This window comes from Bacteroides sp. CAG:633, from assembly GCF_000435115.1.
GTDB lineage: Bacteria > Bacteroidota > Bacteroidia > Bacteroidales > Bacteroidaceae > Bacteroides > Bacteroides ndongoniae.
Map to the genome: position 1 here is coordinate 1 of NZ_FR882992.1, position 42,031 is coordinate 42,031.

Below are 42,031 nucleotides of genomic sequence, written 5' to 3' on the forward strand. Positions count from 1 at the left end.
AAGGGGATACCCTAAAATTGGAAGTTTACTGATAGATTGAGCTTTACTTACTTTTTCTATTAAAGATAGAAGCTTTGTTCTTGTTTCAATATTTAAATCTCCTAGGATAGTATGTAAGTCAGCTTTTTCTTCTTTAATAATTAGCGAATAAGCTTTTATTCGGATTAAAGACATGATACATAAAAGTCTATCGCCCCATACCGGAGGATTTAGAAGTGGATTATGCTTATTGATTATAGAATAAATAGGATAATCATACCAATTAAAGATGTTTTCGCAATCAGCTATTTTAGCATATTGTTTCAATGAGTCGAATATATTCATAAAAATGATGTTTCTAATTTATTGTTCGTAAAGGTACAATATTTTATTGTGCAATGAAATTAATGAGTTGAAATCAAAACCACAAATGGGACTGCGTTAATCTTTTATGCTTTAGTTGTAATCGCATCGTTTGTAAATATAAAAGCTTCACCATTCAATAGCGAATAGTGGAGCTTTTAGGGCTAAAGTGTATACTTGTTAATATAATATCTCGTGATTGTGAATATAGTGATATTCTTATTCTACCACTTTTTTGGGGGAAGCGGATATTTTATTTTCAAAAATCTCTTCTCTTTTGGGTCTTTGACGGATTTATAATGACAGTTATATTGATTCACTTAACCTTAATTTATACAGTATCGATTTAATTCTGAATAGTAGTTAAGATTCCATCATCAAAATATAAGTAGGAGTTGGTTTTATATACCCATTGTTCAGTCTCTTTTCCATTTAGTACAGTTCTGTTCTTGGAATCTGGTTCACCCCATGCTTCTATGCACATTTTATCAGTCATTCCTATTTTTACTTTCTTCTTTATAATAAGTAATGCGTACTCTAAACCATATTTTTCTACTATAGAGTTTTTCCATTTTTCAAATTCGTTTTTATCCATAAAACAAGAGAAAAAAGCAGCATTTGTTTCTCCTTTAGTTAAAAATCTATTTCTTATGCGTGCTTTTATTTCATTTCCATCAGAATTTGTAAGAATGGCATACAATTGCATTGTTACTTCATCATCTACAAGCTGTATATCTGTACATTGCCATTCGCTCTTATCTCGTAGGTTGATTATTTGCTTTGTTTTTGTGTCAATAGCAGAATGATCAAGTGATGGTTCTGTAATAAATTGGCAACCTTTCCCTTTTGCTCTTCCTGTGTATATAAATGCTTTTCCTATATATTTTTGTTTAAGTTTCTCGTAATATCCAACAAGTAAAGCATCATCCAATGAATAATATGCCACTTCCCATTTACTTTTTTTCCCATCTTCATTTCTCAGTTTGAATATAACTTTATCTAGTTTATACATTCCTGTGTAACTTTCGTCTAAATTAAATTCAAATCCATCAATGGTATAGTACTTTCCTCTAAGTCTGTCATTCTTTGTATCGCTACTTCCCCATTTTTTATGAAAGCTAAGCTGCTTTTGGGTAAAAGGTAAAATATATATACTTTGCCCTATGAATTGTCTGAACTGTCCATTGATGTTAGTTAAAGCGGTTTCCTCTGTCTGATATTCATTTGCTATTATGTCATAGTTCAAATTAAAATTCGATAAACTGTCATATTTTTCAATTTGTTGCGTTGGTTTTGTATTAACTTCCGTTCTAATACTAATCTGGGCATTAGAATATGTACAACTTCCCCAAAAGGCAATAAATGCTATTAGTGAATTTCTCATATATGTTACTATTATTTAGTTATGATTATATGCTATATAAAATAAGCGTGAACCGCATGCCACACTCTTACTTGAAGGTCGTAGGAAACCCTGAATACAGATGCAACAATAGCAGCCCACGCTATATGCGTGAGAACCACTATGCTATCCTTGTATTCAGATTGAAAATTTCCTACGTTTTCAAGTACAAGATAAGCATAACGCTTCTTCTAATTCTAACATGTCTTGGAAAGAGTTTCCTCAATCCATTGGCAAAGATACATAATTTAATTGATAATCGGGAATATAGAGTCACAAACTATCAAGTTACATCTTAATTCCTCTACTTTTCTTTCTGTTACGACAGTCTTGTTCCATATCTAAGCCTGTGTCATTGCTCCCTGAACCAGTCGGCAATCGGCTTCCTGTTTATTGTCAGGTTCAGTCTGCTTTCATTGTCAGGGTCATTCTCCACCCTTAAAATATCATCCTTTATGTCAAAGTTCCGCCTGTGTTGTTCCGAATAGATTTTACCGCTACATTTCAGGACTTCTTTTTTGACTATAAGACTTTCAGTCATTTCTTTAGTGAGTCCCAGCATGGTACAGAACTTTTCCATGCATAACATTTCCCTGAACATCGGGAACCACCTGAAAGCCTTGCCTATGATTCAGGCAAGCCGTGACAGCTCTTTTCCCTTTATGTCAAGTTCCTGCCTGTGCATTTCCTTGAGATTGTGGATTTGCGTATCATGTTGTTTCTGCATCTGCTGTATCTGGCTCTGCAATTTTTCAATATTGGTGTCCCGCTTTGAAATTTTGCCTTGCAGTTTTTCGTTGGCATGTTCCAGCTCTTTCAGTTTTCCACTTCTGAAAAGAGAAGCAACTCCGCTTGTTATGGCTGTCGCTGCAGTGGTGGCTGTCTTCCTGAGCTTGTCTGTGCGTATCTTCAATTTTACTTGTCTGAGTTCTTGCCCGGCAAGATTTACCTGTTGTTCCGTATGCCGTTTTGCAGCGTTTATGTGTTGCAGTTCGGCTTTCTGCTTCTCAATAATAAAATCGTTTCGTTCCAGATGCTTTTTGCCAGTAACTGCCTTTGATTGCTCACGTGGAAAGGCCGAACAATTTCGAGCAGAAATACGGAGAATGACATTCTGTTTTCAGGCACATTTCTACGAATTTCATACACAACATATTGTCTGAAAAATAAAAAACAGTACTTTTGTTTCCGGCAGCGCGTTTCACGGCATGGTGCCGAGTATGCAGAATGCTTGAGAAGCGCAAATTTGAAATCGGATAGTTTATGAAAAAGAGAAGTTTGAAAAGGTGCATACAGGTTGTAACCTGTGTGTGCGGACTGTTCAGTACATGTATGACATGGGCCGGAGAAGACACGACAAGGTTGGCTTTGCATTACAATCGTCCGGCAGAGTATTTTGAAGAAGCATTGGTGATAGGCAACGGCACGATGGGGGCCATCGTGTATGGAGGTACGGAACGCGATGTCATTTCGCTGAACGACCTGACACTGTGGACGGGGGAGCCCGACCGCAAGGTGACCAGTCCCGATGCCTATAAAGCCATTCCGGAAATACACCGTTTGCTCGATGCCGGGGATTACCGTGGTGCCGACCGCGAGCAACGCAAGGTGCAGGGCCATTACAGCGAGAACTACCAACCCTTAGGATGCCTGACTGTCACCTACCTGGATGTGCCGGCACAGATTTCAGCCTACAGTCGCTCGCTCGATATAGCTAATGCCGTGGCCGAAACCCGCTACCTGCGCGACGGTCAGCCTTTTTCATGCGATTATTTTGCTTCGGCGCCCGACTCGGTCATTGTGTTGCGCCTCCGGTCGGAAAGCCCGCAGGGCATCCGGGCATTGCTGTCGTTCGACTCGCAGTTGCCTCACGCTACATCGGCCAATGGAAATGAGATTTCGGCCGAAGGCTATGCCGCTTACCATTCTTATCCCGTGTATTTTGGCCAGGTGAAAAATAAACACTTGTACGACCCCGAACGGGGCACACGCTTCCGTACGCTTGTCAGGGTACTGACTCCGGACGGAGAGGTGAAGAGTTTCCCTTCGGGTGAACTGAAGATTGAAGGTGCACGCGAGGCAGTAGTGCTGATTGCCAACGTCACCAGTTTCAACGGTTTCGACAAAGACCCTGCACGCGAAGGCCGCGACTACAGCAATCAGGTGGAGCGACGGATGTCGCTGGCTGCCACCAAGACTTACGACGAGTTGCGGACCAACCATATCGCCGACTACCGTCACTTCTTCGACCGTGTGAAGCTGAACCTGGGACAGACGGCACCCGAAATCGCCGCCCTGCCTACCGACGAACAGTTGCGCCGCTATACGGACGAGAAACAGTACAACCCCGAACTGGAGGCACTGTACTTCCAGTTCGGACGCTATCTGCTGATCTCCTGCTCGCGTACACCCGGTGTGCCTGCCAACCTGCAAGGCTTATGGAACGAGCAACTGCTTCCGCCCTGGAGCTGCAACTATACCAGCAATATCAACCTGGAGGAGAATTACTGGGCTGCCGAGACGGCCAACCTTAGCGAGATGCACCGTCCGCTGATGGACTTCATTGCCAACCTCAGCCAGACGGGAACGGAGACCGCGAAAGCTTATTACGGAGTGGACAGAGGTTGGTGCCTGGGACAGAATACCGACATCTGGGCCATGACCTGTCCCGTGGGTCTGCACGTAGGCGACCCGTCGTGGGCCTGTTGGACCATGGGGGGCGCATGGCTGTCGACGCACATCTGGGAACGTTATCTCTTCACTCAGGATAAAGACTTCCTGAAACAATATTATCCGGCACTGAAGGGGGCCGCCGAATTCTGCATGAACTGGCTGATCGAGAAAGACGGCAAGCTGCTGACCTCGCCTGGGACCTCGCCCGAAAACAAGTTTGTCACGCCCGACGGATACGTGGGAGCCACATCATACGGTTGTACGGCCGACCTGGCCATGACGCGCGAGTGTCTGACTGACGCCATCAAGGCTGCTGCCGTGCTGAACACAGACAAGGACTTCCGCCGCCAAGCCGAGCAGACCTTGGCACGCTTGTGGCCTTACAAGGTGGGCCGCGACGGCAATCTGCAGGAGTGGTTCCACGACTGGCCCGACCAGGATCCCCGACACCGTCATCAGTCCCACCTGTTCGGACTGTATCCGGGGCATCACCTTTCGGTGGAGCAGACGCCCGAACTGGCGCGTGCCTGTGCCCGTACCCTCGAAATCAAGGGCGACGAAACGACCGGCTGGAGTACCGGCTGGCGTGTCAACCTGTACGCCCGCCTGCAGGATGGCGAGGGAGCTTACCGCATCTACCGCCGCTTGCTCCGTCTGGTGACTCCCGACGGTTACAAAGGCAAGGACGCCCGTCGTGGTGGCGGCACCTATCCCAATCTGCTGGATGCCCATTCGCCTTTCCAGATTGACGGCAACTTCGGTGGCTGCGCCGGGGTTATCGAGATGCTGATGCAGTCGTCCGAATCGTCCATAACCCTGCTGCCTGCCGTACCCGCGCAGTGGAAAGACGGTAGCGTACAGGGCATCTGTGCCCGTGGTGGCTTCGTGGTCGATATGACCTGGAAGGATGGCAAGGTGACTGCCCTGAGCATCCAGTCGAGAAAGGGCGGTAAGACCCGTGTCTGCTTCAACGGGAAGTCGGTGAAAGTCAACTTGAAGGCCGGCGAAAAACGGCAATTGCTGTAACGCGACCTGCACCGGACGCATCTTGATGGAATAAGTATTTATGGACTTCTTAAACAATGTAGTAATCAGATGAACAAGAAATTAGTGTCTGGTCTCCTCTCTTTTGTGACCTTGTTTGGTGGCATGGGATTGACCAGTTGCTCCGACGAGGACGGGGGCTGGCCTTACTCCGTGTCCGAAGAAACGTATTACGCCAATCGCTTCGGCAAGGATGTGATGAATATGTATTATCTGTGGAATGCCGAGATAGCCGACGACCTGGCAGGCTGGGATGCCGAAACCAACACCGACCCCATCGGCACGGTCGACCGCATCCGCTATCACGACAGCAATGGCTACATCGACAAGTGGACCATGATGACCGACGACATGAGTTCGTTTGTCAGCTCCGTTGGCGGAGTGTCCACCACTTTCGGGTGGAGCCTGACCGTTTACTTGGTTAATCAAGAGACGAAGCAGTGTGCTGCCGTGGTCAATTTTGTGCATGACGATACCCCTGCGGCACGGGCCGGACTGAAGCGCGGCGACATTCTGTTGAGCATCGACGGTCAGCCGCTGACGACGGACAATTACCTGAATCTGTATTACAACACGAGCCTGAGCACCTCGCTGGGTCGCTACAATGCCGCCGACAATACGATTTACGACGTGGGGAAGACGGTGGAGCTGACGGCTGTGAACATGTACGAAGACCCCGTGCTGTGCGACTCCGTCTACGAATTCAATGGGAAGAAGGTGGGCTATCTGGCTTATTCGGCCTTCGACCTGACTTCCATCAGCAAGCTGATAGCGGTGTGCAAGGACTTCAAGGCCGCAGGCGTTCGCGAGCTGGTGCTCGACCTGCGCTACAACGGAGGCGGCTATGTGCTGACCGAGAATGTGCTGGCTTCCATGCTGGCTCCGCAGCAGGCGGTGGCATCGGGGCAGGTGTTCGAGCGCGAGGTGTACAACAACTATCTGACAGAATACCTGCAGAAGCAGGGTGCCAGCATGGAGACGTGCTTCGCGACCGACTACACGTATCAGAACGGTGATGAGGTGATGAATGTCAGCACGCAGGATGCCAACATCGGACTGGAGAAGATTTATGCCCTGATAGGAACAGGCTCGGCGTCAGCCTCCGAGGCGCTGTTGGGGGGACTGATGCCTTACATGGATGTACGGCTCATCGGCGAGCAGTCGTCGGGCAAGTATTGCACGGGAATGATGCTGGCTGCCGAAGATGCTTACAACGAGGTGCCCGAAGCGATACGCAACTGGGGACTGTATGTGATGATCAGCATCTACCAGAATGCCGCCGGCGAGACGCCCTGCATGCCCGACGGGCTGAGGCCCGACGTGGGTGTGGACGACGAACCGATGCTGGCCTATGCGCTGGGCGACGTAAACGAGCCATTGCTGCGCCAGGCACTGACCGAAGCCGGTCGCGCGTACGACGATGCTCCGTCGGCTGTGCAGACCCGCAGTCTGACTTCGCGCTACGTGCAGTTGCCCGGCGTGCAGAAGCCTGTCTTTGGCAAGCGCATACAGCAACCGGTGTCTGTCGGGCCGGTTGTCCGGTAAAGGAGCTGGGGTTTACAACGTCGTGTTCGTCATTATTGACATCGTGACGGGTCACCCCCTCACTATACGACCGAGGTACCCTAAGTATACGACTGAGGGTACCTAAGTATACGACCGAGATGGCCTAAGTATACGACTGTGATAGGCAAAACTCAAACCTTTCGTAATCAGCCGTTTACGAAAATGGTGCGAATGGCTATGGAAGTTTACAAAACCGTTCCCTTTCCGGCCTCTCGCCGCAGGGTTACAACTGCTGCAATTCTCTGACCAGCGAGTCGCATACCAGTGTAAATGCCGCCTTGTTCTCGGGGCTGATGGGCTTCTTGGGTTGCGACTTGATGGTGAGCGGATTGATGGGCTTTCCGTTTTCGTGTACGCGGAAGTCCAGATGAGGCCCGGTAGCCAGTCCCGTGGCTCCTACGTACCCGATGACTTCCTTCTGTGCCACCTGCGACCCTACCTGGATGCCTTTGGCAAAGCGTGACAGGTGCATGTAGGTACTGACGTAGACGCCGTTGTGCTTTATCTTCAGGTAGTTTCCTCCACCTCCGGCCTCATATCCCTTGGCTATCACCTTTCCGCTGCCGATGGCATAGACCGGCGTGCCCGTAGGTGCGGCATAGTCGACGCCGTGGTGTGCCCTGTAGCGTTTCAGCACCGGGTGGAAACGGCTGTTCGAGAAGCGCGACGAGATGCGATAGAAGTCGAGCGGGGCCTTCAGGAAAGCACCTTCGAGGCTGTTGCCCCGTTCGTTGTAGTAGAGTTCCTCGCCGTCCTGCACGAAGGGGATAGCGTAGTACAGGCTGTCTTCGTGTACGAACGAGGCGGCCAGAATGTGAAAGTTTTCCAGACTGTTGCCGTCGACGTACTCCTGTTCGTAGATGACGCGGAACTCGTCCTGCTTTTGCAGTCCGAAGAAGTCGATGGTCCAGCCGAAGATATCGGACAGCTTCATGGCCAGCTGGGGCGAGGTGTTGCTTTGCTGCATGGCTACCCAAAGCGACGATTCCACCTGGCCTTTCACCTCCTGCCGTTTCCATTCCGAGGGATTCTCGCCGCGGCGCACACTGTATTCGTCGCGCAGGTCGAAGACGATGTACGTTTTCGGACTCTCTTCGTAGACGAAGAAGCGTGTGCGTGGCAGGCTGTCCTTGGTGGTGAACACGGCATAGGCCTGTCCGCTCTTCACCTTGCGGGCGTCGAATGTGCCCTTGGCCCGTTCGTTCAGGCGGTGTACGTCGTTCACCGACAGGCCGTGGCGTTGCAGGATGGACGACAGGTTCTGGCGGTCCTCGACGATGCCGTAATTCACGTTGTAGCGGTCGGTCGGGATGCCATATTTATAAGTGATGGCCTCCACTTCGGCCGAGTCGGTCATTTCCACTTCGTCCAGCATGTCGGCCGGTCGGTCTTTCCTGACGAGGTGCGTAATGCCCCATGTAGCTGCCAGCACAAGGAGGATACCACCTATTATATAGTATATTCTTTTCTTGCCTCTCATACGTGTTTCGTTGTTTTAGAGGGGGCAAAAGTACAAAAATAGTGCTGATATACAAATCCTTTTGGGTGGTCAATTCCTGAGGCGCTTCGAATTTCGAGGGGAGATTGGCGGTGCGGATGGGCCGGTATGTTACGGTTTGCAGGCGCCGATTGTACAGAACGACGCGGAAGCTTGGGAAGAGCTTCCACGACGATCCATGTAATCGGCGCCTGTGTGGAGGGTATATACCGAACCCTGCCCACCCCTGTGCAGATGTTTGGGCTGCGGAGCAGGGTTGGGCAGGGGAGGGGCGTTATTCGATGATGGGTACGTCGATGTTTTCGTTGTCTTCCTTCCAGTCTTCCATCGTGAAGTCGCCGGACACGTCGCCTGTGAAGATGTCGCCTACCGTCAGGTTCAGGGTCAGTTTGGTATTGGCCACAAGCGGCGATTTCAGTGTCTGCTTGAAGTGTTTTACCGTACCGTTCTTTAGCTTGATGCTCATCTGAAACTCCGGATTGCCGTACGAGGGGAACAACATGACCGTTCCGTTGGTCATTTCGGTACCGTCAACCGACCGCACCAGTGGGAAAGCTACCGTACATGCGTCGCCTTGAGGCTGTCCCGTATAAAAGTCCAGTTCGCGGGCAATGCCGGTGATGCCTATCACAACGCTCTCTATGTTAGACGAAAGTGCAGAGCCTTCCTGGTTCTTGACGCTGACTTTGATTCCGGCAACTACACGTTGCAAGGATGCTACGAGTTCGTCTGTTCCTATATTGACATTCTGCACGGCGTGTACAAGGTCGTATACGGGGTAGTACGTCGTATCGTTGCTCATCTTCAACAGGCTGAAAGCTTGTTGTGACAGGTCTCCGCCGATGCTGTACGAAGGCTCTCTGACTGCCGGATTCGAATAGATGGGCTCTTCGTATTTGGGAGTTCCCCAATATATCATATTGTAGTCACCCATAGGCAACAGGAGTTCACGGTTGCTGGACGATTCGTAAAATTCGCCGTCCTTTACCATATAGTATCCGTAGAAAGGAGTCAGTCGGTGGTTTACGTAGTTGCCAAAATAGATCGAGCTTTCTGGTTGACATGGCATGACGGTCAGTACACCGGTGAACGGACTTTCGCCACTGGCTGTCGATACTCTCATGTGCAGTGCGGGTGTTGCCAGTTGAAGGTCTTCCTGAGGGATGGATGTTTCGTCGTCCGAGCAGCTGGTTGCTAATGCGGCAACCAGTGCGAGTAATGCTAATTTTTTCATTTCTTGTTAAGTTTTTAGGTTGTTCTTACATAGAAACGTTTGTGCTGTGGAATAGTTCTGGGTTTAGGAAAAAATATTTTTGATCTGTGTTTTGCTTTGTCCCCATTTCCTACCTGTGGTAATGAAATGCCTGTTGAGGATAGAAGAATAGTCCAAACGATGCAATAATAGTCCAAATAATCATCCTAAGTGTTAATATACTGACGATTATGTTATCCATTTAGAGGATTCTTCTATGGTGGTAACAGTGAAATGCGTACATTTGCGGTGTTCAAACACAGATTATTTAATGTTCATATTATGAAATTACAAATCCGACTTTTTTTCTGTGGCGTCGCCCTGTTGGGACTGGCGTCTTGTGGAGACTCCTATGTAAAGCCCGATGCGCCAATAAAGGAAGTTTCTTTTACTCAGGTCCATCTGGACGATGGGTTCTGGGCACCCCGTATCGAGACGAACCGTACGGTCTCCATTCCTTCAGCTTTCAGAGAATGTGAGAAGAATGGGCGTTTCGACAATTTTGCCATTGCCGGCGGACTGAAAAAGGGAGAGCACCGGGGTGACTTTTCGTTCGACGATACCGACCCTTATAAGGTGATTGAGGGAGCCTCTTATTCGTTGGCTGTCAAGTACGACCAGGCGTTGGACGCCTATCTGGATAGTGTCATCTCCCTGATAGCTGCTGCCCAGGAGCCGGATGGCTATCTGACTACGTGTGTCACCAACCGTTGCTACCGCCTCTCCGGCTGGTGGGGAAAACAACGCTGGGAGAAGATCAACAGCCATGAGCTGTATAACAGCGGCCACTTGTACGAGGCTGCCGTAGCCCATTATCAGGCAACCGGCAAGCGGACGCTGCTCGACGTGGCTATCCGGAATGCCGACCTCGTCTGCCAGGTGTTCGGACCCGGCGAAGGACAGATTCATCGTCCGAGCGGCCATCCCATCATCGAAATGGCGCTGGCGAAACTCTATAAGGTGACAGGCAACGAGAAATACCTGCAGACCGCCCGATATTTTGTCGAAGAAACCGGACGGGGCACTGACGGACATCCGCTGAGCGAATACAGCCAGGACCACAAGCCTATTCTGCAGCAGGATGAAATCGTGGGACATGCCGTGCGGGCCGGTTACCTGTATTCCGGCGTGGCCGATGTGGCGGCACTGACGCAGGATACGGCTTATTTCAATGCCTTGTGCCGCATCTGGGACAACATGGCCAGCAAGAAACTCTACATAACGGGTGGTATCGGTTCGCGTGCGCAGGGCGAAGGTTTCGGTCCCAACTACGAACTGAACAACCATACGGCCTATTGCGAGACGTGTGCCTCCATCGCCAATGTCTTCTGGAACTATCGCATGTTCCTGGCCACGGGCGATGCCAAGTATGCCGACGTGCTGGAGCGTGCCTTGTACAACGGAGTCATTTCGGGCGTGTCGCTGAGTGGTGACAAGTTCTTCTACGACAATCCGCTGGAGTCGATGGGACAACACGAACGCCAGCGGTGGTTCGGGTGTGCCTGCTGTCCGGGCAACGTTACCCGCTTTATGGCAAGCGTACCTCTTTATATGTATGCTACGCAAGCCAACGACATCTACGTCAACCTGTACATTCAGAGCAAGGCTCAGCTGACGACCGAAGCCAATAATGTGACGTTGGAACAGACCACCGCTTATCCTTGGGAGGGCAAGGTGACACTTACCGTCCGACCCGAAACGGAGCAGGAGTTTGCACTGCGTCTTCGTATACCGGGCTGGGCACAGGATTCACCGGTTCCTACCGACCTGTATACATTTACCGACAAGGCCAAGGCATATTCCATTTCGGTCAACGGCAAGAAAGTACGTGCCCGTCTGTACGACGGCTACGCCACCATTCACCGCCGCTGGAAAGCTGGCGACGTGGTCGAGGTTGACCTTCCGATGGATGTGCGCCGTGTCAAAGCCAATGAACTGGCCGAGGACGACCGTGGCAAACTGGCAATCGAACGCGGTCCCATCATGTTCTGTCTGGAGGGAAAGGACCAGCCTGACAGCCTTGTATTCAATAAGTTTATCCCCGACGGCACACCGATGAAGGCCTCTTACGATGCCGACCTGCTGAACGGAGTGGTTGTGCTGACCGGTACGGCCAAGGAGGTGGAAAAGGATGGTACAGTGAAAGACGTTGCCTTCAAGGCGATTCCTTATTCTACCTGGAACAACCGCGGAGCCGATCAGATGGCAGTATGGATTCCTGCTTCGGCCGAGTATGCCCGCATTACTCCCGAACCGACTATTGCCAGCAAGGCACGTACGCTGATGATTCAGGCACCCATTCAGAAGGATGCTCCCGAGTCGGCCTCGGTTGAGGCTTGGGCATGGGGAGTCAACGACCAGTGGGAACCCAAGCATTCGTCGGACACGTCGAAACCCTATCATTACTGGTGGCTGAAGAACGGTACGCTGGAAACCTTGGCTTACGAGTTTGACCAGCCTTACACGGTGTCGCATGTCGATGTCTATTGGTTGGATTTCGACCATAATGACGGCAATTTTCGTGTGCCCGAAAGCTGGAAGCTATATTATAAAGACGGCAAAAACTGGAAAGAAGTAGAAGCTCTCTCACCTTATACCGTAGATAAGGATCGATATAATGGATTGGATTTCAAACCGGTCAGAACGACCGGGCTGAAGCTCGCCGCCCAGTTGCAGAAAGGTGCATCGGGTGGAGTGATAGAGTGGAAAGTGGAATAGCAGGTTTATGGTTCTCTCTTCAGGCGCAGGAAGCTGTATTGGCTTTTTGCGCCTGACTTTTTTATATATCTGCATCTGCCTCTTGTGTATGAAAAAGAATATCTGTACATTTGTTGTAGGCATGGCGCAGTTTGCGTCATCAGCTTTTGGCTTATTGTAGTGGCTGGCTGGTTGTCGAGACGGTGGAAGATGGCTGTCGGGCTGGCGCCGCTGATAGATTATGTATAGAAAATCCGGTCAGGGACAGGCTTGAAAGGTCGGTCTGTGCGCCGGTCCGAAGAGATATGAATTCTTTATTATTACTGAAACGCCCCTTTGTCTGGTTGCGCCGTTTCCGTCATCGTCGCGGTTATGGAGTGCATTCGCCGTTTGCCTTCGATTTTATTACACGGGTGGTTTACGAACATACGCCATATTATCAGTATAAAGAGCTTTCGGCGGAGCAGAGACGCCTTGCTTCGGAAAAAGGACGTAGTTGGGCATGTAGGGAGTCGCAGAAGGTGAAACGTCTGTTGTTTCGTTTGGTCAATCGGGCACAACCGGCGTTCATTGTCAATGTAGGGCCGGATTCGGCAGCCGGACTGTACCTGAAGGCTGCCAAGAAAGATGCCGGCTATCTGCATGCTTCCCAGCTGGACGAGCTCTTTCTGGAACGTGGTGTTCCTGTCGATTTCCTTTATCTGCACGATTATCGTCAGCCTTCACTGGTGCGTGCAGTCTTCGATGTGTGTGCCGACCGTGTGACGGAGCGTTCGGCTTTTGTCATTGAAGGCGTCGGCTATTCGCCGGAAATGCGGCAGCTTTGGCGCGACATGCAGTGCGATGCCCGGTCAGGAATTACGTTCGACCTTTACGACCTTGGGGTTATCTTTTTTGACAAGTCGAAAATTAAGCAAGATTATATTGTGAACTTTTAAGCAGAAAGCCTGTTTTTATCAATTAGCAAACTCTAAACAATCAGCAGTTATGAAAGTGTATACTAAAACCGGAGATAAGGGGACAACTTCCCTGGTGGGTGGCACCCGTGTACCCAAAACGCACGATCGTCTGGAGGCCTATGGCACGGTAGACGAGTTGAATTCCTTTTTGGGGTTACTTGTTACTTATGTAGCAGACGGACAGGATGTTGCCTTTTTGCAGCGCGTGCAGAACTGCCTGTTCGTTGTCGGCTCTTATTTGGCTACCGATCAGGCAAAAATGTCATTGAAGTCTGCCAGTGTTGTCACTCCTGTCATGGTTGCGGAGATGGAAAATGAGATTGACCGTTTGGATGCCCTTTTGCCTCCGTTGTCAGCTTTTGTTCTGCCAGGGGGGAGCCGTGGCGCTGCTCTTTGTCACGTGTGCCGTACCGTGTGCCGACGTGCCGAACGCCGTATTCTGACTCTGTCGGCCGAGGTAGAAATAGCTCCGGAATTGTTAGCTTATATGAACCGATTGTCCGATTATTTGTTCGTTCTGTCCCGGAAGATCAACCTGGATGCGAAAAAAGACGAAATATTTTGGAATAATAGTTGTAAGTGACATAAATTGTTATACATTTGCCGAAAAATAGAAGTAGAACTTAATATTCACAATATTCACGATTTAAATACTTAGGAATTATGTATTGGACATTGGAATTGGCATCCAAACTGGAGGATGCTCCTTGGCCGGCAACTAAGGACGAATTGATAGACTATGCCATGCGTTCGGGGGCTCCGCTTGAGGTGATTGAGAATCTGCAGGAGATGGAAGATGAAGGCGAGATTTATGAAAGTATAGAAGATATTTGGCCCGATTACCCCAGTAAAGAAGATTTCTTCTTCAACGAGGAAGAATATTAGCAGTCTTTAAATGGGTTAAATAATTGAATATCAACGCGATAAACAAGGTGTTTTGTTTGTCGCGTTGGTGTTTTATAGTCTCAGATGGTGCGGTTTGCTTGGACAAAATACATTTTTCGGAGGAAGAATCGGGATTTGTTTGGACAAAATTCATTACCTTTATAAAGGTTTGTGAGTTTTTGCTGCAGCCTTTACTTTTAATTAGTATTGGAAGAGCTGAACGACAATATCTTCATAACATAATAAATATTCAATATGATATATTTTTTTGACTCACTCGTTGAAACACTCCGTTCACATTGTAATAATGTAAAGCACCGTATCTGGATATGCACCCCATTTATTGGTGGCATAAAGGACGTCTTGCGTATTATTGGTGGCTCATGGAAGAGAAACGATATTGATTTCAGGGTTATAACAGATATAGAAACCGGATTTATACGGCAGGATACTTTTAATGAGTTCATCAACAACCATCCGAATTCTATCAGATCCTTAAAAAGTTTACATGCCAAGATTTATATCGTTGATGATTGGTGTTTGGTCTCTTCAGCCAATCTCACAGGAACAGCTTTCAGCAAAAGATATGAGATTGGAACAGATGACGTTAATATAAGTGAGGTTGAAACATTCTTCAATTCACTTTGGGAAAACAAAAAGACCAAACTTGTAACATCATGGAGCAAAGTAAAGAAACAATCCCAGATTGAATTTGAGGATGGAGATGTTGGCTATGATAAGTTGACAAATTTACCACCATACTCTGCGGGGATAGAGAAAATGGATAAGTATCTTGCACAATGCTCCAGATACAATGCTTTTGCCAAGACCTATGAAAAGGTTACAGGTCGATGCCAAGACATGGTCAATGATGGCTTTACTCTTCTCCAGGAAATCGATTATCTATTTGACTATCTTGAACATGTGAATTGTGTATCAAAAGGATTAACAAAAGTTCAGAAGCGTACTGAATCATCCCGAATTTCTTTAATCAAAAAATATTTTAAAGAAATATCTGAGTATTACAAATATAATCCAGATAGTGAACTTAGAAGGTATAATAGTTCTAAACTGGTCAAGAATTTAACTTCTCCATCAAGAATTAAGACAATCAATGCAAAAGAAGTTCGAGCAATTCTGGACACATTCAATTGCTTTGGACTTGGAAGAAACATGCATGGACATGCCTCAAAATTTATCAGTGAAAATTCACTTGATGACATTAGGTATTATTGGGATGCTTTACTGAACCATGGAGATATAACAGGTGAAAAAGTAAATGAATGCTGTAAACTCCAACATTTCCGTGATTCAAGTGTTAGTGAACTGATAGCATGGCGATTCCCTGACAAATATCCAATCATGAACACATGCTCTAAGAAAGGGTTATGGTTTTTTGGAATTGATATATAGACCTGATTTATAAAGTTGGCAAACGAATTAAAATTATGTTGTTCAATTATGAGCTATAAATATAGAGAATTCAAAACACAAGAAGAGATAGACACTTTCTTTAGCAAACTGAGCAAACAATTAGGAGATGTTGCAAATCTAGATGAATATATCATAGATTGGTACAAAAAGGATGGTATAAAAATCTATGGTTATTTCCATGAGAACTCTCGTACTTTAATATGTTATGGTCAGACTATTTCTCCGGAAAAAGCTAAACTGCAAAGCAGGCCTGGTATTTTTGCAAAACTACCAAATTACGGCTCTAGTAGAATATATTTAGGACTTAAAGATCATTTAGGTAACGATCTGTTAGAGAATATGTATGAAGGAATAAACTTCTTCTATCAGACGGATATATATGCCTACTTTACAATAAAGAAATATGGTAAAGTTGGCATATTCAGATACTCAATTAACTCATCGGAAATTATAGTCCCCCCAAAATATGACTCTATATTTGATGCACGAGAATATACTTGGGGCTATATTATTGATGACAATGTCGGATTTATGTCTATAACTGGTCAAAAAATAACAGATGCCCAATATATTAATGAGGAAGGTTTTAACATATTTGTTGATGGTAAGGCTTTGACTCAGCTGAATAAACCTGAAACTTGTAAAGTTTATATAGATCATTATGGTAATGTTATAGATTTCTACTATGAAGAAGAAAGTACTTTTAGTGGAAATGGAACGGGTTATTATCCGTTTGGAGATTTACCTGATGTTTTGGATGCTTATGAGGGAGACAATTTAAATCTGTGGAATACTGATTAATTAGTTTATCTACTTCATTCCTCCCATCATCTCAGACCGTCTCAGACGGTGCGGTTTGTTTGCGCAATTTTCATTGATTATTGCATAATATATTGATAATCAATGTAGATAAACTTCTTCAACGAAGAGGAGTATTGATCTAAGTCGCATAAATGAAACATCTACATACCGGCGGGACAGGCAACGATGAGTTGTTTGCCCCGCCGGTGTTTGTTTAGGAGTTGCCGGTGTTGTCTTTATAGCGACTTGATATTTAGAATAAGACTCGTTGGTTAAATGAATTTACATAATGAGCACTCGGATAATAGGTGAAAGCTACCGTATGTACTAAATCTGTTGAAAAGAGAAAAAATTCAGTTTTCCAGCCTTTATTCTTTACGTTTATGCTAACTATTTGTATAATAGTGAATTTCTGTGAAACGTCATGCTTCACAGTTCACATGTACGATTTTTGCCCCTGATGAAGCATGAAAGTATGTTTCACAACAACGTGCTTATTACCTGAATATTATGGTGAAACTTCACCGGCGAATATTTGAAAATTTGAATTTTAGAGCCGTTTTGCATGAATACGCAGTCTTCTTTAGGAGAGACAGTAGAATGCTTTCTATTAATTTGACTGTTTGATAAGGCGTGAAGCAAGAGAACGGTGTTTCAATTACTTTGCTGTAGGACACTTGTATAGCTCGCGAGCCGTACAAGTGTCCCATAAATAGAATGCAAGTGTCGCTCGCGAGCCGTGCAAGTGTTTCAGAATTGGATGGTCTTCTTCCGTAGACAACAGGTGTGAAAGTAGAACTTTTTCCTGTGTGAGGCCTGTTATTACGCTACAAAATCATATATTTGTATATTCTTTAAACCGATGACGAAAATGGAAGTAACGACACGACGTTTGCCCGAGTTGAAGCAACGGCAATTGCCGGCAACTTGCCGGGAAGAAGTTCAGGCTTTGCTGAAGGAAGTTTACGGATACGAGCAGTTCCGCAATCTGGAGATATACGATGACTTGTTCAGTGGGAAAGAGAAACTGGAAATCTCGCAAGGACAGCTGATAGAGAATGTCATCCTCGAAGCAGAAAAGGCACAACAGGGCGACGAATCTGTAGAGAATATTTTGCTGACAGCACCTACGGGTTCGGGTAAATCGTTGCTGTTCCAGTTGCCTGCCATTTATTTGGGACGTCAGTACGGGCTGCTTACCATTGTCGTGTCACCGCTGAAGGCATTGATTGTCGATCAGGTGGAAAGCCTGCAGGAGTTGGGCTACACGCGGGTGGCTTATGCTTCGTCCGACCTGTCGCCCGAACAGAAAGCCGAAGTCTACCGTCTGGTGCGTGAGGGGGAGATTGACTTGTTCTATCTCTCGCCCGAGTTGTTGTTGTCGTACGACATCAAGCACTTTATTGGCGGACGCCGCATAGGCATGGTGGTGGTCGATGAGGCGCATACGGTGACTACCTGGGGTAAGGAGTTCCGTGTGGATTATTGGTTCCTGGGCCGTTATTTGAATGGTTTGAAGCAGAGTCTCGGATACGGCTTCCCGCTGTTTGCGCTGACGGCTACTGCCGTGTGGAATCCGGCAGGAAGAAACGACATGGTGTTCGAGACCATCCGTTCGTTGCAGATGGAACCTTGTGTGCTGTATGTAGGTACGGTGAAGCGTCGCAACATCGGTTTCGATATCCGTCAGATGACGATCGAAGAAGGCGAAACTTACGATAAGGCCAAGCAGCGTGTTGTTTCTGGTCGGATCGAAGATTATTTGGACGGGCATAAGACTTTGCTTTACTATCCTTTTGCCGGCGGCATTGATATGCGCTTGAAGAGTTGGGTGCGTTCGTGCGATTGGCACCTGGTGGCATCGTATTACGGTAAAAAGGAGAAAGAACAGAAAGCCACCATCGTGCAGGAGTTCAAGGAAGGTACCAAGAAACTGATTGTGGCCACTAAGGCTTTTGGTATGGGAGTGGACATCAGCGATATCGATCGTGTGTACCACGTTGCCCCCTCCAGTACGTTTGTCGATTATATTCAGGAGATAGGTCGTGCCGCGCGCGATGCCGATGTGCAAGGTATTGCAGCAACTGATTTTCATGAACGCGACTTCTACTACATGAAGCGCCTGCATCAGTTGGGGAACATTGCTCAGGAACAGCTGGTACTTATCTTGCGTAAGCTGATGGAGGTTTATCGCATGAAAGGCGAGAAGCAGGAAGTGATGATTTCTTTGTCCGATTTTGAGTTCGTAGTGAAAGTGCCGCGTACGAAGAACAAATTGGAATACGAGTCCGAATTGGGACAGCTCATCAAGACGGCATTGTTGTGGCTCGAAGACGACCTCTCTGCCCGCTTCGGGCATAATCTGCTGGACGTAAGTCCGCAAAACCTGCTGACCGAAGGCTATGTGCAGGACAAAATGGGCGATGCTTTTGCGCGCGAATTCCACGATTATCTGACTCCGGTCGAAGGCGAGTCCGATGTCTATCGGGTACGGCTGAACGACTTGTGGGAAGAACGTTTCCCGGAGTTGGGATATAAAGAGTTCAAACAGCAGTTGGGCAACGGTACGTTGTGGGAAGGTTCGCGTGCTGTGGCAGTAGGCAGGCACGATGTATTGCTGAAGGAAGATGCAGCCGAGATACGTTGTCGGCTCGATGCCTTGTTTGGCAGCCTGAAGACACTGCTGACCGATAAGTTGCGCAAGACGAAAGGACGCTTTGATGAAGAAGAACTCCGTGCTGTCTTTGCCGAGCACGATATGGATGTCCGCTCGGCCAAACGCTTTATCGGTTCGCTGCTGGAGTCGCGTACCGAGGAAGGGCGCAGCGTCAGCTATATCAGCAGTGTGAAGAAGAAAGAATCCAACGAACTTTCGTTCACGGTGACCAAGGGCTTCGACCTGCTGCTGTCCCGTTATCAGAAGCTGTTTGTGCAGCGCATCACGGGATGCAAGGGCGATAAGCTGGTGTTCTACACTACTCCTTTCTCCGACCTGAACATGCTGCTGAATTTGCTTTCCATGCTGAACTGTCTGTCGTTCAGTGTCGAAGGTGGTGGAACTCCTTGCGTACAGATTCGTTTTAACGACCCTGAAACCTTGTTGCAACTGGTTTCGACCGACGACTACCGTAACCTGATTCTGGATAATAACGAACTGATTTTCGAAGAACAGATAGAATTGTTTACCCTCTTCTTGGGTACGGAAGCCTTGACCGATGCGCAGCGTTGGGACTTTATTGAAGATTACTTTACTGGTGCCACTGTTGAGGAGCTAAGGCAGAAGTACGCACTTTAAACATTGGTATGCTGCTCTTTCGGCATGTTGCATTTCTGAAAGGCGAGCCGTTCGTCGCCGTTCATCAGATAGATGATGCCGCAATAGGTAAATCCGTGTTTGGTCAGGATGTGTTGCAGAATACTGTTGTCGCGGTGGGTATCTGCCCGCAGGTTCGGTATCTGACGGTAGCACCAGTCCAGGCAGGCGGCGGCTACTCCGTGACTTGCTTCTGTGCTTGCCAGTCGGTGGATGGTGGCATAAGGCTGTACGTCGTCTATCCAGGCTCCTTCGCAGATGCGGGCATACGTCGGGTCTTTGCCCGGGATGAAGGAGAATGTACCTATGATTTCCTGAGCATCGTCGAGGCAGACATAGCTATGTCCGTTTTCGATGTCGCGGCGTACGAGTTCTTCGTTGGGATATCCGCCGGTCCATTGCTTCATGTTGCCGCTTTTCCGCATGATACGTTTAGCTTGTTCGAAGACAGGCATCAGTTTGCTTATTTCTTCGGGTCTGGTTTGTCTGATGGTTATCATATTGTACATATTGTTTTCGGGCTGCAAAATTATTCTATTATTTTGTTTTGGCGAATATTTTGCAACCCGAAATGCAATTAACGAAACATCTCCGTTGATGATGCATCATTCATTCGGATACGGAATCAGTTCACCGGACGAACGGTACGCCGGACGTTGGGCATCCCGTTCCTTCAGGTAACGGGTCAGTTCGTCGGTCAGTTCCTTTACTTTTTCGGGCATGCTGTCTGCCAGATCATTCTGTTCGCCGATATCTTCTTTCACATTGTAAAGGCGGCATTGGCGGCTCTCCCAGGTATAAATCAGATGATAGTCACCTTTCAGGATCGAGGAATAGGCACCGTAGCCCTCTTCTTTGTTCTGCGTTTCGCCCCACAGGTTGGGGAAGTGCCACACGATGGGACGTTCGTACCGCTTTGCCGGATGTTTCAGTACCTCTGCAAAGCTTGTTCCGTCGATAGTCTGTAAGGTGCGGTATTGTTTTACGCCGGCCATTTCCAGTATGGTGGGGAAGAAGTCTTCTATCATGACGCGCTGGTCGCTCTGTGTGTTGCCTTGGGTTACTCCGGGCCAATAGACCATCATCGGTTCGCGTACGCCGCCCATGAAGGCCGAACCTTTGCCGGCACGTGCCGGATAGTTCTGGTCGCGGTTGGCACGTCCTTGGCGCACGTTGTTCAGTCCTTGTCCTCCGTTGTCGGACATGAACAGCAGGATGGTGTTTTTGCCTACTTCCGGATTCTGTTCCAGATAGTCGAGGATGTCGCCCAGGCTTTTGTCCATGCCTTCTACAAGCGCAGCATAGCGGACTTCGTTCTCGTTGAGTGTGTCGTTCAGCTGTTTGTCGAACTGACCCCGGTAGTTGGGGGTAAAGCGTTTGTCTTCGTCGTAGGGCGAATGGACGGCATAGTGCGACATGTAAAGGTAGAACGGTTTGTTCATTTCAACCGACTTTTTCATAGCGTTCAGGGCTTCTCGTGTCAGGGCTTCGGTCAGGAATATGTCTTGGCCGTAATATTTCTCTAAACCGTATACGGCAAATTTGCTACCTTGACCGAAGTTCTTTGTTCCCAGATAACTGCCGGGTGCTCCATTAGGACCGCCGGCAATGTTTACGTCAAAACCCATGGTTGCCGGATCGGCTCCGGGAGTAGTGCGTGCACCGAAGTGGGCTTTCCCGCAGTGTATGGTATAATATCCGTTATCTTTCAGAACTTGTGGCAGGGAAGTGATAGGGGTAGAATTGTTGATCTTACCGGCTGTACTGTCCGGCTGTATACCGTTGTAGTTCCATTGTGGCAGGCTGATGACACTACTCTTGGCATCGGTCTGTTGGTTCAGTTCCAATGTCCAGTTGGTCACTCTGTGTCGGGAGGCATTCATGCCTGACATCAGACTGCATCGTGTAGGCGAAGAAATGGCACATGCGTAAGCCTCGGTAAAGCGGACACCCAGTTGTGCAAGCCGTTCCATGTTTGGAGTGCGGAAACGTTGATTCAGGTTGCTCCGTTCGTTGTTGTAGAAAGGCACGGAGGTGTCTTGCCAACCCATGTCGTCTACCAGAAACATGATGATGTTGGGTTGAGTAGTGTTTTGAGCTGTTGAAGCGAGTGTCGCAAGCAGGAGACACGGTGCTGTGAATAGTCTTTCCATAGATGCTTCAGAATTCTTCTTTATATTTTAGTTTTAAACAATAAGCTGTCAGCGGAAACTTTTCAAAGATACGATTAAAATGTAGGTAATTGGCTGTTTATAAATATGTCTTATGCCATAATTTAACTTCTTTAACAAGACTCTTTCCAGTCGTTCGCAAACAATTTGCTATTTTTAAATTTTAAATCAGTTTATTCCGTTTATATGAAAAGTCAATCGTCTCTTCTTCTAGGCTCACTGCTGTTGTGCAGTGCAAGTCTTTTTGCGCAAAAAGAGCAGCGCCCGAACATTGTATTCATCTTGTGCGATGATATGGGTTACGGCGATTTGGCCTGTTATGGTCAGCCCTATATCAGTACTCCCCACATCGATCGTATGGCAGCCGAAGGAATGCGGTTTACGCAGGCTTATGCCGGTAGTCCGGTCAGTGCTCCGTCGCGGGCAACGCTGATGACCGGACAACATTCAGGACATTGTCTGGTACGGGGCAATAAGGAGTATTGGCCTGAGAGTCCGGTTGTGATGTATGGTGAAAATAAAGACTACAGTGTAGTAGGACAGATGCCTTATGATCCGCAGCATATTATTTTGCCTGAAATTATGAAGAAGAACGGTTATACGACTGGTATGTTCGGAAAATGGGCAGGCGGTTACGAAGGGTCGGTATCTACACCCGACAAGCGAGGCATTGACGAATACTATGGTTATATTTGCCAGTTCCAGGCTCACTTGTATTATCCTAACTTCTTGAACCGTTACAGTAAGGCTTTGGGTGATACGGCAGTGGTACGCGAGGTAATGGAAGAGAACATCCAATATCCGATGTTCGGACGCGATTATTACAAACGTCCGCAATACTCTGCCGACATTATTCATCGTAAAGCTTTGGAGTGGCTCGACAGACAGGACGGTAAGCAACCTTTCATGGGAATTTTCACCTATACACTGCCCCATGCCGAATTGGTGCAGCCCGACGACTCTATTCTGCAAGGATATAGAAAGAAGTTCTTTGTGGACAAAACTTGGGGTGGGCAAGAAGGAAGCCGTTACAATGCCACGATACATACGCATGCCCAGTTTGCAGCTATGATTACACGGCTGGATGCTTATGTAGGTGAAATAATGGACAAGCTGAAGGAAAAAGGACTTGACGAGAATACCATTGTGGTGTTTACCAGCGATAACGGTCCTCACGAAGAAGGAGGTGCCGATCCTGTGTTTTTCGGCCGAGACGGTAAGTTGCGTGGATTGAAACGTCAGTGCTACGAAGGTGGCATTCGTATTCCTTTTATAGTACGTTGGCCGGGGAAGGTGGAAGCTGGTGCTGTGTGCGACCATCAACTGGCTTTTTACGATGTGATTCCAACCTTCTGTGAACTGATTGGTGACAAGAAATTCCCCAAAAAGTATTTGAACAAGAAGTTGGAAAGTGATTGTTTCGACGGCATTTCGTTTGCCCCTGTGCTGACGGGAAACGATGAGGCGCAACAGAAGCATGATTTCCTGTATTGGGAATTCCACGAAACCGACCAGATAGGCGTACGTATGGATGACTGGAAGCTGGTAGTGAAAAAAGGAATTCCTCATTTATATAACCTCGCTACCGACATTCACGAGGACAACGATGTGGCGGCACAGCACCCTGACATTGTCCGTCGGATGAAAGACATCATTCGTACCGAGCATAGACCTAGCGCCGACTTCAAGATTACGTTGCCGTCGTTCGATTGACGTTCATAAGAAACTTTTATATTTACTTTTTAGCAGTGTCAATGAAAAAATGTGGCAGTTGTTCCCTTCAGAAACATAATTTCTGTTTTGGAGGAAACAACTGCCATCTATATTATTGGATATCTTAGCGGTCTTTTTCAGTGGAAAAACGAACAGGGTCATTGTATTGTTCCTGAAGTTCGAGCATATTTGCTTTTAGTTCGGTTACAATAGAGTCGTATTCGCTTTGCCCGTATAGGTTGTTCATTTCAGTTGGGTCGTTTTGTATGTCATAGAGTTCCCAAGCGTCGATGTCGTTATAGAAGTGTATCAGTTTGTAGCGTTCGGTACGGATGCCATAATGCCGCTTTACCATATGTTCAGCCGGATATTCGTAGAAGTGATAGTAAAGTGCTTTACGCCAGTCAGCAGGCTTTTCACCTTTAAGCAGAGGGAGTAGGGATACACCCTGAATGTCGTTGGGAATAGGAGCACCTGCCAGTTCGAGGAAGGTGGGGGCATAGTCGATATTTTGTACCAGTTGTGGAATGTCACCACGTGTTTTGAAATCGGATGGTAGGTGCATGACGAGCGGTGTACGCATAGATTCTTCGTACATAAAACGTTTGTCGAACCATCCGTGTTCGCCCATGTAGAAGCCTTGGTCAGAAGTATAGACTACTAGTGTATTATCGAGTAGGCTATTTGCTTCCAGATAATCAAGTACACGGCCAACATTATCATCTAGTGATTTTACGACTTTGGCGTAGTCGCGCATATAGCGTTGAAATTTCCATTCTGCCAGTTCTTTGCCTTGGGGATTCTTGCGGTAAAAGTCTTCAATAATTGGGTTGTAGAAGTCGTCCCAAGCTTTCCGTTGTGCGGGGTTCATACGGCCAAGGAAACTTTCGTAAAGAGCTTTAAGCCGACTGTCTTTCCCTTCTTTCAGCATTTTAAGATCGTATATTAGATCCATGTCTTTAACAATACTCATCTCCTGAGATGCTGCCGCAAGACGATTTTCATAATCGTCGTAGAAGTTATTGGGCAGTGGGAATTCTTTGTCTTCGTAAAGATGTAGATTACATGTATCGGCCATCCAGTTGCGGTGGATAGCTTTGTGGTGAATCAGAAGACAGAAAGGCTTTTCTTTATCGCGTTTGTTCTCCATCCAGTCGATGGCATCATCTGTGATGATGTTGGTGATGTAACCTTCCTTTTGGATAGTATCATTATTTTGAGTGATAAAATTGGGATTGTAGTAATCACCTTGTCCGGGTACTACTTCCCAATAGTCAAATCCGGAAGGAAGGCTTTCCAAATGCCATTTGCCTACGACGGCCGTCTGATAGCCGGCTTTCTGGAGTAGCTTGGGGAAAGTTTGCTGAGCACTGTCGAAAACACAAGTCGTATTATCATAGAACTTGTTGGCACAAGAATGTTTGCCTGTGAGCATACAAGCACGGCTGGGGCCACTAAGCGAGTTGGCAACAAAACTGTTAGTGAAACGAACACCGTCGCGAGCAATGCGATCGAGGTTGGGAGTTTCGATGTTACGTGTATCGTAGCAACTCATCATCTGAGCTGTGTGGTCATCGGTCATGATGTAGACGATGTTGTAGGGCTTAGATACCTTGTCGGATTGCTGGCATGCTGAAAACATGGAGGCTACAGTGGCTATTCCGAAAAGCGGGTAGAGAGAATGATTCATAATATATTGTTTTGATAATGATCGTTTGATTATAAGTAGTAAAAGGCTACTGACATGTAGCTTCATGTCCGACTAATGTTATTCCAATCTCTTCCATTTCTACAATAGCGGGTTTATCGTCGGGAGTGGTAGCTTCCAGTTTAATGAAACGGGCTGTTTCCTCTTGTTCGAACTGTACTGTTTGAGGTAGAGGATTGTGCATAATATTACTGAATTCTCCATGTTGGAGAATTCTTTTCCAGTTCTTCCCATCTAAACTGGTGGAAAAATTGTACCGATAAGCCATTGTTGGTTTAGCCTGTTCATTTAAGGGGGCGTATGTGAATCCTTTTAGTGACACAGTCTTTCCTAAATCAATCACTAATGGTTGTTCAGAGAGGCTTTTCCAAGATGTTCGGGGCAGATTATTCCAAGAAACAGTTGTTTGTTGCTCGCCGATAGCTGGGGCATAATAGGCTGCCACATTGTTAATGCGTGCTTCCAAGCGCGAACTTTTTATACTGATTTTTAAAGCAGTTGCTTCTATGTCAGAGAAGCGGATCATCCGTTTATAGCCGACAGTAGTGCCTTTTCCTATCGGTTGCCATATTCCGTTTACTAAAGCTTCTACTTCAAATTCTTCTACTCGTTGACCATGTGTTATGTCTTCTTGTAGCAGGACTATGTTTATTTTTGATTCGGGTTTTAATTTATATATGCATGTTGAGTCATTTCCCGTTTTCCATAAGGCTTGTCCATTTAATACTGCATTGTTTGAGAAAACTTGTTGGCGGTAGGCTGCAAATTCTTTTAAACGGGCGATGTCTGCTTCGTGTATCAATCCACGTTTATCGGGAGGAATGTTGAGTAGTAATACAGAATTATAACCGACCGATTGGAAATATATATCAGTCAGATGTTTCAGACTTTTCACCTTTTCATTCTCGTTTTCGTGCCAAAACCATCCTGGGCGGATTGATACATCTACTTCAGAAGGATACCAGAAAAGTTCGGTTGCATTGTCCAACATGTTTCTACTACCCAAGTCTGTAGCTTGGTTGTATATTCCTAAACGTTTGTTGTTGGCTTTCGAACGTTCATAGATGCCTGGTGTCAGGACGGTTGCACTCCATTCTGTTTCTCGTCCGATTCCTTTTTCGTTACCTACCCAACGGACATCGTCTCCCATAATAGCCATTACGGCCTTGGGTTGCAGACGCTGGATGGTTTTGTAGAAGGCATCCCAGTCGTATATTTGTTTTTTTCCGTTGGGTCCTTCTCCGTTGGCTCCATCAAACCAGACTTCATGCACTTCACCGTAGTTGGTCAGTAATTCAGTCAGTTGCTCTATAAAGAATTGGTTATAGCGTGGTGAGTCGCCATAACATTCGGCATTTCGGTCCCAAGGCGAAAGATAAATACCAAGCTTCATATCGTATTTGCTACAGGCATCACGTAATTCTTTTACGACATCACCCTTGCCGTTTTTCCAAGGAGAGGATGCTACCGAATGCTGGGTTGTTTGGGTAGGCCATAGGCAAAAGCCGTCGTGATGTTTGGCTGTAAGTAATACCATTTTGAATCCGGCTTCTTTCAGGTTTTGTACCCATTGTTCGGCATCTAATTCTGTAGGATTGAATAAAGCCGGATCCTCTGTCCCGTTTCCCCATTCGCGTCCGGTAAATGTGTTTATACCGAAGTGAAGGAACGCGGTCAGTTCCATTTTTTGCCATTCCAGTTGTTGGGGGGAAGGGACGAGGCGGGCAGCTATTGATACTTTCTGTTCTAGGGTTGCATTAGGGGGGAAACTTACATGTTTTATATACAATGTAGTATCTTGTTGAGCATGTCCAGTCAAAGTAAAAATGCTCAATAGGCAAGAAGCTAGAATAGATTTCGATAAATGACGTCGGGGGGTAAGTGTATTTTTGCTCATAGCTACAATAGTTTTTAAGGTTAAGAAGGCTGAATCACAGACTTACTTCATCGTTGAGGCGGTCTCATGCAATATCTATAAAAATAGTTAAGCACAGATTACACACTTATTCATCGTAGGAAATAACAAACCATTTGATAAGTAGTGTGTATTCTGTGCTTAAAATGAACAGCTTTTTGAGATGTCATTAAAAGGGGCTGATTATTATATCTTTAGCGGAAAGAGTGGGATTCAAACCCACGGAACAGCAAAAGCCGTTCGCCGGATTTCGAGTCCGGTCCATTCGATCACTCTGGCATCTTTCCTTCCTTTTGACGGTGCAAAGGTAAGATTTTCTTTTATTCGTTATACTTTTCCAGCTGTTTTTTTACGATTTTCTTTTCACTTTCTGCCTTACGAGCGCTAAATCGAATCTTTGGTGAAGAAGGGCAGACTTAAAGCTTGTAAAAGACCGGAATGAACTTTTTGGCAAAAATGTTGTTCTTTTTTTAAGATAATCTATATATTTGTTGCAAATTCTTAAACATTTAGAGTTATGAAAAAGTTTTTTGGTGTATTTTTAGTGGCTATCTGCTGCCTGGCTATGGCTACGCCTGCGCAAGCGCAACTGTTGAAGTGGGGTCTTAAAGGCGGTGTGAACATGGCAAAGATAGACTGGAGTGGCGGATATGAAGGAAATAAGGATAATAGTACAGGTTTCTTTATTGGTCCGATGGCTGAGTTTACTATTCCGGTAATTGGTTTGGGCATTGACGGTGCGTTGATGTATTCACAACGGGGAGATGAATATAAACAGCAAGGCATTGAAATTCCCGTTAATCTGAAGTATACGATTGGCTTGGGTAGTATGTTGGGTGTATATGTAGCTGCCGGACCGGACTTTTTCTTTAATTTCAAAGATACTAAATGGGAAGGTTTTGATACGAAAGCTACACAAGTAGGTTTGAATATCGGTGCTGGTGTGAAGCTCATTCAACATCTGCAGATCGGTGTAAATTACCAGATTCCTTTGGGAGATAGTTTTTCTTTCGAAGAGGCTGGCAAAGCTATTGGTGATGGAAAAACGAAGACCTGGCAGATTTCATTAGCTTATCTTTTCTAAGAAATATATTTTCTCTTATTGAGGAGGGTGTATCAAAATTTAGGATGATTGGAGAAAGCAGTTTCCTAATTTGATACACCCTCTTTCTGTCTTTTTGTCGTATCTTTGTCGGCACGATGGAAAAGTTTGTCGATGTCATATTGCCTTTGCCCTTGAATGCCTGTTTCACGTATGCCCTGCCGCCCGATATGGACGAGGAGGTGCAGATAGGCTGTCGGGTGGTGGTCTCCTTCGGTAAGAAGAAGTTCTATACCGGCATTGTGCGCAATGTGCACTATCTGAAGCTGCAGGATTATGAGGTAAAGGACGTGTCGGCCGTGCTCGATACGCAGCCTGTGCTGCTTCCGCTCCAGTTCAAGTTCTGGGAGTGGCTGGCCGATTATTATCTTTGTACGCAGGGCGATGTCTATAAGGCTGCCTTGCCTTCGGGCCTGAAGCTGGAGAGTGAGACGGTGGTGGAGCTTAATCCGGACTTTGAGGCGACCGAACCTTTGACCGAACGCGAACAGAAAGTCTTTGACCTGCTTACTGCCGACCCCGAACAGACCGTGACCCGGTTGGAGAAAGACAGCGGGCTGAAGAACATCCTGTCGGTCGTGAAGTCGTTGCTTGAGAAAGATGCACTATTTGTAAAGGAAGAACTGAAGCGCACCTATAAGCCCAAGACCGAGACCCGTGTACGCCTGACCGAAGCAGCCCGCAACGAACGGCGGCTGCACTTCTTCTTCGACGAACTGCAACGGCGGGCACCGAAGCAGCTGGACTTGCTGATGAAGTACATCGAACTGTCGGGTTGCCTGGGTGGCCGGACGGTGAAGGAGGTGCCGAAGGCTGAACTGTTGCAGCGTTCAGGCGCTACGCCTGCCGTTTTCAACGCGCTGGTGGAAAAAGGCGTGTTCGAGGTATATCATTACGAAGTGGGCCGTCTCGATACGGTTTCCGGCGGAGGAGAGGAGCCGCTGAACGCACTGAACGTGCATCAGCAGCGGGCTTATGACGAGATTCTGGCTTCGTTCCGGCAGAAGAATGTCTGTCTGCTGCACGGAGTCACCTCCAGCGGCAAGACCGAGATTTATATCCACCTGATCGAACAGGTCATCCGGCAGGGCAGGCAGGTGCTCTATCTGCTTCCCGAAATAGCTCTTACCACTCAGATTACCGAACGGCTGAAGCGGGTGTTCGGTTCGCGTCTGGGCATCTATCACTCCAAGTTCCCTGATGCCGAACGGGTGGAAGTTTGGCAAAAACAGTTGTCCGAGCATCCTTACGACATTATTCTCGGTGTGCGTTCGTCTCTCTTTCTGCCTTTCCAGCGGTTGGGGCTGGTAATTGTCGATGAGGAGCACGAGAATACTTATAAGCAGCAAGATCCGGCTCCCCGTTATCATGCCCGCAACGCGGCTATTGTATTGGCGTCGATGTACGGAGCAAAGACGTTGCTGGGTACCGCTACGCCCAGTGTGGAGAGTTGGTACAATGCCACCGAGGGCGGTAAATATGCGTTGGTTGAACTGAAAGAAAGATACAAGGAACTGCAACTGCCCGAAATCATCCCCGTTGACATCAAGGAGTTGCAGCGGAAGAAGCGCATGAACGGCCCCTTTTCGCCTTTGCTGCTTCAGTACATGCACGAGGCGCTCGATCGGAAAGAACAGGTGATTCTTTTCCAGAACCGACGGGGCTTTGCGCCTATGATAGAGTGTCATACGTGCGGTTGGGTACCGAAATGCAAGAACTGCGATGTCAGTCTGACCTATCATAAGGGACTGAACCAGCTGACCTGCCATTATTGCGGATATACGCAGCCTGTTCCGCGTCAGTGTCCGGCCTGCGAAGGAGTCGATTTGCGCAACCGCGGCTTCGGCACCGAGAAGATCGAGGACGACGTGAAGGTTCTTTTCCCCGAAGCCCGTGTGGCGCGTATGGACCTGGATACGACCCGTACCCGTTCGGCTTACGAACGCATCATCCACGATTTTCAGCAGGGGCGTACAGACATTCTTATCGGTACGCAGATGGTTTCCAAGGGACTGGATTTCGATCATGTCAGTGTGGTGGGCATCCTCAATGCCGATACGATGCTCAACTATCCCGACTTCCGTGCCTACGAGCGTGCCTTTCAGCTGATGGCGCAGGTAGCCGGTCGTGCCGGTCGGAAGAATGGACGGGGCAGGGTGGTACTGCAGACCAAGAGCATCGATCATCCCATCATCCCGCAAGTGATGCACAACGATTTCGAGGGAATGGTGGCTGGGCAGTTGGCCGAACGTCAGATGTTCCGCTATCCGCCCTATTATCGCTTGGTGTATGTCTATCTGAAGAACCGCAACGAGCAGTTGCTCGACCTGATGGCTCAGACGATGGCTGCCAAACTCCGTGCCGTGTTCGGCGCGCGGGTGTTGGGACCCGACAAACCTCCCGTGGCCCGCATTCAGACGCTGTTCATCCGTAAGATTGTGGTGAAAATCGAGATGAATGCTTCGATGGCCCGTGCCCGCCAGTTGCTTGTACAGGTGCAGCGCGAGATGGTGGCCGAGGATCGCTTCAAGTCGCTCATCGTTTACTACGACGTAGATCCGATGTAAGATTTATTTCCCTTTTTGATGTACACTTGTCATCCGTTTGTGGGACACTTGTACGGCTCGCGAGCCGTGCAAGTGTGGCTCGTGAGCGACACTTGTGTCTCTCGCAAGCGATACTTGTGTGGCTTGTGAAGCCTCTAAAATGACCTTTCATTTGCTATAAATTGACTTTCCGGAAACCTCCTTTCATCCTTCACCTTTCACCGGAAGAGGTTGATATACAATGGAATGTGGTGAAAGATGAAGATTCACGCCCATTCAATGAAAAAATTGTTACCTTTGCACGCGAATGGCATGTGCCGATGTAAACAATGATTGCAATGGAAACAGACAGTAAGAAACAGCAACCGAAACATAAGATTTTGTTCGTCTGCCTGGGTAACATCTGCCGCTCTTCTTCGGCCGAAGGAGTGATGAGGCATTTGGTGGAAGAAGCAGGACTGGAGGAACAGTTTGTGATAGATTCAGCGGGTATTTTAAGTTATCATCAGGGCGAGTTGCCCGACCCGCGTATGCGTGCCCATGCCATCCGGCGCGGTTACAACCTGACGCACCGTTCGCGTCCTGTCCGTACCAGCGACTTCTACGATTTCGACCTGATAATCGGTATGGACGACCGCAACATCGAAGACTTGAAGGAACGTGCTCCCTCGGTAGAAACCGAGCGCAAAATACGCCGCATGACGGACTATTGCACCCGCTTTACGCATGCTGACTACGTGCCCGATCCCTATTACGGCGGTGCCGAAGGTTTCGAATATGTGCTCGACTTGCTGGAGGATGCCTGCGCCGGGCTGCTTGAGGATTTGAAAATTGATAATTGAGAATGGAGAATTGAAAATTATTAATTAATGGGAGGAAACTCTTCCCCATTATCCATTCTCAATTATCCATTCTCCATTATCCATGGTACACGTCGTGATAGTGTCGCTTCTCGGCATTCAGACTACAAGTAGCGTCTATGCCGACTTGTTGTAGCTGGTTTGTGAGCTGGTTCAGTTGAGTGCGGGGCACACGGCCGATGTAAAACAGACGGTAGCGGTATGTACTGTCCAGCACCTCCATGATGTGTGTGGCGTTGGGCTCGCGGGCAAAGTCGAAGTTCACTTTCAGCACGTCGTCGTAAGCGTAGTGTATTTCACGTCCGGCGCTGACGATGGTCAGACGGTCGGTTTCCAGCTTCAGATAGCAGAAACGCGTCTGGAGCAGATACATGCAGTAAAGACTCATCCCGAAGAATACGATGGGCAGCAGGATGCCTGCGGGCAGACTAAGGGTGGTGGTGTAGAACCCCATGCCGAGGCAAATCACAAAAAGAATGAAATACCAGAACATGTAGAGCGACATGCGCTTGTAGGTTGCAGGCTCAGGACGGCGGGTAACTGGCCGGTTTCCCATCCGGCAGTTTTCGAAAGGAATGCCGCGTGAAAGCAGGAAGTGTATCAGAGCCGTGGGGTGCTGGCGCAGGTGCACAATCAGTGCTTTTTCTTCGCCCGACTTCAGTAATAGGGTCAGGATGCCCGATCCGTACAGGTTGGTCTTACTGTGTTTTTCCGGTTGCGGCGTATAGCGTTGCATGAATCGGAAGCTGCTGATTTCTTCCACTCGTATGTCGTTCTTTTGCAGGAAGCTCGTGGCTCGTTTTTCTTCTTGGATAGTGGCTTTCATGGTCTTGGTATTATGAGGGTTCAACGTCTATTTCTTCAGTTCGGGATAGCTGATGCGGGTGTGATACATCGTCTTCAGCTTTTCTTTGAATACGGCTTTCACGGTGGCGATGTCCTTGAAGGTGATGGGGCATTCCTTGAAGTAGCCATCTTCTACCTGCGAATCGATGATTTTCTCTACCAGATTGCTGATGCTTTCTTCGGTATATTCGGGCAAGCTGCGTGAAGCGGCTTCTACCGAGTCGGCCATCATTAGAATGGCCTGTTCCTTGGTGAACGGATTAGGACCCGGATAGGTGAAAAGTTCGTCGTTGGGTTCCTCGTTGGGATGCTCGTTTTTCCACGAGATGTAGAAGTATTTTGTCTTTCCGCGTCCGTGGTGGGTCGATATAAACTCTTTGATTACTTTGGGCAGATTGTTCTTTTCGGCCAGTTTCAGTCCACCCGTTACATGACTGATAACTACCTGTGCGCTTTGTTCGTAACTCAGGTTCTTGTGCGGATTGATTCCTCCGGACTGGTTTTCGGTAAAGAATACCGGATTCTCCATTTTACCGATGTCGTGATATAAGGCTCCTGTACGTACCAGCTGGCTTTTGGCGCCGATGCGGTTGGCGGCTTCGGCAGCCAGGTTGGCTACCTGCATGGAGTGCTGGAAGGTGCCGGGTACGGTTTCGGACATACGCCGTAGCAGACTGTTGTTGATGTTCGACAGTTCGACCAGTGTGACGTTGGACGTGAAACCGAATGTCTTTTCCAGTAAGAAAAGCAACGGATAGGTGAACAGCAGCAGTATGCCGTTGATGATGAAGTAAGTATACATGCTACCGTTCAGTTTCGACAGGTCGTTTTCGGTTATCAGTTCGAAAGCAAAGTATACGGTAGCATAAGTCAGAATGACCAGCAAGGCTGTCTTGAACAGCTGCGAGCGTTGCGACAATTCACGCAGACTGTAGATGGCCACCATACCTGCAGATATCTGAAGCAAAATGAACTCGTGAGGGTAGCGCAAGCAGATGGAGCAGATCAGGATGGTTACCACATGAGTAAGGAAAGCCGTACGTGAGTCGAGGAATACCCGAATGATGATGGGCAACATGGCGTAAGGCAGGATGTAGACATTGAAGATGTTGTTGGCTACCATGATGGCCGTGATGACGCAATAGAACATGATAAGTGTGAAGAGCAACGACTGGCTGCCCTTGCGCAGATAGTAGTCTTTGCGGAACAGGTCGAGATAGAGCATGAAACAGAGCATGAAGATGCTGACAAACAGAATCTGTCCGCTCAGCATCAGACGTTTCTGTCCTACCGATTCGCTGCGTTGGATGGATTCTTTGCGCAGACTTTCCAGTATGTTGTAGGTTTCCTGGTCGACAATCTCACCCCGGTCGATGATTTTCTGTCCGCTCAGTACGATGCCGTTGGCCCAGGAGTAGTTGTTGAGCACTTCTTTCCGTGCGCTCTCCGTACGTTCCTGGTCGTAGGTAAGGTTAGGCAACAGATATTCGTTGAGCGAGCATTGACGCAGAAGGTCGCGGCGATAGTGCACGGTGTCGGCGTTCATCAGGTAGGCATAGGCGCTTTTTACCGAAAACAGCTTGTCGGTATTGCGCTGTTGGGCCAGTTTGTCGTCGATAATCATGATGGCAGCCGTGCTGTCTTGACGGAGCTGTTCAAGATTGTCAGTCGATAGTATGCCGGCACTGTAGACTTCAGTCAGCTTTTTCTCCAGATGGCGGAGATAGTCGGACGAAGGCAGAATATCTCGCAAATGGTGCTGATAATCGTTCTTCAGCTTGTTGATGGCAGCCTGGCCGATGCTGTTGTCTACCTGATAGTAAGGCTGGAAGTTGGCCAGTATGCTGTCTTGCTCGTGTTTCACTACCTTATCATCCTTGTAGATGGGAAAGTCGAAGGTAGCCATCAGTTGGCCGTACTTCCACGGTTTGTCAATATCAAACTGGTAGTTGAATTTGCCGTCGCGGGGCAGAAAGTATACAATAAGGGCGACAGTACCGATGAAAATCAGTGCTCTATATAGCAAATTTCTGTAGAGTCGGGTCTGTTTCTCGTTGAAATAGCTCATAATGCTTGAATTTTTTGCGAAAAGTACAAAAAAAAACAATAGTGTGGAAAAAAAGGCTTAATTTTGCCATCTAAATTATTTATAAGTAAGGAAGATTATGACAGAAAGAAGAGTCAGAGTCCGTTTTGCTCCAAGTCCAACGGGCGCATTGCACATCGGAGGTGTGCGTACTGCTTTATATAACTACCTCTTTGCACGCCAGCATGGAGGCGATCTCATTTTTCGTATAGAAGATACTGACAGCAACCGCTTTGTGCCGGGTGCCGAGGAATATATTTTAGAGTCTTTCAAGTGGTTGGGCATTCCCTTCGACGAGGGAGTTAGCTTCGGCGGAAACTACGGTCCTTATCGTCAGTCGGAACGTCGCGATATTTACAAGAAATATGTGCAGGTGTTGCTCGATGCCGGCAAGGCTTATATCGCTTTCGATACTCCCGAAGAACTGGAAGCAAAGCGTAAGGAGATTCCTAACTTCCAGTATGACGCTTCGACCCGTATGCAGATGCGCAATTCGCTCACGATGCCTAAGGAAGAGGTAGATGCCTTGATTGCCGACGGCAAGCAATACGTAGTTCGCTTCCGGATTGAACCGAACGAAGACGTGCATGTGAACGACCTTATCCGTGGTGAAGTTGTCATCAATTCCTCGATTCTTGACGATAAAGTACTCTACAAGTCTGCTGACGAATTGCCTACTTATCACCTGGCCAATATTGTGGACGACCATCTGATGGAAGTGTCGCATGTGATCCGTGGTGAAGAGTGGTTGCCTTCTGCTCCTTTGCACGTATTGCTTTACCGTGCTTTCGGATGGGAAGATACGATGCCCCAGTTCGCTCATCTGCCTCTGTTGCTGAAGCCTGAAGGCAACGGTAAACTGAGTAAGCGCGATGGTGATCGTCTGGGATTCCCGGTATTCCCGCTGGAGTGGCACGATCCGAAGACGGGCGAAGTGTCGTCGGGTTATCGCGAGTCAGGCTATCTGCCCGAAGCAGTCATCAACTTCCTTGCTTTGCTGGGATGGAACCCCGGTAACGATCAGGAGCTGATGTCGATGGATGAGCTGGTGAAGCTGTTCAACCTGAGTCATTGCAGCAAGTCGGGTGCGAAGTTCGACTATAAGAAAGGTATCTGGTTTAACCATGAATATATTTTGCGCAAGTCCGACGAAGAAATTGCACAGTTGTTCAAGCCGGTTCTGGCAGACAATGGTGTTGATGTCAGCAAGTATTCTGATGAATATCTGACGAAAGTGGTTTCTTTGGTGAAGGGCCGTGTGAACTTCGTGAAGGAACTTTGGGCACAGGCCGCTTTCTTCTTTGTTGCACCTGCCACTTATGCAGAAAAGGATGTAAAGAAACGCTGGTCGGAAGATACTCCCCGCATTATGGGTGAATTGATGGAAGTATTGCGTGGCATCGAAGACTTTTCGTCGAAACCAGCCGAAGATGTTGTAATAGGCTGGATTACCGAGAAAGGATATCATATGGGCAATGTGATGAATGCTTTCCGTCTGGCTGTCGTAGGCGAATGCAAAGGCCCCCACATGTTCGACATTACAGAACTTCTGGGTAAGGAAGAAACACTGCAACGCATACAGCGTGCGGTAGAAGTGATAGCCTGAGATTTGCTGTATCAACAAGTTGTACCTCTAATTCTTGACTAAATGAGCGTACTTTACAATTTGGCGATTGCCATTTATGATATTCTTGTTCATCTGGATGCTCCGTTCAGCCGCAAGCCTCGGAAGATGATGAAAGGGCATTGGGTGGTGTATGAACTGTTGCGTCAGCAGTTGGACAAGAATGTACGTTATATCTGGTTTCATGCTGCTTCGCTGGGCGAGTTCGAGCAGGGTCGTCCGCTCATCGAGAAGATACGCGAAAAGTATCCCGAATACGGAATCTTGCTGACATTCTTCTCGCCGTCGGGCTATGAAGTGCGCAAGAACTATAGAGGGGCAGACGTAGTTTGTTATCTGCCTTTTGACAAACCTCGTAACGTACGCAAGTTTCTGGATCTGGTAAATCCTTGTATGGCGTTCTTTATCAAGTACGAATTTTGGAAGAATTACTTGGACGAACTGCACAGACGTTGCATTCCGGTGTATAGCGTTTCTTCCATATTCCGCCGCGGACAGATATTCTTCAAGTGGTATGGGGGGACGTATCGCAATGTACTCCGCAACTTCGATCATCTGTTTGTGCAGAACGAACGCTCCAAACGCTATCTGGCCAAGATTGGCATCAATCGTGTAACAGTAGTGGGAGATACCCGTTTCGACCGTGTGCTGCAAATACGCGAGGAAGCGAAAGTGTTGCCGCTGGTTGAGGCGTTTAAGAACAATACCATGACTTTCGTTGCAGGTAGTTCCTGGCAACCCGATGAGGATTTGTTTATTGAATATTTCAATCAGCATCCGGAAATCAAGCTGATTATTGCTCCTCATGTGATTGATGAGAATCATCTGGTAGAGATAATTGGTAAGCTGAAGCGTCCTTATGTGCGCTATACCCGTGCCGATGAAACGAATGTGCGTAAGGCTGACTGTCTGATTATAGACTGCTTCGGCCTGCTTTCGTCTATTTACCGTTATGGTGAGATTGCTTATATTGGCGGCGGTTTTGGGGTAGGCATTCACAATACGCTCGAAGCAGCGGTTTATGGCATTCCCGTTATTTTTGGTCCCAAGTATCAGAAGTTTCAGGAAGCTATTCAGCTGATCGAGTCAAAAGGTGCTTACTCAATCAAGAACTATGAGGAACTGAAAGCGTTGCTTGACCGTCTGCTTACCGACGAAAAGTTCTTGAAAGAGACTGGTGCGAATGCCGGACAATATGTGACGGGTAATGCCGGTGCAACGGATAAGATATTGGGAATGATTAATTTCTGATTTTCCCAACTTTATATTTTAATGGTTTTCAGCCGCCTCTGGGCATGTTGCCGGAGGCGGCTGAAAAAGTATTTTTAGGTATGGAATAACAAGCTTGTGGTTATTCTTTATACCATTGTGAGTACATCAGGTAATTGTGGGCTATCTTCTGGTTCAGCTCTTTGGCCTGTTCGGGGTCTACTTTCTTGATGAATTTGGCGGGTACTCCTCCCCAGATACTTCCCGGTTCGATGACTGTGTTGCTCAATACCAGAGAGCCGGCGGCAACGATGGCGCCTTCGCCTACTACTGCGTGATCCAGGATAGTGGCTCCCATGCCTACCAGAGCATAGTCTTTGATGGTTGCTCCGTGGATTGTGACGTTATGGCCTACAGAAACATGGTCTCCGATTTCGATGGTCGATTTTTCGTACAGCGTATGCAGTACGCTACCATCCTGGATATTGACTCCATTACCGATACGGATGGAATTGACATCTCCTCGTAGGACGGCGTTGAACCACACACTACAGTCACGCCCCATTTTTACATCGCCGACGATGGTGGCATTGTCGGCCAAAAAACAATTTTCTCCAATTTCGGGTGTAAATCCTCTTACTGATTTTATTAATGCCATATTTTTAGTTTTTATTATGTGATTGACAGATTGATGTGCTTAAATTGCTTGGCAAGCGTTCTTTAACCATTGGCATTCGTCTTCATCAAGAAGTGGCGAAAGTTTTTCGTATACTGTATGGTGATAATCATTCAGCCAGTTGACTTCTTCGGTAGTTAACAATGACTTAATAATGCCTTTCGTACAGATAGGACATAGGGTCACAGTCTCGAACTTGAGATAGTTGCCGAACATGCCCTCGCCTGCCGGTACGGTCAGTACCAGATTTTCGGTTCGTATGCCGTGGCTTCCGGCTTTGTAGACTCCAGGTTCGTTCGAAGTAAGCATGCCGACGTGCAGGGTGACAGGGTTTTCGTTCATCCGGATGCTTTGCGGTCCTTCATGCACATTCAGGAAATGTCCTACCCCATGACCTGTCCCGTGGAGGAAGTTCATGTGATGCTGCCATATCGGCATACGAGCCAGTACGTCCAATTGGGCTCCTCGTGTTCCTTCGGGGAAAACGGCCATGGCCAATGCGATATGTCCTTTCAGGATGAGGGTGTAGTCGGTCTTTTCTTCTTCGGTCAGTTCGCCCAGTGCAATGGTACGGGTAATGTCGGTTGTTCCGTCCAGGTACTGTGCCCCCGAATCCAGCAGTAAGAACCCTTCGGGCTTGAGAACAACGTCCGTTTCCGGTGTAGCTTCGTAATGAACGATGGCGCCGTGTTCTTTATAGCCGGCGATGGTATCGAAGCTCTCGCCGATGTAGAGGGGTTGAGCGGCCCGGAGTTCATGCAGTTTTTTATCGATGCTGATTTCGGTTTCCTTGCCGGTCGGTACGGCTGTCTCAAGCCATTTCAGGAATTTGACAAGAGCTACGCCGTCCTTTAACATAGCCGAACGTATTCCGCTTATCTCCTGTTCGTTTCGGATTGCTTTTAGCAGACTTACAGGGGAAGGGCCGGTTACAATCGTACATTCCGGAGCGATAGCCGAATAGACCGAATAATTGGTTTTGGATGGCTCTGCCAGTATGCTTGTGTTGTTCAGCTGCTTCAGGAATTGCTCGATTTCATTATAAGAATGTATTTCTATCTTGCTGTGATGGAGGTATGCTGCAAGTTCTTTGGTTACTTTCTCTGGTTCGATAAAGAAATGTACACTATCCTGTCCTATTAATAAATAGCTGATAACAACGGGGTTGCAGTGTACGTCGTTCCCGCGGATATTGAGTGTCCAGGCTATCTCGTCCAAAGCTGTGAGCAGAATGTACTTTGCACCGTCTTTTAGGATAGCCTTACGGATAGTCTCTATTTTCTCTTCGCAGCTTTTTCCTGCATAACAGATGTCGTAGATAAAAGCTGGGGTGTTTGGGATGGATGGACGATCTGTCCACAGTTCCTCCATGGGATCGGCAATGGCTTTGATAGAAATATTTGCTTCGGCCAATTCTTTTTCCAGTAAAGCAACTTGTGTGGCAGAAAACATTTTGCCGTCAATACCTACTGTCTCTTCGGTTTTTAGGTGAGCAGACAGAAATGCCGGTATGGAGGGAGTTTCTGGCAGCATTTCTTTATATAATACTATTTCAGTACCTTCTAACTGTTGTGCCGCCTGTAAAAAGTAACGGGAGTCGGTCCATAAACCGGCTTCATGGTGAGTTATGACCACTGTGCCAGCTGATCCTGTGAATCCCGAGATCCATTTTCTCGATTCCCAGTGTGGGGCTACATATTCACTTAAGTGTGGGTCGGTACTTGGAATGATGAAGGCTGCTATGCCTTCTTTTTCCATAATAGTTCGGAGCGCTTTAATACGCAGATTGGTGTTCGGATTCATATTGCGTACATATTATATATAAAAGGGATGATTTTTCACCAAAGTTACTTACTTTCTTTTAATAATTCAACTTTGGTGGGCTTAAGTTGTGTTGAATCGAAGAGAGGAGAGTTCATTTCGTCGGTTTTCTGTATTTGGGAATCGGGAGTCTTTGGGTTGATAGCTTTGAAGAATGACTAGCTTGTTGCTGTTGGAAAAACATGATTTTCAGTCTTATTCTATGATTTTTCTTCGGAATGTTTTGTGAATAAAGAAAGTATGTGTATTTTTGCGGCTCGAATTAATCGTGAGATTTTTAACCTATTAACAACTAAAAAACAAAAAAATGATTGTAGTACCTGTAAAAGAAGGCGAAAACATTGAAAAAGCGCTGAAGAAGTTCAAAAGAAAATTTGAAAAGACTGGCATTATTAAGGAATTAAGAAACAGACAACAATTCGACAAACCGTCTGTAATTAAGAGACTTAAGAAAGAACATGCCGTTTATGTTCAAAAACTTCAGCAAGTAGAGGATTAATAATTCGTAAATTCCTTTGAAGTATTGAATTCTTTTCATACATTCGTTGCATGAATTATTGATGTAGCGATATGTTGTTGATAGATGCTTTTATAGAATATTTGCGGTATGAGCGGAATTATTCGGCGGGGACAGTAGCCTATTATAAAGCTGATATCCAAGAACTGCAAGATTTTATAGAAGAAAAAGTCGGAGACTTGACTCCTTCGGAAGTAGATGCGGAACTTATCCGTGAATGGGTGATAAGCTTGATGGATAAAGGGCTTCTTGCTTCTACGATCAACCGAAAGTTGAGTTCGCTCAGATCTTATTACAAGTTTCTGCTCCGCAAAGGAGAAGTGGATTCTGATCCGCTGCGAAGAGTGGTGGCTCCTAAAAAGAAGAAGGTCTTGCCTGTCTTTTTAAAGGAGAGTGATATGGATCGTGTGTTGGATGATACGGATTTCGGTGAAGGATTTAAAGGTTGTCGGGACCGCTTGGTTATAGAAATGTTCTATGTAACAGGAATGCGTCTCGCCGAACTGATCGGACTCGATGATGGAGATGTTGATTTTTCTCTTTCTCAGATTAAAGTGACGGGAAAAAGAAATAAGCAACGCTTGATCCCTTTTGGCGAAGAGCTGAAGGTGATGATGTCCGAGTATGTCAACAAGAGAAATGAGGTAGCGCCGGTTCGGTCGAATGCTTTTTTTATTCGCGAAAACGGTGAACGTCTTTCTCGGAGTTTCGTTACCAACCTTGTGAAACGAACTCTTTCAAAGGTAGTTGCTATAAAGAAAAGGAGTCCACACGTGCTGCGGCATACTTTTGCGACAACGATGCTGAATCATGATGCAAAGTTAGTTGCGATTAAAGAATTGCTGGGGCATGAAAGTTTGGCGACGACTGAGGTTTATACGCATACTACATTTGAGGAGCTAAAAAAAGTGTATAACCAGGCTCATCCTCGGGCCTAAATAAAAAAGGAGGTAACTATGGAAGTAAGAATTCAATCAATTCACTTTGATGCGTCAGAGCAATTGCAGGCTTTTATTCAGAAGAAAGCTGCTAAGTTGGAGCGATTTTACGATGATATACAGAAAGTAGAGGTGTCATTAAAGGTAGTTAAACCAGAAACTGCAGAAAATAAGGAAGCTGGTGTTAAAGTGCTGGTTCCGAATGGCGAATTTTATGCAAATAAAGTTTGCGACTCTTTCGAAGAAGCGGTAGACCTGTGTTTGGATGCTTTGGAAAAGCAGCTGGTTAAGTACAAGGAAAAACAACGAAACAAATAAAAATCCGCTAAAATTTTGCGGGTAAAAAATAAATGCCTAAATTTGCAGCCGCTTAGCCTAAGCAAGGATGCAGCGGCTGCATAAAATAAGCCTCTTTAGCTCAGTTGGCCAGAGC

Annotated in this window: 30 protein-coding genes, 1 tRNA gene and 1 pseudogene; 18 read left to right on the forward strand and 14 right to left on the reverse strand. The window is 47.1% G+C overall.

Translation table 11 applies throughout. From position 1 onward, the window contains the following. From QVP67_RS02150 to QVP67_RS02160, 3 genes and pseudogenes are all read right to left on the reverse strand, one after another. Positions 1 to 324 (reverse strand): hypothetical protein (locus QVP67_RS02150; RefSeq protein WP_288179812.1); only part of this gene is annotated, 324 nt, incomplete at its 3' end. A 364-nt stretch (positions 325 to 688) separates the two neighbouring features. Next, complete coding sequence (locus QVP67_RS02155; protein WP_022161913.1) at positions 689 to 1,726, reverse strand: hypothetical protein; 1,038 nt, start codon at positions 1,724 to 1,726, stop codon at positions 689 to 691. Between the two features lie 306 nt (positions 1,727 to 2,032). Beyond that, positions 2,033 to 2,813, reverse strand: a pseudogene (locus QVP67_RS02160) (mobilization protein); the annotation flags it as partial. A gap of 194 nt (positions 2,814 to 3,007) precedes the next feature. Between QVP67_RS02160 and QVP67_RS02165 the strand changes: the two are divergent. Both QVP67_RS02165 and QVP67_RS02170 read left to right on the forward strand, forming a co-directional pair. After that, positions 3,008 to 5,443, forward strand: coding sequence for a glycoside hydrolase family 95 protein (locus tag QVP67_RS02165; protein ID WP_022161917.1), 2,436 nt, complete (start codon positions 3,008 to 3,010; stop codon positions 5,441 to 5,443). 69 nt (positions 5,444 to 5,512) lie between these two features. Further along, positions 5,513 to 7,006 (forward strand): S41 family peptidase, encoded by a 1,494-nt coding sequence (locus tag QVP67_RS02170; protein ID WP_022161918.1) that lies wholly within the window; start codon positions 5,513 to 5,515, stop codon positions 7,004 to 7,006. A gap of 244 nt (positions 7,007 to 7,250) precedes the next feature. On the opposite strand, the gene QVP67_RS02175 is transcribed toward QVP67_RS02170, so the two are convergent. Both QVP67_RS02175 and QVP67_RS02180 read right to left on the reverse strand, forming a co-directional pair. Further along, entirely contained in the window at positions 7,251 to 8,507 is a 1,257-nt protein-coding gene (locus QVP67_RS02175) for a M23 family metallopeptidase (protein WP_022161919.1), read from the reverse strand. 292 nt (positions 8,508 to 8,799) lie between these two features. Continuing rightward, positions 8,800 to 9,759 carry a FimB/Mfa2 family fimbrial subunit gene (locus QVP67_RS02180; RefSeq protein ID WP_022161920.1) on the reverse strand — a complete coding sequence of 320 codons (960 nt, stop codon included), beginning with the start codon at positions 9,757 to 9,759 and terminating at the stop codon, positions 8,800 to 8,802. A 300-nt stretch (positions 9,760 to 10,059) separates the two neighbouring features. Between QVP67_RS02180 and QVP67_RS02185 the strand changes: the two genes are divergently transcribed. The 7 genes from QVP67_RS02185 to QVP67_RS02215 all read left to right on the forward strand — a co-directional run bounded on the left by QVP67_RS02185 (position 10,060) and on the right by QVP67_RS02215 (position 19,848). Further along, positions 10,060 to 12,495: a glycoside hydrolase family 127 protein gene (locus QVP67_RS02185; protein ID WP_022161921.1), complete on the forward strand. Its 2,436-nt coding sequence runs from the start codon at positions 10,060 to 10,062 to the stop codon at positions 12,493 to 12,495. Positions 12,496 to 12,779: 284 nt separating this feature from the next. Continuing rightward, positions 12,780 to 13,412: a hypothetical protein gene (locus QVP67_RS02190; RefSeq protein ID WP_022161922.1), complete on the forward strand. Its 633-nt coding sequence runs from the start codon at positions 12,780 to 12,782 to the stop codon at positions 13,410 to 13,412. A gap of 49 nt (positions 13,413 to 13,461) precedes the next feature. Beyond that, positions 13,462 to 14,016 (forward strand): cob(I)yrinic acid a,c-diamide adenosyltransferase, encoded by a 555-nt coding sequence (locus QVP67_RS02195; RefSeq protein WP_022161923.1) that lies wholly within the window; start codon positions 13,462 to 13,464, stop codon positions 14,014 to 14,016. An 80-nt stretch (positions 14,017 to 14,096) separates the two neighbouring features. Beyond that, on the forward strand, positions 14,097 to 14,318 hold the full coding sequence (locus QVP67_RS02200; protein ID WP_002558131.1) for a DUF2795 domain-containing protein: 222 nt from the start codon (positions 14,097 to 14,099) through the stop codon (positions 14,316 to 14,318). Between the two features lie 255 nt (positions 14,319 to 14,573). Continuing rightward, the gene (locus tag QVP67_RS02205) at positions 14,574 to 15,731 is read left to right on the forward strand and encodes a phospholipase D family protein (protein ID WP_022161924.1); all 1,158 of its coding nucleotides are present in this window, start codon (positions 14,574 to 14,576) and stop codon (positions 15,729 to 15,731) included. A gap of 48 nt (positions 15,732 to 15,779) precedes the next feature. Beyond that, the gene (locus QVP67_RS02210; protein WP_022161925.1) at positions 15,780 to 16,553 is read left to right on the forward strand and encodes a hypothetical protein; all 774 of its coding nucleotides are present in this window, start codon (positions 15,780 to 15,782) and stop codon (positions 16,551 to 16,553) included. Between the two features lie 862 nt (positions 16,554 to 17,415). Beyond that, on the forward strand, positions 17,416 to 19,848 hold the full coding sequence (locus QVP67_RS02215; protein WP_288179813.1) for a DEAD/DEAH box helicase: 2,433 nt from the start codon (positions 17,416 to 17,418) through the stop codon (positions 19,846 to 19,848). On the opposite strand, the gene QVP67_RS02220 is transcribed toward QVP67_RS02215, so the two are convergent. Both QVP67_RS02220 and QVP67_RS02225 read right to left on the reverse strand, forming a co-directional pair. Then, on the reverse strand, positions 19,845 to 20,366 hold the full coding sequence (locus tag QVP67_RS02220) for a GNAT family N-acetyltransferase (RefSeq protein ID WP_288179815.1): 522 nt from the start codon (positions 20,364 to 20,366) through the stop codon (positions 19,845 to 19,847). The two genes, QVP67_RS02215 and QVP67_RS02220, sit on opposite strands and share 4 nt — an antisense overlap. Before the next feature lie 105 nt (positions 20,367 to 20,471). Next, a complete protein-coding gene (locus QVP67_RS02225) occupies positions 20,472 to 22,019 on the reverse strand; it encodes a sulfatase (RefSeq protein WP_022161928.1) in 1,548 nt (515 codons plus the stop codon). A 204-nt stretch (positions 22,020 to 22,223) separates the two neighbouring features. Here QVP67_RS02225 and QVP67_RS02230 point away from each other — a divergent pair, with 204 nt between their 5' ends. Beyond that, positions 22,224 to 23,750, forward strand: coding sequence for an arylsulfatase (locus QVP67_RS02230; protein ID WP_022161929.1), 1,527 nt, complete (start codon positions 22,224 to 22,226; stop codon positions 23,748 to 23,750). A 124-nt stretch (positions 23,751 to 23,874) separates the two neighbouring features. On the opposite strand, the gene QVP67_RS02235 is transcribed toward QVP67_RS02230, so the two are convergent. The 3 genes from QVP67_RS02235 to QVP67_RS02245 all read right to left on the reverse strand — a co-directional run bounded on the left by QVP67_RS02235 (position 23,875) and on the right by QVP67_RS02245 (position 27,660). Continuing rightward, on the reverse strand, positions 23,875 to 25,440 hold the full coding sequence (locus QVP67_RS02235) for a sulfatase family protein (RefSeq protein ID WP_288179814.1): 1,566 nt from the start codon (positions 25,438 to 25,440) through the stop codon (positions 23,875 to 23,877). Positions 25,441 to 25,486: 46 nt separating this feature from the next. Then, positions 25,487 to 27,355, reverse strand: a complete 1,869-nt coding sequence (locus QVP67_RS02240) for an alpha-L-fucosidase (protein ID WP_022161931.1) — start codon at positions 27,353 to 27,355, stop codon at positions 25,487 to 25,489. 216 nt (positions 27,356 to 27,571) lie between these two features. Beyond that, a tRNA-Ser gene (locus QVP67_RS02245) sits at positions 27,572 to 27,660 on the reverse strand. Positions 27,661 to 27,890: 230 nt separating this feature from the next. On the opposite strand from QVP67_RS02245, the gene QVP67_RS02250 reads away from it, so the two are divergent. The 3 genes from QVP67_RS02250 (at position 27,891) to QVP67_RS02260 (ending at position 31,863) form a co-directional block, all read left to right on the forward strand. Next, positions 27,891 to 28,457, forward strand: a complete 567-nt coding sequence (locus QVP67_RS02250) for a porin family protein (protein ID WP_022161932.1) — start codon at positions 27,891 to 27,893, stop codon at positions 28,455 to 28,457. A 116-nt stretch (positions 28,458 to 28,573) separates the two neighbouring features. After that, the gene (gene priA / locus QVP67_RS02255; RefSeq protein ID WP_022161933.1) at positions 28,574 to 31,042 is read left to right on the forward strand and encodes a replication restart helicase PriA; all 2,469 of its coding nucleotides are present in this window, start codon (positions 28,574 to 28,576) and stop codon (positions 31,040 to 31,042) included. Between the two features lie 317 nt (positions 31,043 to 31,359). Then, positions 31,360 to 31,863 carry a low molecular weight protein-tyrosine-phosphatase gene (locus tag QVP67_RS02260; protein WP_022161934.1) on the forward strand — a complete coding sequence of 168 codons (504 nt, stop codon included), beginning with the start codon at positions 31,360 to 31,362 and terminating at the stop codon, positions 31,861 to 31,863. A gap of 76 nt (positions 31,864 to 31,939) precedes the next feature. Here the strand turns inward: QVP67_RS02260 and QVP67_RS02265 are convergent, their stop codons facing one another. Together QVP67_RS02265 and QVP67_RS02270 are read right to left on the reverse strand one after the other, a co-directional pair. After that, the gene (locus tag QVP67_RS02265; RefSeq protein WP_022161935.1) at positions 31,940 to 32,707 is read right to left on the reverse strand and encodes a hypothetical protein; all 768 of its coding nucleotides are present in this window, start codon (positions 32,705 to 32,707) and stop codon (positions 31,940 to 31,942) included. 27 nt (positions 32,708 to 32,734) lie between these two features. After that, on the reverse strand, positions 32,735 to 34,795 hold the full coding sequence (locus QVP67_RS02270; protein ID WP_022161936.1) for an HD family phosphohydrolase: 2,061 nt from the start codon (positions 34,793 to 34,795) through the stop codon (positions 32,735 to 32,737). Between the two features lie 97 nt (positions 34,796 to 34,892). Here QVP67_RS02270 and gltX point away from each other — a divergent pair, with 97 nt between their 5' ends. Both gltX and QVP67_RS02280 read left to right on the forward strand, forming a co-directional pair. Continuing rightward, positions 34,893 to 36,419 carry a glutamate--tRNA ligase gene (gene gltX, locus QVP67_RS02275; RefSeq protein ID WP_022161937.1) on the forward strand — a complete coding sequence of 509 codons (1,527 nt, stop codon included), beginning with the start codon at positions 34,893 to 34,895 and terminating at the stop codon, positions 36,417 to 36,419. A gap of 42 nt (positions 36,420 to 36,461) precedes the next feature. Then, positions 36,462 to 37,688, forward strand: a complete 1,227-nt coding sequence (locus QVP67_RS02280; RefSeq protein ID WP_022161938.1) for a 3-deoxy-D-manno-octulosonic acid transferase — start codon at positions 36,462 to 36,464, stop codon at positions 37,686 to 37,688. A 100-nt stretch (positions 37,689 to 37,788) separates the two neighbouring features. Here QVP67_RS02280 and QVP67_RS02285 read toward each other — a convergent pair whose 3' ends face one another. Together QVP67_RS02285 and QVP67_RS02290 are read right to left on the reverse strand one after the other, a co-directional pair. Further along, on the reverse strand, positions 37,789 to 38,304 hold the full coding sequence (locus QVP67_RS02285; protein ID WP_022161939.1) for a gamma carbonic anhydrase family protein: 516 nt from the start codon (positions 38,302 to 38,304) through the stop codon (positions 37,789 to 37,791). Between the two features lie 39 nt (positions 38,305 to 38,343). Further along, positions 38,344 to 40,125, reverse strand: a complete 1,782-nt coding sequence (locus QVP67_RS02290; protein ID WP_022161940.1) for an aminopeptidase P family protein — start codon at positions 40,123 to 40,125, stop codon at positions 38,344 to 38,346. Positions 40,126 to 40,450: 325 nt separating this feature from the next. On the opposite strand from QVP67_RS02290, the gene rpsU reads away from it, so the two are divergent. The 3 genes from rpsU (at position 40,451) to hpf (ending at position 41,916) form a co-directional block, all read left to right on the forward strand. Next, positions 40,451 to 40,642: a 30S ribosomal protein S21 gene (gene rpsU, locus QVP67_RS02295; RefSeq protein WP_022161941.1), complete on the forward strand. Its 192-nt coding sequence runs from the start codon at positions 40,451 to 40,453 to the stop codon at positions 40,640 to 40,642. Between the two features lie 74 nt (positions 40,643 to 40,716). Then, positions 40,717 to 41,598, forward strand: a complete 882-nt coding sequence (locus QVP67_RS02300; RefSeq protein ID WP_288179816.1) for a tyrosine recombinase XerC — start codon at positions 40,717 to 40,719, stop codon at positions 41,596 to 41,598. An 18-nt stretch (positions 41,599 to 41,616) separates the two neighbouring features. After that, positions 41,617 to 41,916, forward strand: coding sequence for a ribosome hibernation-promoting factor, HPF/YfiA family (gene hpf, locus QVP67_RS02305; RefSeq protein WP_022161943.1), 300 nt, complete (start codon positions 41,617 to 41,619; stop codon positions 41,914 to 41,916). Positions 41,917 to 42,031: the final 115 nt, after the last annotated feature.

Excerpts from the sequence above, each read along its gene's own strand:
- QVP67_RS02205 (WP_022161924.1), top strand. The coding sequence starts at position 14,574 with ATGATATATTTTTTTGACTCACTCGTTGAAACACTCCGTTCACATTGT.
- rpsU (WP_022161941.1), top strand. The coding sequence starts at position 40,451 with ATGATTGTAGTACCTGTAAAAGAAGGCGAAAACATTGAAAAAGCGCTG.
- QVP67_RS02165 (WP_022161917.1), top strand. The coding sequence starts at position 3,008 with ATGAAAAAGAGAAGTTTGAAAAGGTGCATACAGGTTGTAACCTGTGTG.
- QVP67_RS02180 (WP_022161920.1), bottom strand. The coding sequence starts at position 9,759 with ATGAAAAAATTAGCATTACTCGCACTGGTTGCCGCATTAGCAACCAGC.
- QVP67_RS02185 (WP_022161921.1), top strand. The coding sequence starts at position 10,060 with ATGAAATTACAAATCCGACTTTTTTTCTGTGGCGTCGCCCTGTTGGGA.
- QVP67_RS02260 (WP_022161934.1), top strand. The coding sequence starts at position 31,360 with ATGGAAACAGACAGTAAGAAACAGCAACCGAAACATAAGATTTTGTTC.
- QVP67_RS02195 (WP_022161923.1), top strand. The coding sequence starts at position 13,462 with ATGAAAGTGTATACTAAAACCGGAGATAAGGGGACAACTTCCCTGGTG.
- QVP67_RS02235 (WP_288179814.1), bottom strand. The coding sequence starts at position 25,440 with ATGAATCATTCTCTCTACCCGCTTTTCGGAATAGCCACTGTAGCCTCC.
- QVP67_RS02155 (WP_022161913.1), bottom strand. The coding sequence starts at position 1,726 with ATGAGAAATTCACTAATAGCATTTATTGCCTTTTGGGGAAGTTGTACA.
- hpf (WP_022161943.1), top strand. The coding sequence starts at position 41,617 with ATGGAAGTAAGAATTCAATCAATTCACTTTGATGCGTCAGAGCAATTG.
- QVP67_RS02220 (WP_288179815.1), bottom strand. The coding sequence starts at position 20,366 with ATGATAACCATCAGACAAACCAGACCCGAAGAAATAAGCAAACTGATG.
- QVP67_RS02230 (WP_022161929.1), top strand. The coding sequence starts at position 22,224 with ATGAAAAGTCAATCGTCTCTTCTTCTAGGCTCACTGCTGTTGTGCAGT.
- QVP67_RS02240 (WP_022161931.1), bottom strand. The coding sequence starts at position 27,355 with ATGAGCAAAAATACACTTACCCCCCGACGTCATTTATCGAAATCTATT.
- QVP67_RS02270 (WP_022161936.1), bottom strand. The coding sequence starts at position 34,795 with ATGAGCTATTTCAACGAGAAACAGACCCGACTCTACAGAAATTTGCTA.
- QVP67_RS02215 (WP_288179813.1), top strand. The coding sequence starts at position 17,416 with ATGACGAAAATGGAAGTAACGACACGACGTTTGCCCGAGTTGAAGCAA.
- QVP67_RS02265 (WP_022161935.1), bottom strand. The coding sequence starts at position 32,707 with ATGAAAGCCACTATCCAAGAAGAAAAACGAGCCACGAGCTTCCTGCAA.
- gltX (WP_022161937.1), top strand. The coding sequence starts at position 34,893 with ATGACAGAAAGAAGAGTCAGAGTCCGTTTTGCTCCAAGTCCAACGGGC.
- QVP67_RS02200 (WP_002558131.1), top strand. The coding sequence starts at position 14,097 with ATGTATTGGACATTGGAATTGGCATCCAAACTGGAGGATGCTCCTTGG.
- QVP67_RS02175 (WP_022161919.1), bottom strand. The coding sequence starts at position 8,507 with ATGAGAGGCAAGAAAAGAATATACTATATAATAGGTGGTATCCTCCTT.
- QVP67_RS02250 (WP_022161932.1), top strand. The coding sequence starts at position 27,891 with ATGAAAAAGTTTTTTGGTGTATTTTTAGTGGCTATCTGCTGCCTGGCT.
- QVP67_RS02285 (WP_022161939.1), bottom strand. The coding sequence starts at position 38,304 with ATGGCATTAATAAAATCAGTAAGAGGATTTACACCCGAAATTGGAGAA.
- QVP67_RS02190 (WP_022161922.1), top strand. The coding sequence starts at position 12,780 with ATGAATTCTTTATTATTACTGAAACGCCCCTTTGTCTGGTTGCGCCGT.
- QVP67_RS02225 (WP_022161928.1), bottom strand. The coding sequence starts at position 22,019 with ATGGAAAGACTATTCACAGCACCGTGTCTCCTGCTTGCGACACTCGCT.
- QVP67_RS02290 (WP_022161940.1), bottom strand. The coding sequence starts at position 40,125 with ATGAATCCGAACACCAATCTGCGTATTAAAGCGCTCCGAACTATTATG.
- QVP67_RS02170 (WP_022161918.1), top strand. The coding sequence starts at position 5,513 with ATGAACAAGAAATTAGTGTCTGGTCTCCTCTCTTTTGTGACCTTGTTT.
- QVP67_RS02210 (WP_022161925.1), top strand. The coding sequence starts at position 15,780 with ATGAGCTATAAATATAGAGAATTCAAAACACAAGAAGAGATAGACACT.
- QVP67_RS02280 (WP_022161938.1), top strand. The coding sequence starts at position 36,462 with ATGAGCGTACTTTACAATTTGGCGATTGCCATTTATGATATTCTTGTT.
- priA (WP_022161933.1), top strand. The coding sequence starts at position 28,574 with ATGGAAAAGTTTGTCGATGTCATATTGCCTTTGCCCTTGAATGCCTGT.